General features: G+C 61.9%; 58 protein-coding genes (2 of these 58 running past the window's edge). 35 read left to right on the forward strand and 23 right to left on the reverse strand.

The features are described 5' to 3' along the window. The 6 genes from ispG to AAC850_RS04300 all read left to right on the forward strand — a co-directional run. Window positions 1-99, forward strand: the final stretch of a protein-coding gene (ispG, locus tag AAC850_RS04275) for a flavodoxin-dependent (E)-4-hydroxy-3-methylbut-2-enyl-diphosphate synthase (protein ID WP_340587512.1). Its footprint begins 1,047 nt before the window's first position; only the last 99 of its 1,146 coding nucleotides appear in the window; its start codon lies beyond the left edge, outside the window; it ends in the stop codon at window positions 97-99. Then, window positions 96-647, forward strand: coding sequence for a thioredoxin family protein (locus AAC850_RS04280; protein ID WP_340587384.1), 552 nt, complete (start codon window positions 96-98; stop codon window positions 645-647). The genes ispG and AAC850_RS04280 overlap by 4 nt, the downstream gene beginning before the upstream one ends. Window positions 648-683: 36 nt before the next feature. Continuing rightward, entirely contained in the window at window positions 684-1,595 is a 912-nt protein-coding gene (locus AAC850_RS04285; protein WP_340587514.1) for a histone deacetylase family protein, read from the forward strand. Between the two features lie 93 nt (window positions 1,596-1,688). Then, window positions 1,689-2,174 (forward strand): retropepsin-like aspartic protease family protein, encoded by a 486-nt coding sequence (locus AAC850_RS04290; RefSeq protein ID WP_340587385.1) that lies wholly within the window; start codon window positions 1,689-1,691, stop codon window positions 2,172-2,174. Window positions 2,175-2,185: 11 nt separating this feature from the next. After that, window positions 2,186-3,118 (forward strand): hypothetical protein, encoded by a 933-nt coding sequence (locus AAC850_RS04295; protein WP_340587386.1) that lies wholly within the window; start codon window positions 2,186-2,188, stop codon window positions 3,116-3,118. A gap of 43 nt (window positions 3,119-3,161) precedes the next feature. Continuing rightward, window positions 3,162-3,941, forward strand: a complete 780-nt coding sequence (locus AAC850_RS04300; protein ID WP_340587387.1) for a murein L,D-transpeptidase catalytic domain-containing protein — start codon at window positions 3,162-3,164, stop codon at window positions 3,939-3,941. A 3-nt stretch (window positions 3,942-3,944) separates the two neighbouring features. Here the strand turns inward: AAC850_RS04300 and AAC850_RS04305 are convergent, their stop codons facing one another. Further along, window positions 3,945-5,327: a L,D-transpeptidase family protein gene (locus AAC850_RS04305; protein ID WP_340587388.1), complete on the reverse strand. Its 1,383-nt coding sequence runs from the start codon at window positions 5,325-5,327 to the stop codon at window positions 3,945-3,947. Window positions 5,328-5,442: 115 nt separating this feature from the next. Between AAC850_RS04305 and AAC850_RS04310 the strand changes: the two genes are divergently transcribed. Then, window positions 5,443-6,360: a DMT family transporter gene (locus tag AAC850_RS04310; RefSeq protein ID WP_340587389.1), complete on the forward strand. Its 918-nt coding sequence runs from the start codon at window positions 5,443-5,445 to the stop codon at window positions 6,358-6,360. On the opposite strand, the gene AAC850_RS04315 is transcribed toward AAC850_RS04310, so the two are convergent. Beyond that, window positions 6,342-6,518 carry a hypothetical protein gene (locus AAC850_RS04315; RefSeq protein WP_340587390.1) on the reverse strand — a complete coding sequence of 59 codons (177 nt, stop codon included), beginning with the start codon at window positions 6,516-6,518 and terminating at the stop codon, window positions 6,342-6,344. The genes AAC850_RS04310 and AAC850_RS04315 overlap by 19 nt on opposite strands. 166 nt (window positions 6,519-6,684) lie before the next feature. Between AAC850_RS04315 and acnA the strand changes: the two genes are divergently transcribed. From acnA to AAC850_RS04330, 3 genes are read left to right on the forward strand one after another with little or no spacing between them, the layout of a single operon-like run. Then, complete coding sequence (gene acnA, locus AAC850_RS04320) at window positions 6,685-9,357, forward strand: aconitate hydratase AcnA (protein WP_340587515.1); 2,673 nt, start codon at window positions 6,685-6,687, stop codon at window positions 9,355-9,357. A 2-nt stretch (window positions 9,358-9,359) separates the two neighbouring features. After that, entirely contained in the window at window positions 9,360-9,812 is a 453-nt protein-coding gene (locus tag AAC850_RS04325) for a rhodanese-like domain-containing protein (protein ID WP_340587391.1), read from the forward strand. A 56-nt stretch (window positions 9,813-9,868) separates the two neighbouring features. After that, window positions 9,869-10,378, forward strand: a complete 510-nt coding sequence (locus AAC850_RS04330) for a rhodanese-like domain-containing protein (RefSeq protein ID WP_340587392.1) — start codon at window positions 9,869-9,871, stop codon at window positions 10,376-10,378. A gap of 56 nt (window positions 10,379-10,434) precedes the next feature. On the opposite strand, the gene AAC850_RS04335 is transcribed toward AAC850_RS04330, so the two are convergent. After that, the gene (locus AAC850_RS04335; RefSeq protein ID WP_340587393.1) at window positions 10,435-10,572 is read right to left on the reverse strand and encodes a PEP-CTERM sorting domain-containing protein; all 138 of its coding nucleotides are present in this window, start codon (window positions 10,570-10,572) and stop codon (window positions 10,435-10,437) included. Here AAC850_RS04335 and AAC850_RS04340 point away from each other — a divergent pair. Beyond that, on the forward strand, window positions 10,565-11,710 hold the full coding sequence (locus AAC850_RS04340; RefSeq protein ID WP_340587394.1) for a hypothetical protein: 1,146 nt from the start codon (window positions 10,565-10,567) through the stop codon (window positions 11,708-11,710). The two genes, AAC850_RS04335 and AAC850_RS04340, sit on opposite strands and share 8 nt — an antisense overlap. Before the next feature lie 480 nt (window positions 11,711-12,190). On the opposite strand, the gene ruvB is transcribed toward AAC850_RS04340, so the two are convergent. From ruvB to ruvA, 3 genes are read right to left on the reverse strand one after another with little or no spacing between them, the layout of a single operon-like run. Beyond that, window positions 12,191-13,219, reverse strand: a complete 1,029-nt coding sequence (gene ruvB, locus AAC850_RS04345; protein WP_340587395.1) for a Holliday junction branch migration DNA helicase RuvB — start codon at window positions 13,217-13,219, stop codon at window positions 12,191-12,193. Beyond that, on the reverse strand, window positions 13,216-13,761 hold the full coding sequence (locus AAC850_RS04350; RefSeq protein ID WP_340587396.1) for a DsrE family protein: 546 nt from the start codon (window positions 13,759-13,761) through the stop codon (window positions 13,216-13,218). Before AAC850_RS04350 ends, ruvB begins: the two co-directional genes overlap by 4 nt. A gap of 10 nt (window positions 13,762-13,771) precedes the next feature. Beyond that, window positions 13,772-14,383, reverse strand: a complete 612-nt coding sequence (gene ruvA, locus AAC850_RS04355) for a Holliday junction branch migration protein RuvA (protein WP_340587397.1) — start codon at window positions 14,381-14,383, stop codon at window positions 13,772-13,774. 269 nt (window positions 14,384-14,652) lie between these two features. Between ruvA and aroC the strand changes: the two genes are divergently transcribed. Next, window positions 14,653-15,720, forward strand: a complete 1,068-nt coding sequence (aroC, locus tag AAC850_RS04360) for a chorismate synthase (RefSeq protein ID WP_340587398.1) — start codon at window positions 14,653-14,655, stop codon at window positions 15,718-15,720. Window positions 15,721-15,742: 22 nt separating this feature from the next. Continuing rightward, complete coding sequence (locus AAC850_RS04365; RefSeq protein ID WP_340587399.1) at window positions 15,743-16,327, forward strand: protein-methionine-sulfoxide reductase heme-binding subunit MsrQ; 585 nt, start codon at window positions 15,743-15,745, stop codon at window positions 16,325-16,327. Here the strand turns inward: AAC850_RS04365 and AAC850_RS04370 are convergent. Further along, the gene (locus AAC850_RS04370) at window positions 16,312-16,821 is read right to left on the reverse strand and encodes a hypothetical protein (RefSeq protein ID WP_340587400.1); all 510 of its coding nucleotides are present in this window, start codon (window positions 16,819-16,821) and stop codon (window positions 16,312-16,314) included. The two genes, AAC850_RS04365 and AAC850_RS04370, sit on opposite strands and share 16 nt — an antisense overlap. 246 nt (window positions 16,822-17,067) lie before the next feature. Here AAC850_RS04370 and ahpC point away from each other — a divergent pair, with 246 nt between their 5' ends. From ahpC to AAC850_RS04390, 4 genes are all read left to right on the forward strand, one after another. Continuing rightward, entirely contained in the window at window positions 17,068-17,634 is a 567-nt protein-coding gene (gene ahpC / locus AAC850_RS04375; protein WP_340587401.1) for an alkyl hydroperoxide reductase subunit C, read from the forward strand. A gap of 156 nt (window positions 17,635-17,790) precedes the next feature. Then, on the forward strand, window positions 17,791-19,383 hold the full coding sequence (gene ahpF, locus AAC850_RS04380; protein ID WP_340587402.1) for an alkyl hydroperoxide reductase subunit F: 1,593 nt from the start codon (window positions 17,791-17,793) through the stop codon (window positions 19,381-19,383). A gap of 212 nt (window positions 19,384-19,595) precedes the next feature. Next, window positions 19,596-21,806 (forward strand): catalase/peroxidase HPI, encoded by a 2,211-nt coding sequence (gene katG / locus AAC850_RS04385; RefSeq protein ID WP_340587403.1) that lies wholly within the window; start codon window positions 19,596-19,598, stop codon window positions 21,804-21,806. 151 nt (window positions 21,807-21,957) lie between these two features. Continuing rightward, the gene (locus AAC850_RS04390; RefSeq protein ID WP_340587404.1) at window positions 21,958-22,584 is read left to right on the forward strand and encodes a Pr6Pr family membrane protein; all 627 of its coding nucleotides are present in this window, start codon (window positions 21,958-21,960) and stop codon (window positions 22,582-22,584) included. Here the strand turns inward: AAC850_RS04390 and AAC850_RS04395 are convergent. Beyond that, on the reverse strand, window positions 22,581-23,381 hold the full coding sequence (locus tag AAC850_RS04395; protein WP_340587405.1) for a LytTR family DNA-binding domain-containing protein: 801 nt from the start codon (window positions 23,379-23,381) through the stop codon (window positions 22,581-22,583). The genes AAC850_RS04390 and AAC850_RS04395 overlap by 4 nt on opposite strands. Before the next feature lie 157 nt (window positions 23,382-23,538). Here AAC850_RS04395 and AAC850_RS04400 point away from each other — a divergent pair, with 157 nt between their 5' ends. Then, the gene (locus AAC850_RS04400; protein WP_340587406.1) at window positions 23,539-24,087 is read left to right on the forward strand and encodes a DUF2306 domain-containing protein; all 549 of its coding nucleotides are present in this window, start codon (window positions 23,539-23,541) and stop codon (window positions 24,085-24,087) included. Between the two features lie 2 nt (window positions 24,088-24,089). Here the strand turns inward: AAC850_RS04400 and AAC850_RS04405 are convergent, their stop codons facing one another. From AAC850_RS04405 to AAC850_RS04415, 3 genes are read right to left on the reverse strand one after another with little or no spacing between them, the layout of a single operon-like run. Then, a complete protein-coding gene (locus tag AAC850_RS04405; protein ID WP_340587407.1) occupies window positions 24,090-24,653 on the reverse strand; it encodes a Smr/MutS family protein in 564 nt (187 codons plus the stop codon). Next, a complete protein-coding gene (gene mltA, locus AAC850_RS04410) occupies window positions 24,650-25,885 on the reverse strand; it encodes a murein transglycosylase A (protein WP_340587408.1) in 1,236 nt (411 codons plus the stop codon). The genes AAC850_RS04405 and mltA overlap by 4 nt, the downstream gene beginning before the upstream one ends. Then, window positions 25,845-26,507: a Tim44/TimA family putative adaptor protein gene (locus AAC850_RS04415; protein ID WP_340587409.1), complete on the reverse strand. Its 663-nt coding sequence runs from the start codon at window positions 26,505-26,507 to the stop codon at window positions 25,845-25,847. The genes mltA and AAC850_RS04415 overlap by 41 nt, the downstream gene beginning before the upstream one ends. Window positions 26,508-26,769: 262 nt before the next feature. On the opposite strand from AAC850_RS04415, the gene secB reads away from it, so the two are divergent. From secB to AAC850_RS04440, 5 genes are all read left to right on the forward strand, one after another. Then, complete coding sequence (gene secB, locus AAC850_RS04420; RefSeq protein ID WP_340587410.1) at window positions 26,770-27,318, forward strand: protein-export chaperone SecB; 549 nt, start codon at window positions 26,770-26,772, stop codon at window positions 27,316-27,318. A 28-nt stretch (window positions 27,319-27,346) separates the two neighbouring features. Continuing rightward, the gene (gene murJ, locus AAC850_RS04425; protein ID WP_340587411.1) at window positions 27,347-28,942 is read left to right on the forward strand and encodes a murein biosynthesis integral membrane protein MurJ; all 1,596 of its coding nucleotides are present in this window, start codon (window positions 27,347-27,349) and stop codon (window positions 28,940-28,942) included. Further along, window positions 28,939-29,958: a tryptophan--tRNA ligase gene (gene trpS, locus AAC850_RS04430; RefSeq protein WP_340587412.1), complete on the forward strand. Its 1,020-nt coding sequence runs from the start codon at window positions 28,939-28,941 to the stop codon at window positions 29,956-29,958. Before murJ ends, trpS begins: the two co-directional genes overlap by 4 nt. A 197-nt stretch (window positions 29,959-30,155) precedes the next feature. After that, complete coding sequence (locus AAC850_RS04435; protein WP_340587413.1) at window positions 30,156-30,863, forward strand: DUF4136 domain-containing protein; 708 nt, start codon at window positions 30,156-30,158, stop codon at window positions 30,861-30,863. Window positions 30,864-30,998: 135 nt separating this feature from the next. Beyond that, complete coding sequence (locus AAC850_RS04440) at window positions 30,999-31,403, forward strand: hypothetical protein (RefSeq protein ID WP_340587414.1); 405 nt, start codon at window positions 30,999-31,001, stop codon at window positions 31,401-31,403. Window positions 31,404-31,422: 19 nt separating this feature from the next. Here the strand turns inward: AAC850_RS04440 and AAC850_RS04445 are convergent, their stop codons facing one another. Beyond that, window positions 31,423-32,445 carry a winged helix-turn-helix domain-containing protein gene (locus AAC850_RS04445; protein ID WP_340587415.1) on the reverse strand — a complete coding sequence of 341 codons (1,023 nt, stop codon included), beginning with the start codon at window positions 32,443-32,445 and terminating at the stop codon, window positions 31,423-31,425. A 139-nt stretch (window positions 32,446-32,584) separates the two neighbouring features. On the opposite strand from AAC850_RS04445, the gene AAC850_RS04450 reads away from it, so the two are divergent. Further along, the gene (locus AAC850_RS04450; protein WP_340587416.1) at window positions 32,585-32,881 is read left to right on the forward strand and encodes a hypothetical protein; all 297 of its coding nucleotides are present in this window, start codon (window positions 32,585-32,587) and stop codon (window positions 32,879-32,881) included. A gap of 9 nt (window positions 32,882-32,890) precedes the next feature. Here the strand turns inward: AAC850_RS04450 and dut are convergent, their stop codons facing one another. From dut to AAC850_RS04480, 6 genes are read right to left on the reverse strand one after another with little or no spacing between them, the layout of a single operon-like run. Next, the gene (gene dut, locus AAC850_RS04455) at window positions 32,891-33,361 is read right to left on the reverse strand and encodes a dUTP diphosphatase (RefSeq protein ID WP_340587417.1); all 471 of its coding nucleotides are present in this window, start codon (window positions 33,359-33,361) and stop codon (window positions 32,891-32,893) included. Then, complete coding sequence (locus AAC850_RS04460) at window positions 33,354-35,066, reverse strand: bifunctional phosphopantothenoylcysteine decarboxylase/phosphopantothenate synthase (RefSeq protein WP_340587418.1); 1,713 nt, start codon at window positions 35,064-35,066, stop codon at window positions 33,354-33,356. Before AAC850_RS04460 ends, dut begins: the two co-directional genes overlap by 8 nt. A 60-nt stretch (window positions 35,067-35,126) precedes the next feature. After that, on the reverse strand, window positions 35,127-36,317 hold the full coding sequence (locus tag AAC850_RS04465) for a hypothetical protein (RefSeq protein ID WP_340587419.1): 1,191 nt from the start codon (window positions 36,315-36,317) through the stop codon (window positions 35,127-35,129). Beyond that, window positions 36,248-37,297 (reverse strand): hypothetical protein, encoded by a 1,050-nt coding sequence (locus tag AAC850_RS04470; protein WP_340587420.1) that lies wholly within the window; start codon window positions 37,295-37,297, stop codon window positions 36,248-36,250. Before AAC850_RS04470 ends, AAC850_RS04465 begins: the two co-directional genes overlap by 70 nt. Window positions 37,298-37,350: 53 nt before the next feature. Continuing rightward, the gene (ubiB, locus tag AAC850_RS04475; RefSeq protein ID WP_340587421.1) at window positions 37,351-38,907 is read right to left on the reverse strand and encodes a 2-polyprenylphenol 6-hydroxylase; all 1,557 of its coding nucleotides are present in this window, start codon (window positions 38,905-38,907) and stop codon (window positions 37,351-37,353) included. A 2-nt stretch (window positions 38,908-38,909) separates the two neighbouring features. Next, a complete protein-coding gene (locus AAC850_RS04480; RefSeq protein ID WP_340587422.1) occupies window positions 38,910-39,641 on the reverse strand; it encodes a class I SAM-dependent methyltransferase in 732 nt (243 codons plus the stop codon). Window positions 39,642-39,698: 57 nt separating this feature from the next. Here AAC850_RS04480 and mutM point away from each other — a divergent pair, with 57 nt between their 5' ends. From mutM to AAC850_RS04505, 5 genes are all read left to right on the forward strand, one after another. Next, window positions 39,699-40,514: a bifunctional DNA-formamidopyrimidine glycosylase/DNA-(apurinic or apyrimidinic site) lyase gene (gene mutM, locus AAC850_RS04485; protein ID WP_340587423.1), complete on the forward strand. Its 816-nt coding sequence runs from the start codon at window positions 39,699-39,701 to the stop codon at window positions 40,512-40,514. A gap of 127 nt (window positions 40,515-40,641) precedes the next feature. Next, on the forward strand, window positions 40,642-40,902 hold the full coding sequence (gene rpsT, locus AAC850_RS04490) for a 30S ribosomal protein S20 (RefSeq protein WP_340587424.1): 261 nt from the start codon (window positions 40,642-40,644) through the stop codon (window positions 40,900-40,902). Between the two features lie 513 nt (window positions 40,903-41,415). After that, on the forward strand, window positions 41,416-42,819 hold the full coding sequence (gene dnaA, locus AAC850_RS04495; protein ID WP_340587425.1) for a chromosomal replication initiator protein DnaA: 1,404 nt from the start codon (window positions 41,416-41,418) through the stop codon (window positions 42,817-42,819). Between the two features lie 435 nt (window positions 42,820-43,254). Further along, window positions 43,255-44,052, forward strand: a complete 798-nt coding sequence (locus AAC850_RS04500; protein ID WP_340587426.1) for a HesA/MoeB/ThiF family protein — start codon at window positions 43,255-43,257, stop codon at window positions 44,050-44,052. Window positions 44,053-44,182: 130 nt separating this feature from the next. Then, window positions 44,183-44,644 (forward strand): hypothetical protein, encoded by a 462-nt coding sequence (locus AAC850_RS04505; protein ID WP_340587427.1) that lies wholly within the window; start codon window positions 44,183-44,185, stop codon window positions 44,642-44,644. 35 nt (window positions 44,645-44,679) lie between these two features. Here the strand turns inward: AAC850_RS04505 and AAC850_RS04510 are convergent, their stop codons facing one another. After that, a complete protein-coding gene (locus AAC850_RS04510) occupies window positions 44,680-45,372 on the reverse strand; it encodes an NAD-dependent deacylase (protein ID WP_340587428.1) in 693 nt (230 codons plus the stop codon). Window positions 45,373-45,481: 109 nt separating this feature from the next. Here AAC850_RS04510 and dapB point away from each other — a divergent pair, with 109 nt between their 5' ends. The 5 genes from dapB (at window position 45,482) to AAC850_RS04535 (ending at window position 49,293) form a co-directional block, all read left to right on the forward strand. Continuing rightward, window positions 45,482-46,210 (forward strand): 4-hydroxy-tetrahydrodipicolinate reductase, encoded by a 729-nt coding sequence (gene dapB / locus AAC850_RS04515; RefSeq protein ID WP_340587429.1) that lies wholly within the window; start codon window positions 45,482-45,484, stop codon window positions 46,208-46,210. Window positions 46,211-46,237: 27 nt separating this feature from the next. Next, window positions 46,238-47,407, forward strand: coding sequence for a M48 family metallopeptidase (locus AAC850_RS04520; RefSeq protein ID WP_340587430.1), 1,170 nt, complete (start codon window positions 46,238-46,240; stop codon window positions 47,405-47,407). A 19-nt stretch (window positions 47,408-47,426) separates the two neighbouring features. Further along, window positions 47,427-48,146, forward strand: coding sequence for a ZIP family metal transporter (locus AAC850_RS04525; protein ID WP_340587431.1), 720 nt, complete (start codon window positions 47,427-47,429; stop codon window positions 48,144-48,146). 4 nt (window positions 48,147-48,150) lie between these two features. Continuing rightward, entirely contained in the window at window positions 48,151-48,801 is a 651-nt protein-coding gene (gene nth, locus AAC850_RS04530) for an endonuclease III (protein WP_340587432.1), read from the forward strand. Window positions 48,802-48,864: 63 nt separating this feature from the next. Continuing rightward, a complete protein-coding gene (locus AAC850_RS04535) occupies window positions 48,865-49,293 on the forward strand; it encodes a hypothetical protein (protein ID WP_340587433.1) in 429 nt (142 codons plus the stop codon). Between the two features lie 211 nt (window positions 49,294-49,504). Here AAC850_RS04535 and AAC850_RS04540 read toward each other — a convergent pair whose 3' ends face one another. The 4 genes from AAC850_RS04540 to AAC850_RS04555 form a co-directional block, all read right to left on the reverse strand. Beyond that, a complete protein-coding gene (locus AAC850_RS04540) occupies window positions 49,505-50,155 on the reverse strand; it encodes a hypothetical protein (protein WP_340587434.1) in 651 nt (216 codons plus the stop codon). Window positions 50,156-50,587: 432 nt separating this feature from the next. Beyond that, window positions 50,588-51,835, reverse strand: a complete 1,248-nt coding sequence (locus AAC850_RS04545; RefSeq protein ID WP_340587435.1) for a dicarboxylate/amino acid:cation symporter — start codon at window positions 51,833-51,835, stop codon at window positions 50,588-50,590. Window positions 51,836-51,853: 18 nt separating this feature from the next. Beyond that, window positions 51,854-52,996 (reverse strand): succinyl-diaminopimelate desuccinylase, encoded by a 1,143-nt coding sequence (dapE, locus tag AAC850_RS04550; RefSeq protein ID WP_340587436.1) that lies wholly within the window; start codon window positions 52,994-52,996, stop codon window positions 51,854-51,856. Further along, the gene (locus AAC850_RS04555; protein WP_340587437.1) at window positions 52,993-53,658 is read right to left on the reverse strand and encodes a glutathione S-transferase family protein; all 666 of its coding nucleotides are present in this window, start codon (window positions 53,656-53,658) and stop codon (window positions 52,993-52,995) included. Before AAC850_RS04555 ends, dapE begins: the two co-directional genes overlap by 4 nt. 211 nt (window positions 53,659-53,869) lie before the next feature. Here AAC850_RS04555 and AAC850_RS04560 point away from each other — a divergent pair, with 211 nt between their 5' ends. After that, window positions 53,870-55,350 carry the 5' portion of an EAL domain-containing protein gene (locus tag AAC850_RS04560; protein WP_340587438.1) on the forward strand. It continues 838 nt past the right edge of the window, so the window shows 1,481 of its 2,319 coding nt (coding positions 1-1,481); the start codon lies at window positions 53,870-53,872; the stop codon falls past the right edge of the window.

Below are 55,350 nucleotides of genomic sequence, written 5' to 3' on the forward strand. Positions count from 1 at the left end.
GATCACATCGTCGCACTGGTCGAAGCCAAGGCGGCCGAGATCGAGAATGGCATGAGTGATGCGGGTAACGCCGATAGCACGGCAGTCGCCGCCGAATGATCCGTTCCATGGTCTTTTCCGCCGTCCTGCTGGTGCTGGCGGGCTGCGTGGCAACCGGTACTGACATTGCGGATCGTCTCACTTCCGATCACCCTGAGGCCGAGGCTTATCGCGTCACTGACAATCCGATGGCGGAGGTGGATCAGGCATTGGCCATGGCCGCCACAAACGACACCCGCTTGCTGTTGGTGATGGGCGCGAACTGGTGTCATGACAGCCGCGCGCTTGCCGGATGGCTCGGCACCGAACGTTTCGCGGCGCTGGTGGAGGATCATTACGAGCTGGTCTTCGTCAATATCGGAATGCCGCAGACCGGCGATGGCCATAATCTCGAAATTGCGCGGCGTTTCGGCGTCGAAGACCTGCCCGGCTCGCCCAATCTGCTGGTCGTGACACCCGAAGGCATACTGGTGAATGGCGATACAGCGACCAGCTGGCGCGATGCTGCCAGCCGCAGCGAAGACGCGATCTACGAAGAGCTGATGGCCCTCGCCCACCGCCCTGCTCGCTCTGTCCAGCCGGTCGAAGGCGCGGAAATCGCCGAATAGGTCGCCGTGCTCCACGTCGTCCATCACGCCGATTACATGGCTCCTCGGCCGGAGCGTGGGTCGTTCAAATTCGACAAATATTACCTCGTTATGGAGGCCCTGCGCGCCAGCGGCTTTGCCCTCACCGAACATGCGCCCGAGCCGATGCCACGCGAATGGCTCGACGCCGTGCATTGCCCTGACTATGTCGAGCAGGTTTTCGCCGCCTGTGTTCCACGGGAAAAAGAGCGGCGAATCGGCTTTCCCGTCACGCCACAGATCGCCAGCCGCGTGCGTCATACTAATGGCGGCACCTGGCTCGCTGCCAAGCTGGCGATGGAGCATGGTTATGCGGCCAACAGTGCAGCGGGAAGCCATCACGCGCTGCATGATACAGGTGCAGGCTATTGCGTTTTCAACGATCTGGCGGTCGTCGCCAACCGGCTTGTCGCGCAAAGCGATGCGCAGCGTGTCTTGATCGTCGACCTTGATGTGCATCAGGGAGACGGCACGGCAAGCCTGCTGGCAGGGCGGGAGGATGTGTTCACCCTGTCGCTTCACGCTGAGAAGAACTTTCCAGCGCGCAAGGCCCGCTCAACCCGGGATATCGCCCTGCCCGATGGCATGGATGATGATGACTACCTGGCGATGCTCGACAAGCACCTGCCTCACATCATTGATCAATTCGCGCCCGACATCGTGCTCTACCAGGCCGGCGTCGACCCCCATGTGGACGACAGGCTGGGGCGACTTTCGCTCACCAGCGAAGGCCTGATTGCGCGCGATCGCTTCGTCCTGAACGAGGTCCGCAAACGCGACCTGCCGCTCGCCAGCGCGCTGGGCGGTGGGTACGGTACGGACCAGCGACAGGTTGCTGCGCGTCACGCCTGTTCGATGCTCGCAATGGCCTATCCGCAAGCCGATCCGGCGGAGCTGAAAAAGGTTCAGGGCGTCTTTACCGGCGTTTAAGGCCATTCAACTAGGTTCGGGCGCATTATGGATATGCGCATCCCCCTCGCCAGCGTGCTGGTTGCAGGCGGCCTCCTTGGGCTAGCCATGCCTATGATATCATCAGATGATGGCGCGGCTCCTACACAAGGCGTCAACTCGGGCGAGAGCGCATCGAACGCCAGCGGTCCTCTCGCAATGACAACCACCGCTGCCGATCCTGTCACCTGGGCCGAGGATGTCCGTCTGGACCGGGAGCTCGACGGTCATTTCTACGCCAATGTCGTGGTCGATGGCGTGCCTAGCCGGATGCTGGTCGATACCGGCGCCAGCGTGATCGCGCTGACCGGAGACGACGCCGTTGCCATGGGGATCCACTGGGACCCCAATGCCGTGTCTGTCGTGGCGCAGGGCGCGAGCGGGCCGGTCCACGGCGTGCAGACGCGTCTTCGTCATGTGGCGGTCGGAAATTTCGAGGCACGCGATGTCGATGCGCTGATCATTCCCGAAGGGCTCGGTATCTCGCTACTTGGCCAGTCTTTCCTCTCCACTATCGACTCCGTCGCAATCGCTGGCGACGAGATGGTGCTGGAGAACTGAACGCGATGAACATGAGCAGCCTCCTCCCGCACCGCTGGCGTAGCAAGCGTGAGGCCACGCGCCATGCCGAGGCCATTACCGCTATCCTCGATACGCCGCCAATCGTGCCGAAGCATGACGGCGTCGTGCTGTTTTCAATGATCGGCACCGCTGTGCTGTTGCCCTACCTCGTCGCGGTCAAAAGCCTGTGGGGAGAACTGCAGCGTGGCCGCGTCGCCATCCTCGACGATGGTACGCTGACTGCACAAGACCGCGCGATCCTTGCCCATCATTGCGGCGACCCCGAGATCATGCGCATTTCCGATGTCGTGCTGGGCGAATTTCCAGCTGGCGGGACGTGGGAGCGCCTGCTCACCATCCTCGACCGGCGCGGGAGCGAATACTGGATCCAGCTCGACAGCGACACGGTGACAATTTCACCGGTGGATGAAGTGGCAGAGGCAATCGCCCGCAATCGCAGCTTCGTGTTCCTCGGTGAAGTCGAGGCATCGGACGGTCCGCTACCGCTAGCGGAGTTTCACCAACGCTTTTGCGCCCGGGGCGCGGTGCACGATCATGTCCAGTCGAGGATCGAGACAAGTCTCGACCAGGTCGATGAGGCGCGCGGGTGGAAGTACGTTCGTGGCTGTTCAGGCTTTGCAGGTTTTGCTGCCACCGGTTCGGGGCGGGCGCTCGCCTCCGCCTTCCTCACCGAAATTAAAGGCATGATCGGCGAGAAGGACGTAACGATCTGGGGCACCGAACAGGTGACGTCCAATTTCCTGCTCGCCAACGAAAATTCTCCGGTTGTGCTGCCCTACGACCGCTACCTCAATTACTGGGCCGAGGATTGGGGCAAGGACGCCAGCTTCGTGCATTTCGTGGGTACGCATCGGCATGACAACGGCGCCTACGTCCGCGCCAGCCTCCAGGCGATCGAGCGACTTGGCGGTCAAACGCGATAGGCGGTATGGACAAGGTTCATACTCGAGGTGCAATATTGCCTGCATGAACCGCCGCCAACTTCTTGCTTCTTCTCTGGCTGCCGGGGCCGCCCTTGCCGCGCCGACCCGCGTATTCGCGCAGGCAGCGCCCGATCCGCGCACGCGGCGCTTGCTGAACATCGCCCGCCGCGAGGTCGAACGGGCTGGCAGCGCGCTGTGGCACCGCGATGTTGTCGGCATCGCCGATTTCGGTCTGCATTCGAGCGTGCCGCGGTTCCACTTTGTCGATCTGCTTTCCGGTCGCGTGAACAGTGCATTGGTAACGCATGGCAGCGGCTCCGATCCGGAGCATGATGGCTGGCTCAACGGCTTTTCCAACCTGCACGACAGCTGGGCCACCAGTCGCGGCGCCTATCTCACCTGGGAATGGTACGAGGGGCGCTATGGCACCTCTGTAAGGCTGAGTGGTCTGGATGACGACAACTCCAACGCATTCCCGCGCGCAATCGTTCTGCACGCGGCAGAATATGCCACGCCCGGTCATGTCGCCCGCTGGGGAAGGCTGGGACGATCAAACGGTTGCCCGGCATTCGGAACGGAAACCTTCCCCGAGGTGATGTACCGTTTGCGCGGTGGACGGCTGATATTTGCCGATGCACTGGGCATTGGCGAAAGCGGCGAAGACGTGGCGCGTCCAGCGCAGGACTATGTCGATTTCGAACGCGTGGCCGCGCACAACCGCAGGCGTTACGACATCGCCTCTACCGAGCGACCGAGCGACAGCGAACTTGAGCGGATTTATATGGAAGCCAACCCGGGGCTGGCAACCAGCCCGCAGGAATAGCTCTTAGCCCACCGTCGTGCGGGCGTCCTCCACAATCTCAATGACTTCCTCGTCCGTTTCACGGGCGCGATTGCCGACGCGCGGCGCGTCGAGCGCGGCTAGGACCGGGGCATCCCGGCCATAGATGTCGTTGAAGTTGCGCAGGTTCCCGTCGATATCGACGCCCATCGTGAAATAGGTGATGTAGACTGGCATCGTGCGTTCCACCGGAACGCGCGTGTAGTCACCGCTGGTCGAAATTTCGACCGCTTCATCGCGCGAAGCGCCACGTCCGAGGATGGCCACCGTCATCGCCAGTTCGAGCGCACGTTCGACGCGGATGCAGCCGTGACTACGCGCGCGGTTGTCGCTGTTGAAGAGATTGCGCGCAGGCGTGTCGTGCAGGAAGATCGCGTGCGGATTAGGCATGTCGAGCTTCATCCGGCCCAGCGAGTTGGAAGGGCCGGGCTGCTGCACCACGGTAATCCAGCCGTTCGCGCCGCGCTCTGCCGTATATCCTTGCGAGCGCGCCCAACGCGGATTGTTCAACACGCGGTTGCCCAGCCCTTCGCCGCGCACAATGCTCTGCGGCACCGTCCAGGTCGGGTTGAAAACCACGCCTTCGACAGTTTCCGCCAGTTGAGGCGTGGCCGTGCGGCCCGGCGCACCGACGATGGTGCGATAGGTGCTGATGATCTGGTTGTTAACCGTCAGGCGCAGTTGATATTCGGGAACATTGGTAATCAGATATTGCCCGCCAAGGTCGCGAGCCAGCCAGCGCCAGCGATCCATGTTGGCGCGGATCATGCGGCGGCGCTCTACCTGCGCTTCGGGCGTTTCGGCCAGCGCATCACGAAGCGCGGCATAATCGGGGTGCGACGGCGCGAGCGAGGCAAGGACACCGGCAACATTGCCAGTGGTCAGTGCTTCGTCCATCAATTCGCCGGTCGGCAGCATGTCGGAATCGGGATCGACCACGAACCACTGCCGGCGCGCTTCCATCGGTGTACGACCGTCGCGCAAATCCTCTACCAGCCAAGTGAAAGCTCCGCTGGCACGGGTGTTGAGTTCGCTCCCGGCACCGCGCGCAATTTCCTCGCGCAGCAGGTCAGGGCGGTAGTCGGCAGGATCGAGCCCTTCGGTACCGATTGCTTCGATAACCGCCAGCAACGCATTGGCATTATCGACAGACCATTCCTGCACCAAAGGCAGGCGCGGATCTTCCTGTACGACTTCCTGGGAGGAGAATTCAGGAGTTTGCGTGACCTCGGCCGCATCGCCTTCCTGCAGCACGTCCTGCGCAAAAAGTGTCTGGGCCTGGCCTTGTGCAGCAAGTGTGGTGCTCACCGCAATTGCGCCGAAAATACCGACGAAACGCATCAGAATCTTTTCCCCGTTAACTGTCATTACCGACAGACATTGCCGATTTGTTCCGCCTGTATCAAGCACAAGCGCTTTCACAAGGCTGAACCGCGCATACAGCAGGTGACGAAGCGCAGGTTCGCCCCTACAGCGGCGCGCAATGGATCACCCACAGCGCCTTCTCCTGCCTTTTCTCGCGGCGATTGCGGGGGTTGCCTTCCTTTCGCTGATGGACGCCTTCATGAAGCAGGCGGCGCTGGCTAGCGGAGTTTATACTGCCTCGCTCTTGCGGTCGCTGATCGCTGCGGCGCTGGTGGCACCGTTCTGGCTGGCGAGCGGTTTCGTATGGCCGCGCTGGCAGGTGATGAAGCTGCATCTGGAGCGCGGCATCGTCTCGGCCATGATGGCGCTCAGCTTCTTCTTCGCCCTGACCAAGCTGCCGATTGCCGAAGCCATCGCGATCAGTTTCATCGCCCCGTTGCTGGCGCTTTATTTCGCGCGGATATTCCTGGGTGAGACCATTGCACGCGGCGCGATCATCGCTTCGTTGGTTGGCTTTGCCGGTACGCTGGTGATCGTTGGCGGGCGATTGGGCCGTAGCGATTTCGATGAAGGCGTGGCGCTGGGCATCGCCTCGCTGCTGTTTTCGGCTTTGCTCTACGCCTACAATTTCGTCGTCATCCGCCGCCAGTCGCAAGTTGCGGGGCCGTTGGAGGTAGCGACGTTTCATTCAGGGATCGGCGGGCTGGTGCAAGCGCTGGCAGCACCGTTCTTCTTCGCCATGCCTGGCAGCGATGGACTGGGTACAATCGCCATTGCCGCCGTGCTGACCATCGGCGGCTCGATGACGATCACCTGGGCCTATGCCCGGGCAGAGGCGCAGGTGCTGGTCCCGGTTGAATATTCAGGCTTCCTGTGGGCGGCCCTGTTCGGTTGGCTGTTCTTCCGCGAAGCGGTGACGGTTACGACAATTGCCGGCGTGGTGCTGATCGTCATCGGCTGCTGGATTGCTGTCCCCAGGCGCAAGGCCAAATTGCGAACGGGCAGCGAGCCTGCCGATCAGGCCGGATCGTCCTGACTCGTTAGCGTTTGCTCCTCGGGCTTTTCGGAAAACCAGTCCGAACTTTGCCAGACCAGCCCCGCAGCGGCGCCGAGAAACGCGGCAATGACCAGCGAAGTGAGCATGATAAGCACCCCGAGCGGGGATTTCTTTCGCTGCGGATTTCCTAATGCCATTGCACTTCCTTTGATTGCGAGCGCGCGCAAGAAAATTACTCGTATTATCAATATTGCCTAGCCCACTTGACGAGGCTGCATCAAACGCGCAGGTCGCCAGCAAACACGGCCCTTCCCTCGCAGAAACATGGCCGATTCCGCAACCCTTGGACAGGATATGCAACAGATGACCCAGGTCGGCGCAGATACGCTCGGAGCCCGCAAGACACTCGACGTCAATGGCAAGAGCTACGCCTATTACTCGCTCAGCGCAGCGGCAGACAAATTTGGCGACGTATCGCGCTTGCCCCATTCGATGAAAGTGCTGCTCGAGAACATGCTGCGCTTCGAGGACGGTGGCTTCACCGTGGGTGAAGAGCACGTTCAGGCCATCGTCGACTGGCAGAAGAACCCGGCCACCGGCAACGAAATCCAGTACCGCCCGGCGCGCGTGCTGCTGCAGGATTTCACCGGCGTGCCTTGCGTTGTCGATCTTGCCGCCATGCGCGATGCCATCGGCAAGCTGGGCGGCGATACTGCGAAGATCAATCCGCAGGTTCCGGTGAACCTCGTGATCGATCACTCGGTCATGGTCGACGAATTTGGCCACCCCAAGGCATTCGAAAACAACATGGCGCTCGAATATGAGCGTAATGCGGAACGCTACGACTTCCTGAAGTGGGGCGCGAAAAGCCTCAAGAACTTCTCCGCCGTGCCTCCCGGCACTGGCATCTGCCACCAGGTGAACCTCGAATATATCGGCAAGGGCGTGTGGTCGTCCGAAGACCAGAATGGCGAACTCGTCGCCTATCCCGACACCTGCGTAGGCACAGACAGCCACACAACCATGATCAACGGTCTCGGCGTGCTGGGTTGGGGCGTCGGCGGGATCGAGGCAGAGGCGGCCATGCTCGGCCAGCCGATCTCCATGCTGATCCCCGAAGTCGTCGGCTTCCGCCTCGACGGCAAGATGGCCGAAGGCGTGACTGCTACCGACCTCGTGCTGACCTGCGTGCAGATGCTGCGCGAACACGGCGTGGTTGGCCGCTTCGTGGAATTCTATGGCCCCGGCGTTGCCAATCTCAGCCTCGCCGACCGCGCGACCATTGCCAACATGGCGCCCGAATACGGCGCGACCTGCGGCTTCTTCGGTATCGACGACAAGACCCTCGACTACATGCGCCTCACCGGTCGTCCCGATGAAACCATCGCGCTGGTCGAAGCCTATGCCAAGGAACAGTGCATGTGGTTCACGCCGGAAGCCGAGCCGATATTCTCGAGCACGCTCCAGCTCGACATGGCCTCGGTCGTGCCAAGCCTTGCCGGTCCCAAGCGTCCGCAGGACCGCGTTGCGCTTCCCGAGGTGGACGAGCTGTTCAACAGCGACCTCGCGAAGGTCTACAACAAGAGCGCGCCCAAACGCGTTGCTGTCGAAGGCAAGGATCACGATGTCGGCGATGGCGACGTTGTTATCGCCGCAATCACCAGCTGCACCAACACCTCAAACCCCGATGTGCTGATCGCCGCCGGCCTCGTCGCCAAGAAGGCGCGCGAAAAGGGCCTTGCGCCCAAGCCGTGGGTGAAGACCAGCCTTGCACCGGGTTCGCAGGTCGTCACAGACTATCTCGTAAAGAGTGGCTTGCAGGACGATCTCGATGCGATCGGATTCGACCTGGTCGGCTATGGCTGCACCACCTGCATCGGCAATTCGGGCCCGCTCGCCCCGCCGATCAGTAACGCGATCAATGATCACGACATCGTTGCTGCCAGCGTGCTTTCGGGCAACCGCAACTTCGAAGGCCGTGTCAGCCCCGATGTGCGCGCCAACTTCCTCGCGTCGCCGCCGCTCGTGGTGGCCTACGCGCTGAAGGGCACGGTGACGCAGGACATCACCACGACCCCGATTGGCCAGGACCAGGACGGCAACGACGTGATGCTGGCAGACATCTGGCCGTCGAACCTCGAAATCGCAGAAAACCGTGCCGCCAACATCGACCGCTCGATGTTCGTCACGCGCTATGCCGATGTCTACAAGGGCGACGAGCACTGGCAGGCGATCAAGGTCGATGCGTCGGACACTTACAGCTGGAACCCGTCGAGCACCTATGTCGCCAACCCGCCTTATTTCGACGGGATGAGCATGGAGCCCGACGCGATCAACGATATCGAAGGCGCCAAGCCTCTCGCGGTACTCGGCGACAGCGTGACAACCGACCACATCAGCCCCGCCGGTTCGATCAAGGAAGACAGCCCCGCAGGCTCTTACCTCGTCAACCACCAGGTGCCGAAGAAGGACTTCAACTCCTACGGCTCGCGCCGTGGCAACCATGAAGTGATGATGCGTGGTACATTCGCCAATATCCGCATCAAAAACGAAATGGTTCCCGGCGTGGAAGGCGGCGTCACCACCTACAATGGTGAGCAGATGCCGATTTATGATGCGGCGATGAAGCACAAGGAAGACGGCACGCCGCTCGTCGTCATCGGCGGCAAGGAATACGGCACCGGCTCCAGCCGCGACTGGGCTGCGAAGGGCACGATCTTGCTCGGCGTGCGTGCGGTTATCGTGGAAAGCTATGAACGTATCCACCGCTCCAACCTGATCGGTATGGGCGTGCTGCCGCTGCAGTTCAAAAATGGCGATACTCGTAATTCGCTGGGTCTGGACGGTGATTGCACCTTCGACATCAAGGGCCTCAGCGGCCTGACGCCGGGCCAGGACGTCGATGTCCATGTGACCCGTGCCGACGGTTCGACCGCCACCTTCACCGCGCTGTGCCGCATCGATACCGCCAACGAGCTTGAGTATTACAAGAACGGCGGCATCCTGCATTACGTGCTGCGCAAACTGGCGGCGTAGCAATGCGTGCACTGCTCATCGCCTCGGCTGTGATGGCGCTGGCCGCCTGCTCTGACGAGAGCGGCCTGCCGTTGCCCGAGGCGATGACAGTTGAAACGGCCGATGCAACGTCAGACCCGGCGGCTGCGGTAGAGACTCTCGATTCTGGCGAGCTTTCGGACATGATCGCGCGCGGGGAAGTCGTGCTGATCGACGTCCGCACGCCGGAGGAATTTGCCGCCGGTCGCTTGCCCGTCGCGCTCAATGCTCCGGTGGACACCTTCGATGCGGCAAGCATTCCGATCGAAGGCGGGCGCGAGACGATCCTCTATTGCCGTTCGGGCAACCGCTCGGGACGCGCCGCCCAAATGCTCGCAGAGCATACCGGCACCACGGTGCGTCATCTCGAAGGCGGAATTACCGCTTGGCAGGATACAGGCGGCGATGTGATCGGGGCGGAAACCCCAGTGCAGTAACGCGTTCACCGCAGGTCATCTTCCGGCAGGCATCTTGTCGCCAACAGGAGGATGCCATGCGAAATACGCTGTTTGTCGCTTCGGTCGCGCTGGCCGCGAGCTGCCTTGCCATCCCCGCCCATGCCCAGGAAAACGAAGATGCGGCGGGCGTGGATTATGCCGGCTTTGTCGATCTTGCAAAACAGATCGAGACTTATCGCCAGACGCGCTTGCTGGACTGGATACAATTCGACACGCGTTCACGCGAGCCGGACGCAATCATCTTGGACACACGTTCAGCCGCAGCCTTTGCCCAAGGCCATGTCAGGGGCGCGGTGAACCTGCCCTTCTCCGATTTTACGGAGGAGAAGCTGGAAGAGATTATCGGTGACCGTCAGCGCCCCATCTTCATCTACTGCAACAATAATTTTGCCGATGACCGGCAGCCTGTGCAGCTCAAGCGGGTGGAACTGGCGCTCAATATCCCGACCTTCATCAACCTCTACGGCTATGGCTATCGCGAGATCTGGGAGCTGGGAGAAGTGCTGATGCTGGAACAGGTCGACTGGGTCAGGGCTGAAGGCTGACGCGAAAAAGGGCGGCCGCTAGCGACCGCCCCTTCGAATTTCCCTTTAGGACTGCGTCAGGCTGCTCGCGAGCGTGCGCCTTCCTTGTCGCCGCGCCGGCGGCGAAGGAACACCGCACCCGCGCCTGCGCCGAACAGCAGCAACATACCCGGAGCCGGAACCGGCGTACCCGAAGACGTGCTCGTCGTGGTCATCCCGCTGGTTGTCGCACCGCTGGTGCTGGTCGAGGTCGAGCTGGAGGTCGAGGAACTGGTCGAAGTCGAGCTGGACGAACTGGTCGAGGTCGACACATCGCCCGAGCTCGACGTGGTCGAAGTCACGCCGCCTGTGGTGGTGGTTACACCTCCGGTAGTCGTGCTCACTCCGCCCGTGCTGGTCGAGGTCGTGGTGGTGCCGCTCGTGCTCGTCGTGCCACTCGTCGATCCGCCACTGGTAGTAGTCGTGCTGCCACCAGTCGTGGTCGAACCGCCGGTCGAGGTGGTCGTTCCGCTCGTCGTGGTCGAGGTGGTGTTGCCACCGCTCGTCGTGCTCGTCACGCCGCCCGTGGTGGTGGTCGAGGTGATACCTCCGCTGGTCGTGGAAGTAGTCGAGCCGCCCGTGCTGGTGATCCCGCCTGTAGAAGTCGTGGTACCCGAAGTTCCGCTTGTTCCGGATGTACCCGAAGTGCCCGACGTTCCGCCGCTGGTCGAAGTGCTGGTGCTTCCACCGCCAGAAGAACTGGTGCTCGATGAAGTCGAGGACGAGCTGGAGCCCGATGTCGAGGACGTGACATTGCCGGAGGACGAGGAAGTGCTTGTGACCCCGCCGGTCGTGCTGGTTACGCCGCCGGTTGTGCTGGAAACACCGCCCGTCGAAGACGAGGTCGTGCTGGTCACACCGCCGGTCGAGGACGAGGTGGTGCTGGTGATTCCACCCGTCGTACTGGTGAATTCGCCGCTCGAAGATGTGCTCGTTACATTGCCCGAAGAGCTGCTGACATCTCCCGAAGTCGACGTCGAGCCACCCGAAGTAGAAGTAGAGCCACCCGACGTTGAGGTCGAACCGCCCGAGCTGGATGTCGACGTGGAAGAACCGGTCGAGGAATTATCGATGTCGATAATGATATCGCCGCTCGTGCCTTCGCCGCCAGTCGTGGTGGTCGTGCTCATGTCGACTACCGCGCTGGCGCTGCCGCCTCCGCTGCCGCCGCCGAAGAAGCCGCCGAAGAAGCCGCCGCCAAACCCGCCGATACCGCCCGATCCGCCGATGACGATGGGCTGTCCGCCGCCGCTGCTGCGCACGGGTGCGCTGGGCAGCGGGGGAAGCGGCAGGGCCACGCCTGCCAGTTCGTAATCCTCTTCAATCTCACAGCACTCGCGCTCGATCGTGCGGCGCAGGCGGCGCTGCGGACGCAAGGGGATCTCGCGACGTGCGGTCGGTGTTTCCGTCTTCACGTCGATCAGTTCGGGGTCTGCCTGTTCATCGGACTTGTAGCGAACGGCAGAAGTCTGCGGTTCGGCAACGTGAACGGCACCCCCGCCGATGATGGCACCGCCAGCGGCGGCGGCGGTGAGTTTCGCAATGGCCATGCGTACCGACATGCGTGATCTCTTTCAGTTACGGTGAGATCGACCTGCAATACCCGCAATGGCATCGACGGCCTTTCCCACGTCCTGACAAGAAGCAGCGCAAACCCTTTCGGGGCAATTGCATTAACCATGATTTCGCCTGCCGGAGCGCAAAAAAATGGCACGAATCTGCGGCCTGGCACCGGTGTGTCCCACAATGGAACCGAATGGCCGGTGTTTGCTGACGTAAATCGTCGCTAGCGCGCTATTTTTCGCTGTCGAACAATCCGCCCTGGGGCGTCGAGGGAGGCGACATGCCGAGGTGATCCCATCCGCCATCATTGAGGCAGCGACCGCGCGCGGTGCGGGCGATCAGGCCGAGCTGGATGAGGTAAGGTTCGATCACATCCTCCACCGTATCGCGCGGTTCGGCGAGGCCTGCAGCGAGCGTTTCGACGCCCACCGGGCCGCCCTTGTAGGTGGTCGCGATCATGGTGAGATAGCGCCGATCCATCGCATCGAGCCCAAGCGAATCGATCTCCAGCCGCGTCAGCGCTTCGTCCGCAATCGCATCGGTAACCTCGCCGGCACCCTTCACCTGCGCGAAATCGCGCACCCGGCGCAGCAGCCGTCCGGCCACGCGCGGGGTGCCCCGCGAACGCCGCGCAATCTCGCCCGCCCCCGAAGGCGCGACAGGCATGCCGAGCAGCCGCGCACCGCGGGTGACGACTTCGGTCAGCTCGTCCTGCGTGTAGAACACCAGCCGCACGGGGATGCCGAAACGGTCACGCAGCGGCGTGGTGAGCAGCCCCTGCCGCGTGGTCGCACCGACCAGCGTGAAGGGCGGCAAGTCGATCCGCACGCTGCGCGCCGACGGCCCCTCGCCGATGATGATATCGAGCGCGCGGTCCTCCATCGCCGGATAAAGCACTTCCTCGACCACCGGATTGAGCCGGTGAATCTCGTCGATGAACAGCACGTCATTCGGCTCGAGATTGGTGAGCAGCGCGGCAAGATCGCCCGCCTTGGCGATCACCGGACCGGAGGTGGCGCGAAAGCCCACGCCCAGCTCCTTGGCAACGATCTGCGCGAGCGTCGTCTTGCCGAGGCCGGGAGGACCGAAAAACAGCACATGGTCCATCGCCTCTTTGCGCCCACGCGCCGCCTCGATGAACACGCGAAGGTTATCACGCGCCGCTTCCTGCCCGATAAATTCGGTGAGCGACTTCGGGCGCAGCGCCGCATCCGGATCTTCCGGCTGGCGGTCGGGAGTATGGATGGGCTGTTCGGTCAAAACGGGTTCACCGTATAGCCCTGCTGCTGCAGCAGCGCGTGCGCAGTCATCGCGGAGATCGCCATCTGCACTCCGGGCACGAGATCGGCCTTGTCAATGCCGTGTGCGGCGGCGCTCTGGCCGCAGAGGTAGATCGTGATGCCCTGTTCCATCATTTCGGAAAGCGCGGCGGCGGTCAGGTTTTCGCGCCCGTCAAAACGCGCGGCGAAGGCTTCGCGGCCAAGCAGGTCGAGGCTGGCTGCACCGTGGACTACGACGGCGACCTCCACGTTTTCGCGTGGCACGCCGTGGAGCGCCATCATGTTGACGAAGCGGGCCGCAGATTCGATTCCGCGGTTCGTTCCATCCTCGCCTGCGGCTTTTGCGACATCGTAGGAATGACGGAAATGCACGTCAGCGGGAAGGGGTTGGTCGAAATCGACTTCGACAACTGCGCCGAAGTCGGTGAACACCGGGCCTTCGCGAAAGGCGGAAAAATCCTGCGCCGCCAAGGGTGTGGCGACAAGTAATCCGATGAGTGCCGACAAGAGCAATTTCAACATCGTCATTCTCCTAACCAGCCGCCTTCTTGAGCGCCACGCGAATGAGATCACCCTCGCCCGCGCCTTCGCCCAATTCCTCTTGCGCCCGCGCCACGGCCTGCGCGGCCACTGCAGGCTTGAAGCCGAGGTTCTGCAGGGCGCTGACCGCGTCGGCGCTCGCCCCGCCGGCGTGAGAAATCGCTGCCCCGCCCGCCGCTCCGCCAAATGACACGCCCGGCATGGCGCCCGCCTTGTCCTCCAATTCGTTGACAATGCGCCCGGCCAGCTTTGGTCCGACACCCTGCGCGCGCGCCACGGAGGCGGCATCGCCGCCCGCACAGGCATCGCGCAACTCGCCCGCCGACAATGCCGAGAGGATCGCCAGCGCGACCTTGCTGCCCACGCCCTGCACCTGCGTCAAAAGGCGGAACCAGTCGCGCTCCGAAGCATCGGCAAAACCGAGCAGGCGCATGTCGTTCTCGCTCACCTGCAGGTCTGTGTAGAGCGTGCAGTCATCGCCCGTCCCGCCCAGAGCGGTCAGCGTCTTGGTCGAGCAATGGACCAGATAGCCCACGCCCTGCACATCGAGCACCGCCCAATCCTCGCCGGTTTCGTCCAACCGCCCTGTCAGCTTTGCAATCATGTTTTGTTCCTGCCCGTTGGCAAAGGCAATTGCCAGCCTATTCGTCGTGTTTTGCGCATATATGCGGCTAATGTGGAGCACATGGAGCACTGTCCTGAAGCAGGAAAAGAGAGCTCGCCGATTTTCGCGCTTTTACCGGGCGTTGGGGAGGGATTGACGGGCATTCCCCTCGTTTGAAGTCGCCGGGCGACGTAGGAAAGTTGCGAACCGCGGGGCAGACGCGCGACAGATACTCGACACGGGCGCAAGTTTCGCCGTAGAGCGTCGGCATGAGCTGGAACACATTCGGACGCGTTTTTCGCTTCACCACCTGGGGAGAAAGCCACGGCCCTGCACTGGGCGTGGTCGTGGACGGATGCCCGCCCGGAATTTCGCTCTCTGAGGATCACATCCAGCCCTTCCTCGATGCGCGCAAGCCGGGGCAGAACCGCTTCACCACCCAACGTCGCGAGGCGGACGAGGTGCGCATCCTTTCGGGCGTGTTCGAAGGCAGGACAACCGGCACGCCGATCAGCCTGATCATCGAGAACACAGACCAGCGCAGCAAGGATTATTCGGAAGTCGCCAAGGCCTATCGCCCCGGCCATGCGGATTACACTTACGACGCGAAATACGGCTTCCGCGACTATCGCGGCGGCGGGCGTTCTTCGGCGCGCGAGACTGCTGCTCGGGTGGCAGCGGGCGCGGTTGCGCGGCTGGTAATCCCCGAGGTGCAGATCACCGGATTTACCGAGGCGATCGGCGAGCACGCGATCGACTATGCCCGCTTCGATGCGAGCCAGATCCGCGAAAACGCCTTCTTCTGCCCCGATGCCGAAGCGGCTGCGGCGTGGGAGGACGTGATCGACCAGACCCGCAAGGCCGGTTCATCGCTCGGCGCGAGCGTGGCGTGTTCCGCAACCGGAGTGCCTGCCGGATGGGGCGCGCCGGTCTACGCCAAGCTGGACAGCGAACTGGCCGCCGCCATGGTCAGCATCAACGCCGTGAAAGGCGTCGAAATCGGAGACGGGTTTGCTGCCGCGCGGCTATCGGGCGAGGAAAATGCCGATCCCATGTCGCCGGGCGCGGACGGTCCGGAATTTGCTGCCAATCATGCGGGCGGAATTGCGGGGGGCATCTCTACCGGACAGCCGGTCACCTGCCGCGTGGCGTTCAAGCCGACCAGTTCGATCCTCACGCCCGTCGATACGATCACCAGCGAAGGCGAGGCGACCGAGATCCGCACCAAGGGCCGCCATGATCCGTGCGTCGGCATTCGCGGCGTGCCGGTGGTCGAAGCGATGATGGCGCTGGTACTGGCCGACCAGAAACTGCTCCACCGCGCGCAATGCGGCTAATCCGGCGCGGAGCGATTTTCGGGTGAAGTCAAAGCTCGGCAAGCGTCCACTGCTGTGGCTGATCCTCGCCTTGCCGGGCGTTTGGATCCTTTATCGCTGGGCCGCCACTCCGGACCAATACGGCTTTGGCCATGCCATTGGCGATAGCGGTGACTGGGCGGCATGGCTGCTGATGCTGACGCTTGCCGTCACGCCGTTTCGCCTGCTGTTTCGCAAGGCTGCGCTGGCAATCTGGCTGCTGCGGCACAGGCGCGACCTGGGCGTGGCCAGCTTCGCTTATGCTGCCGGACACACGGTGATCTATCTTGCCGACCAGACCTCACTTGCCGAGGTTTGGTCGGAAACGGGGTCTGCGGAATTGTTGACAGGTTGGCTGGCGCTGGCGCTGTTCCTGCCGCTGGTTGTGACGTCGAATGATATCTCGGTCCGTGCACTCAAACAGGCATGGAAGCGGCTACATCGGCTTGTCTATCCGGCGGCCATCCTGACCTTCGTGCACTGGGCACTCACCGCCTTCGATCCGACGACGGCCTACATCCATATCGGAGTGCTGGCCGCCGTCGAATTGCTAAGGGTCTGGTTACAACAACGTCAGAGAGTGACGTAGTTGCGCAAGCGCGCGACTTCTTCCTCGTCGACATACTTGCCGATTTCGCGGTCGAATTCGGCCATATCCGCGTAGGGGCGATATTCCTCGAATTCGTGAACCATGCGGTCGGTCATGCCGGGGATCAGTTCGATTTCTTCGCTGCTGGCGGTGTTGAGGTTGACCGGGACGAAGACGTTCACAAGCACCTTTGCAGCCTGTGTCTCGCCGAGATTTTCGACGAGGACCGTGCGAAGGCCGGTGACGCTGGCGAAGGGCTGGCCGGCGACGATCGCGGCGGCGAGTTCGGGCGATACACCGGCAACAGCCGCAAGCTGTTCTTCGGTGGCGGAATTGGCATCAAGGACGCTGCTCGCAGCGGCATCGTCAACCATATCGTCGGCAGCCGTGGTCTCTTCGACCGTAGGCTCAACCGTGTCGTCGGCGGTTTCCGCACAGGCGGCGAGAGTGAGGGCGGTGCCGGCCATGGCGGCGGAGAGGATAATCTTGCGCATAAAGTGAGCTTTCCTTGCTGGGTGGGTGTGCGGATAGCTCCATTGCTTAATTGCTAACGCTTCGCAATAGTAAATTATTGAGCCGTGGTGAGCTTGCACGTAAGGAGCGAAAGGCGCCCCATCACGAAAGTTCCAATTCTGTGATTGATAATTTCGATGAGCGCCATCGCACCAATTCGCTTTTGTGCAGCGCAGCAATGCCTATCTGGCACCTACCAGTTTCAACCCGAACAACGGAGTACACCCATGGGTATTATCGGTAGCCAGATCAAACCATTCACCGCCACCGCCTTCCAGGCCGGCAAGGATTTCTTCGACGTCACCGACGAAGACGTGAAGGGCAAGTGGTCGATCTTCTTCTTCTATCCGGCCGACTTCACTTTCGTCTGCCCGACCGAACTCGAAGACCTCGGCGAACATTATGACATGCTGCAGAAGCTCGGCGTCGAAGTGTACGGCGTCTCGACCGACACGCACTTCAGCCACAAGGCATGGCACGACACCAGCGAGAAGATCGGCAAGCTGAACTTCCCGTTCCTGGGCGACCAGAACCACGTGCTGGCACGCAATTTCGATGTGCTTCGTGAAGGTGTTGGCCTCGCCGATCGTGCGACTTTCGTGGTCGATCCCGATGGCGTGATCCAGCTGGTTGAACAGACCTGCGAAGGCGTTGGCCGCAATGCGAACGAACTGGTGCGCAAGATCCGCGCCGCGCAGTATGTCCGCAACAACCCGGGCCAGGTCTGCCCCGCCGCGTGGGAAGAAGGCAGCGATACGCTGGCTCCTTCGCTCGACCTCGTCGGCAAGATCTGAGCCGATCCGGCAAGATTGGGCTGCGCGCACTCCTCCCCCTTTTAGAGGCGCGCAGTTCTTTACCCGGGCTTTCAGCTCGGGTCGCACGAAGGCCCGGAGCAATCCCCCCTCCCCCCGCTCCGGGCCTTTTACGCTCCCCTTCACAGGATTTGACCCATGCTCGACCAGAACCTGAAAGATCAGCTTTCCACTTACCTCGGCAATCTGCGTGAGCCGATCGAGCTCGTCGCATCGCTTGGTGATGGCAAGAAGTCGGACGAGACGCGCGAATTGCTCGAAGTGATCGCCGCGCAGTCGGACAAGGTCACCGCCAGCTTCGATGGCGACGATGCGCGCCGCCCCAGCTTCATCGTGCGCCGCGCTTCGGACGCGACGCGCTGGGTGCGTTTTGCCGGACTGCCGATGGGGCATGAATTCACGTCACTGGTGCTCGCATTGCTGTGGGCTGGTGGTCACCCGCCAAAGGTCTCGGACGAGGTGCTCGAACAGGTTCGCGCGCTTGAAGGCGATTTCGCTTTCGAGATGTATTTCTCGCTGAGCTGCCACAATTGCCCCGACGTCGTGCAGGCGCTCACTCTGATGGCGCTGGAAAACCCGCGCATCACTGCCACGCTGATCGAAGGCGGCACTTTCCAGGATGAAGTCGATGCACGCGGCGTGATGGCCGTGCCCGCAACCTTCCTCAACGGCGAGAGCTTCTACAACGGCAAGATGACGCTCGAGGAAGTGCTGGCGAAAGTCGACACGGGAGCAGGCGCCAAGGCCGCTGAAAAGCTGGCGGCGAAAGATCCGTTCGAAGTGCTGGTCGTGGGCGGTGGCCCCGGTGGCGTCGCTTCGGCGATCTATACCGCGCGCAAGGGCATCCGCACCGGCATCGCGGCCGAACGTTTCGGCGGCCAGTTGAACGATACGTTGGGGATCGAGAACCTCCCCGGCACCGAATACACCGAAGGTCCGCGCCTTACCGCCGATCTGGGCCGGCAGGTCGCCGCGCAGGATTCGATCGACCTGATGAACCTCGCCACCTCCAGCAAGCTGATCCCCGCCGATCAGCCCGGCGGCTTGCACCAGATCGAGCTGGACAACGGCGCGGTGCTCAAGGCGCGCGCGCTGATCCTTTCGACAGGTGCGCGCTGGCGTGCGCTCGGCGTTCCGGGCGAGCAGGACTACCGCAACAAGGGCGTGGCCTATTGCCCCCATTGCGACGGGCCACTGTTCAAGGGCAAGCGCGTGGCCGTGGTCGGTGGCGGCAATTCCGGCGTCGAGGCGGCGATCGACCTTGCGGGCATCGTCGGCCATGTCACCGTGATCGAATTCGACACGGCATTGCGCGCCGACAAGGTGCTGGTCGACAAGCTCGAAAGCCTCGCCAATGTCGATATACTCGTAAACGCCCAGACCACGCAGATCACCGGCGATGGCGAGCGCGTTTCGGGCCTGACCTACAAGGATCGCGCCGACGAAAGCGAACACGATATCGCGCTCGAAGGCGTGTTCGTGCAGATCGGGCTTGTGCCCAACACCGAATGGCTCGCCGACAGCGCGCTCGAATTGAGCAAGCATGGCGAGATCGTGATCGATACGCACGGCAAGACCAATCTGCCCGGCGTTTTCGCGGCAGGCGATTGCACGACAGTGCCCTACAAGCAGATCGTGGTGGCCATGGGAGCCGGATCGAAAGCCGCGCTCTCGGCATTCGATTACCTGATTCGTACCGAAGCCAGCGACGAGATCGCACACGCTGCCTGAGCCCGCCCCAGGCTGACATTCAAAGCCCGCATCCGGCCATTCCGGGTGCGGGCTTTTCGCATCTGGTCGCAATGGTGAAACTGCCCGCCGAGTAAACGGCAATTCCGATCAATGATTGCCAACTAATCGATTTGACGAATTACCGGGAAAGACGCATCCTCTCGCCATCGACGACTCGTTCGTCACGTAGACAATGCAGAGAGGAATTTCCAATGGACGCCGAGACAGGTTCAATTTCAGGCGGTTGCCCCTTCAACAGCGAGAGCGGAACCCGTTCGCTCCTGGGCCGGACCAATCGCGACTGGTGGCCCGATAGCCTCAATCTGGAAATCCTCAAGGAAGGCGGCAAGTCGCCAGATCCGCTGGGCGAGGATTTCGACTATGTCGAAGCGTTCAACACCATTGATTACAACGCGCTCAAGGCAGACCTGACCGCGCTTATGACCGACAGCCAGCCGTGGTGGCCGGCCGATTACGGCCATTACGGTCCGTTCTTCATCCGCATGGCGTGGCACGCTGCGGGCACCTATCGCACCGGCGACGGGCGCGGCGGCTCCTCGAGCGGTCAGCAGCGCTTTGCTCCGCTCAACAGCTGGCCCGACAATGGCAACCTCGACAAGGCGCGCCGCCTCCTGTGGCCGATCAAGCAGAAATACGGCAAGAACATCAGCTGGGCCGACCTGTTCATCCTCACCGGCAATGTCGCCATCGAAAGCATGGGCGGCCCAGTGTTCGGCTTTGGCGGCGGACGTGCCGACGTGTTCGAACCCGAAACCGTCTATTGGGGCAGCGAGGAACAATGGGTCGATGAAGGCGTCGAAACCCGCATCATTCCCGATGAAGGCAAGGCTCTCGAAAACCCGCTCGCTGCGATCCAGATGGGCCTGATCTACGTCAATCCCGAAGGTCCGGGCGGCAATCCGCATGATGCCGAGGGCATGGCCCGCGACATGAAGGAAACCTTCGCCCGCATGGCCATGAATGACGAGGAAACCGTCGCTCTCACCGCGGGCGGTCACGCTTTCGGCAAGGCGCATGGCGCCAAGCCATCCGATACCTTCGGCAAGGCCCCCGAAGGCGAGAACCTTCACACCATGGGCTTTGGCTGGCTGACCGATCCCGAAGAAATCGGCAAGGGTCACATCACTACCTCGGGCATCGAGGGCGCGTGGACCAACAACCCGACACAGTGGGGCGGCGACTACTTCCGCCTGCTGTTCAAATATGACTACGAACTGGTGCAAAGCCCAGCGGGCGCAAACCAGTGGCAGCCGATCAACCCGGACCCTGAAGACATGGCGCCCGACGCGCGCGATCCTTCCAAGAAGGTGCCAACGATGATGACCACCGCCGACATGGCGCTGAAGCGTGACCCGGACTATCGCAAGATTTCCGAACGCTTCCGCGACGACCAGGCGGCGCTCGACGATGCCTTTGCCCGTGCATGGTTCAAGCTGACGCACCGCGATATGGGGCCCAAGGTCCGCTATCAGGGGCCGGAAGTTCCAGCCGAAGACCTGATCTGGCAAGATCCTGTTCCGGCCGGCAGCACCCCGTCGGACAGCGATGTGTCATCGTTCAAATCGGCAGTGCTGGATAGCGGCCTGACGGTAAGCGAGCTGGTGAAAGCGGCTTGGGCTTCGGCCTCGACCTATCGCAATTCGGACCATCGCGGAGGTGCCAATGGTGCGCGCGTGCGGCTTGCCCCGCAGAAGGATTGGGAAGTCAATGATCCGGCCGAGCTGGGCAAGGTCCTGTCCAAGCTGGACGAGCTACGCGGCAATCTTTCGATGGCCGATGCCATCGTACTGGCCGGCGCGGCTGCAATCGAGAAAGCGGCCAGCGATGGCGGCCATTCGGTCAAGGTCGATGTCACCACCGGTCGCGGCGATGCGAGCCAGGAACAGACGGATGTCGAGAGCTTCGAACCGCTCGAACCCTTCGCCGACGGCTTCCGCAATTACTTGCGGACCAAGGCTTCGGTAAAGACAGAGGACATGCTCATCGACCGGGCGCATCTTCTGGGCCTGTCGATTCCCGAAATGACCGCTCTGGTCGGCGGGATGCGGGCGCTTGGCGCGGTCAGCGAACATGCCGATCACGGCTCGAAGATCGGCGTTCTCACCGATCGTCCGGGCACGCTTTCCAACGACTTCTTCGTCAATTTGCTCGAAATGGGCGTTGTCTGGGAAGTGGTCGATGAAAGCGGTGATGAAGAGTTCATCGGCAGGGACCGCAGCAGCGGCGAAGAAAAGTGGCGTGCAACCCGCACCGACCTTGTCTTCGGCTCCAATTCGCAGCTCCGCGCGATTTCCGAAGTCTTCGCCGAAAATGGTGGGGAAAATCGATTCCTCGATACTTTTATTCGAGCATGGACGAAGGTAATGGACGCAGATCGATTCGATGTACGTTATGCAAAATAACGACTGAGTCAAACGCCTTTGACGGCCAACCCCGGAGAGCTTGCCCCCCAAGCAATTCGGGTCGCTGGAAGACCCCCGAGCAGTTCACTGCCGGGGGTCTTTTTTGACCTGAACGCGCGTCGACAGGGCGACTGACATGAGAGGGAGAAGCATGATCGCAAACCACAATTACGCAGGGCCGGCGCGCCTTCTTGCCGGGCTCATCGTGCTGATCGCAGTAGGCAGCGTGTTGCTCCAGCTTGCGCTGAACCTGCGCAGCGGCGGGTCGGTCATCGAGGGCATCTGGATCCTTGCGCGATACTTTACGATCCTGACAAATTTGCTGGTCGCAGTAGTCTTCGCCACCATTGCAATCGGCCGGGCGGTGTCGCCGCGCATGTTGCTGGCCAGCGTGGCGGCGATTGCCGGAGTTGGCCTGGTCTACCATGCGCTGCTGGCGCATCTCTACGTGCAGGTCGGCCTCGAGATCGTCGCTGACCAAGGTGTCCATACCGCGGTACCGGCCTTGTCCGTGGCGTGGTTCATCGCTTTTGCGCCCACTCAGGCCTTGCGCTGGCGCGACACGCTTTTCGTGATGATCTGGCCCACGCTCTACTGCGTCTATGCGCTGGTGCGCGGGGCGGCTTCAGGCATCTATCCCTACCCCTTCGTCGACGCCACCGTGCTGGAGCCGGGACAAATGGCAATCAACATCGCCGGGCTTACGCTGTTCTTCCTGCTGCTCGGCCTTGCCTTGTTCGCAGCGGTGCGTCTGCGCTTCCGCGCCGCCCGCAGCTAGAACCAGCCCGCGTCCTTCAGTGGCGTGACATTGGCGCGGCTGACCGGTGCTTCCAGTCCGTTTTCGAGAACCAGCCGCACATTGCGACCTTCGCGCTTTACATCGGCCACCGCACCGCGCGCGACCCACCAGCTGCGATGGACCTGTGCGCCCTCCAGATCGCCCACTTCCGCCACTGCATCGCGCATCCGCATCAGCACGAGATCGCTGCCCAGCGCCGTATGCGCGCGGACATAGTGGTCTTCCATTTCGAGCGCGAGCAAATCGCTGCCTAGCTCCGGCGGCAGGCGGTCCAGAAAGCTGGCGCTGGCGGAACCGGAGGGTGCGGTGCCTGTTGCATTTCTGGCCACGGGAGCAGCTTGCAGCTGAACTGCCCGCGATCGGGGCAAGATTGCAAACAGCAAGGTGATGATGCCTCCCACCATCAGGACGTAGAAATAATGCGTCACCGCCCAAGTGAGGTTTGGCAAGACGATTGGACCCGGAATGCGCGGCAGCAGGTAGACAGCGACCGCCATGGGAACAGAAGCAATCATGCATCCGGCGACCTGCAAGCCCCATTCGGGCAGGTCCAGTTGCGGGGCAAGGCGCCGCGCCAACCCGTCAATCGGCGAATACACTGCATATCCGATGTAAGCGAAACCGAGCCACACCACGAGCCGAACGCCTATGGGATCGGCGAAGCTGCCGAAGGGACCGATCAGCGCCAGCACCACGCCAATGCCCGTCATGATCGCCAGGTCGATCAGCAATTGGCGCAGCTTTTCATTGCGCCGTGGTTGGGCAGGATTGCTCATTGAGGGACGAGCTTAGCGCCCGTTGGCGCTTCGTAAAGTGGCAATCACCCGTAAATCCGGCGCTTTCGCGAAGGAGTAGACCCGGCCACGCAAGGCACGTTGCGGGCGGACGGGAGTGCGTCAGACATGGGCTCATCCACCGACAAGGGAGTAACTCATGACCGCCTCAACCGCCAACCCGCTGCAATTCTTCAATCCTTATCACCGCCCAGCGGGTGCGCTCGATCTCGGGCCATTCATTCGCGGTCTGGTGATCGTGGCAGGTACTGCGATGACCGCCATCTGTATGCTGGCGATAACCCGCGCCGCGCTGGGATTATCTGGCGAACTGCCCCACCTGAGACACTTCGTAATCATGTTTCATGTTGCGACTGTACTACCTTGTGTGCCGCTCGGCCTGTACCTCCTGCTGGCGCCAAAGGGGACCGCGATGCACAAACAACTCGGCAAGTTGTGGGTCGCGCTGATGGTCATCACGGCGCTTTCAACTCTTTTCATCCGCGATGGAATGCAACTCACCTGGATCCATATCTTCGTGCCGATAACCTTGCGCGCTGCCTATCTGATCATCGCCAAGGCGCGGCGCGGCGATATCAAGGGTCATCGCAATGAAATCGTCAGTCTTTATCTGGGCGCACTGATGATCCCGGGGATCTGGGCCTTCATCATCGAAGGTCGCCTGATGCACGCGATGTTGCTGGGCTAAGTTCAGCGCTTACGCTTGAGAATAAGATAAAGCGCACCGTCGCCCCCGTGGCGGCGGTGCGCGGTCTTGATCGCGGCGATATCCGACGCATGCTGACCAGCCGCCAGCCAGTCGAGGATCTTGGCGCGGATGGCCCCCCGCTTCGTGCCACGGTCGGCAGCATCGACCGGACGCGACTTGCCTGTCACGACCAGCACCAGCCGCGCGCCCATCGCCTTGGCTTGCGTCAGCCCGGCATCGAGCCGCCGGTAAGCCTGATCAAGCGTGTGGCCATGCAGGTCGAGCGAGAAATCGGGTTCGGTCGAAGCGCGCGACAAGCGGCGCTCCCAGTGCGAATCGAGGCCACCTGTTCTGGATTGCACTGGCGGGGCCGGCGCAGGCGTTCGTACCGGCTTGCGCGCACTTGCAGCAACCGCCTTGCGCGCCGGAGTGACAGGCTCGGCAGCCTTGCCGCCAACGGCGGGAGCAGGAGCCTGCAGTTTTTTCGGGTGGAGCGGTTCCACGGTCTTGGCGAGCTTATCCCATAGCGCGGCCTCTTCGGGCGACAAGCCGCGCGGCGCGCTCATCGTAGCAGGCGAGCGGCAGCAGAGTTGGGCAGCAGGATGACAGCCTGTCCGCGCGCGCTCATCCCGCCGGCAATATCGCGCGCTTCTGCGCCCGCGCCCCAAAATGTGTCGAAGCGGTTGGGGCCACGAATGGCTCCTCCGGTATCCTGCGCAATCCACATTCCGTTGGCTACCGTGCGATCGAGATCGAGCAGGACGGGCGCTCCGTAAGGAACGTATTTGGGATCTACCGCAACCGAGTCTCGCCCGCGCACCGGCACACCGATGGAGCCGATCGGACCTTCGCCGGTCAGTTCACGGAAGAACACCCAACTTTCGTTCATGCGCATAAGTTCTGCACCATCGCCCGGGTTCTCGCGCAGATACTGCATGATGCCCTGCATACTTCCGGGATATTGGCCCGGCCCGTCACCCAGCAATCCACGCTCGCGCATGACTGCGCCGATGCCGGTATAGCCGTGGCCGTTTTGCCCCGCATAGCCGATGCGGATGATCTCTCCCTCGGGCGTGCGGACGCGGCCCGATCCCTGGATTTGCAGGAAGAAGAATTCGATGGCGTCGCCGGCATAGCCCAGCACCGGCGCCGATCCGTCAAGAGCGCCCTGCTCTATCTCGGCGCGGGTGAAGTGCGGCACGCAGCGCCCGTCGGGCAGGCGGCGGCTGAGCGGGGCGCGGCCTTCGCGCTCGCTTTCGGGAATGTCGTCGCGCCAGCATCGTTCCAGATCATTGGGCACGCCATAGATCGGTACATCGCTGGCCGAACGGCGCGTGCGACTGCCCATGATCTCCGGCTCGAAATAGCCGGTCGCAAAAGCCGCCCCGTCGCCAATGCGGACGGGAGTGAAATGGGTAGCGAAGAAGCGGGGAGCGCGCTCCCGCGGCCAGCTTGCCGCCGCGTCGCAAGGCGCGATCCAGTCACTCGTCCGGGTGAGGCCCGATGCGTCCTCCCGGCTGGTAGCCACGTGGCACGATATGCGGAAAGCATCGAATGCGGCAATCGCGTCGTCCTGATCCACGCCAAACAGCGTTTCGGCCGGAAGCAGGCTTGCGCCCAGCATCATTGCAGTCGTGGGAACAGGTCCGGCCGGTTGCGGCGGCGCACTATCGGGTATCAACCCAGCGCACGAGGCCAGCAGTGCCAGCGGAAGAACAGCGGAAAGACGGCGCAATCTGATCACGCCGCTCTCGCTATCAAGCTGCGTCAGTCTCGTCGAGCAGCCAGTTGGGATCATCGCTGCGGATATCGCGGCTGAAGGTCCAGATGTCGCGGCTTTCGATGGCATCGTCGAGCGAACCGGCCACCATATTGCCTTCCGCGTCATAGGTGACGCTGGCGATGTCGGCGACAAAGCGCACCGCAATGCGGGCGATCTTGCCGTCGAGCGTGGCTGAATGAATCTTCGAATCCTCGATACGGATCAGGCGATTGTCGAGTTTGAAGCCCGCGCCTTCGCGTTCATCGATTGCGGCGGCGAAGCTGCGATAGACATCGTCATCGCACAGCTGCTTGAGCTCTTCCTTGTCGCCGCGCCAGAAGGCATCGAGAACAACTTCATATGCGCCTTTCGCGCCTTCGAGGAAGGGCAGGAGCTCGAACTGTCGGTCAGCGGTCGAAATTTCGCGCAGGCCCTGTTCGATTGCAGGGGTAAAGCCTGCCAGCACACGGTCATTGCGCGGGAGCTCTGTCACCTGCGGTTGCTGCGCCTGTTGCTGCGCATCAGTATCCTGCTGCGCCCGCTCCAGCCGGTTTGCAATCGCCTCTTCCTCATGCTCTGCCTTGCGGCCGAGCACCGAATAGAGCCGCATCCCGAGGAACGCGGCGACCATGGCGAGGATGACGATTTGCCAAATCATGCGATAAACTTTCCGATTCAATCCCGCTTTTCGATCTGGCGCGGGTTTTCATGCCAATTGTGTACGAGATAGGTACCAATAGCAAATGAACAACCGCGACTTAAGGGTCCCTGAAGCACGCAGAAAACATTTTACCGTATTCGCTGCGCGCCGTTGCGGCCCAAGCGCAAGGGTGATAGGCGCGCGCAGCGAATTCGCGTTGGCGATGCATCTTTGCGGGGCCTTCGCAAAACCACAGTTTTAGACACGAAAGACAGTTTCCATGGCCGACGAAGGCGACGTTCTGACCGATCTCGACAATCCCAATCCCGGCAACGGCGCGGACAACCAGCCGGTGGCGGGCATTGTCTCGCAATATGTGAAGGACCTGTCGGTCGAAAATCCCAAGGCGCCCGAAAGCTTCCAGTGGCGCGACCAGCAGGAAATGGACGTGCAGTTCAACATCGCCGCGCGCAAGGTCAATGACGACCTGAGCGAAGTGGAGTTGAAGATCACCGCGACCAGCAAGACCTCGCAGGGCACCGCCTATATCGTCGACCTCGCCTATTGCGGCCTCGTCGGCATGCGCAACATGCCCGAAGAACAGCAGCACGCCTTCACCTATGCCGAAGCGCCGCGCATCCTGTTCCCCTTCGCCCGCCGCGTGATCTCGGATGCCGTGCGCGATGCCGGATTTGCTCCGCTGATGCTCGATCCGATCGATTTCAACGGCCTCTACATCCAGCAGCTGCAGCACAAGCGCGCGCAGGAAGCGGCCGCTGGCGGCGCGGCACCTGCTCCGGGCGACGCACCGAGCGGCGGTGAGGGCTGACGCCGGCCATCATGCGGGCTGTTGAGCTATGAGCCTGCTCAAGAATGTCGGAACGATCGGCGGGTTGACCATGGTCAGCCGCGTCGCCGGCATGGTGCGCGAGATGATCTTCAGCCGCGTGCTTGGCGCGAGTGAAGTCACCGATGCCTGGTTCCAGGCGCTGATCATCCCCAACGTGTTCCGCCGCCTGTTCGCCGAAGGTGCGTTCTCGGCGGCCTTCGTGCCGATGTTCTCCAAACGCCTGCACAAGGATGGCGAAGCGGGGGCGGACGGGCTGGAGGAAGCGCGAAGCTTCTCCAATGATGTAATTTCGGTCTTCGTGCCGGCTCTCATCGCGCTGACCGCAATCCTCGAAATCGCCATGCCCGGCGTGATCTGGCTGCTGTCGGACAAGCCGGTGAACCCGACCGAGTTCGATTACTCGGTCGATTTCGCGCGGATCATGTTCCCCTACATCCTGCTGGTCAGCGTGGTCACGTTGCTGACGGGGATGCTCAATTCGGTGAGCCGCTTCGGGCCCGGGGCAAGCTTCCCGATCATCCTGAACTTCGTGCTGATCGGCACGCTGCTTGCTATCGAATACCTCGGGATCGGCGGCGGCGACGTCGTCACCATGGGCTATATCGTAGCCTGGGCGATCCCGGTGGCAGGCGTCATCCAACTGGCATGGCTGGTGTACTGGGCGCATGTCGAGGGCTTCCGCCCGCGCTGGATCTCGCGCCCGCGCCTGACGCCCGAGGTCAAGCGGCTCGGTATCATTGCCCTGCCCGCAGCAATCGGCGGCGGTGCCTACCAGATCAACACGCTGCTGCAGGTCTATTTCCTCAACCAGCTGGAGGGTAGCGCGGTCAGCTGGATGAATTATGCCGACCGGCTGAACCAGTTGCCACTCGGCATCATCGGCATTGCGCTGAGCACCGCGATCCTTCCCACGCTGTCGAAATTCATCGGCGCGAAGGACAATGCGGGCGCGGCGCGCATACAGTCCAACGCGATTGAACTGGGCATGTTGCTGACCCTGCCCGCCGCGGTCGCCCTGTCGGTTTGCGCAGTGCCTTTCATCACGATCATCTTCGGTGGCGGGCGATTTGATGCCAATGATGCTGCCATGACCGGTGGCGTGCTTGCCGTGCTGGTCGCGGGCCTGCCCGCCTATGTGCTGGTCAAGGTACTTGTGCCCAGCTTCTACGCCCGTTCGGACACGCGCACGCCGGTCTATGCAGCCTTTGCCGCGCTGGCGGTTTTCATCGCCTTCAACATCGCCTTCCTGCACCGTTTCGGGGTCGAGGGCGTAGCAGCCGCGAGTGCCGTCGGCGCCTGGCTCAACGCCGCGATCTTGTACATCGTCCTTCAGGCGCGGGGCTATTACCGGGTCGACGCGCCGCTGCTCGGACGGCTTGCCCGCCAGATAATCGCCGCGACAGCGATGGGTGCGGCATTGTTCTACGCCCGCGATTTGCTAACCAGCATCTACGAACTCCACCTGATCATCCAGCTGTTGGCGCTTGGCGCGCTGGTCGCGCTGGCGGTCATTGTCTATTTCGCCGCCGCCTTCCTGCTTGGCGCCGTCAGCCGCGAACGGCTGGCGATATTCATGAAGAAAAGAGAGCCCGAGACCCCATGATCGTCGTTTCCGGAATCCAGCCCACCGGCAAGCCCCACCTTGGCAATTATCTCGGTGCCATCCGCAACTACGTGAAACTGCAGGACGAGGCGCATTCGCAGGGGGGAAAATGCCTCATCTTCCTCGCCGATTTGCACGCTTTGTCGATGCCGCATGTGCCGCAGGAATTGCACGCCGCCACGCTGGAGATGGTCGCCACGCTCGTCGCATGCGGGCTTGATCCGGCCAGGACCGTGCTGTTCAACCAGGCTCAGGTGCCCGCTCATGCCGAACTGCAATGGCTGTTGCAGGGCACGGCGCGCATGGGATGGCTCAACCGCATGACGCAGTGGAAGGACAAGGCCGGAAAGAACCGTGAGGGCCAATCGGCCGCGCTGTTCACCTACCCTGTGCTGCAAGCCGCAGACGTGTTGCTCTACCAGGCAACGCACGTACCGGTTGGAGATGACCAGAAGCAGCACCTCGAACTTGCGCGCGACATTGCGCAGAAGTTCAACAATGATTTCGGCTCGGAAGATGCGCCGGTCTTCACCCTGCCCGAACCCTACATTCCCGAAGCCGCCGCACGGATCATGAGCCTGCGCGACGGCTCGCGGAAGATGAGCAAGTCGGAGCCTTCCGACATGAGCCGGATCAACCTTTCCGATACGCCGGACGAAATGGCGCAGAAGGTCAAGAAGGCCAAGACCGATCCTGAACCCCTGCCCAGCGAAATGGCCGGGCTGGAAGGCCGGGCCGAGGCGCTCAACCTCGTCACGATCTATTCGGCGCTCGACGGCAGTACGCCCGAAGCCGTGCTGGCCGAATTCGGCGGACAGGGTTTCGGCCATTTCAAGCCGGTACTGGCGGAAAAACTGGTCGAGGTGCTCGGCCCGATCCGCGACCGCTTCGTGGAACTGAAAGAAGATCGCGAATCGCTTGATGCGATTCTTGCGCGTGGTGCGATGCAGGCCCGCGAGATCGGTCGCCCCACATTGGATGCGGCCTATCAGGCGCTCGGATTGGTGCGTGGCTGACGAAGGCCGCACCTGTGCCAATTGCTGAAAAATGCAGTGATTTCGAAGTCAGCGCTCTGAAAAACCTCGATTTTTCGTCACTTTCGGTTCAACGGAAGTTCAGCCCGCCCTTGCTATTGCACATCTCATCGTAGAGATTTGTGCGCGCTTGGGTTGAGGGACTGCGTGCCTCCAATATTATTTGAGAGAGACGAACCATGAATGTAACTACCGCGCTCAAGAAGGCGCCGAAGCTGGCGACGCTTACCGCGCTCGCGCTCGGCCTTGCCGCTTGCGCCACCCCGTTCCGCGCCGATGTGTCGCGCTTCGAAAGCCAGCTTCCGGCTCCACAGGGCCAGAGCTTCTATGTCGTGGCCGACGATCCCGCATTGGCAGGTGGGCTGGAGTTTTCGCTCTATGCCGACCATGTTGAAACCGAAATGGCCGAGCTTGGCTATGTCCAGGCCGCTTCGCCCGAAGATGCGACCATGCTGGTTCGTTTCGATTACGGCGTCGACAATGGCCGTGAACGCGTCCGATCGACCGGCTTTGGCTATCGCGATCCCTTCTACAGCCCGTGGCACGGATATTCGCGCCGCGTGGTCTACCGTGATCGCCGTGGCCGCACCCGTGTAGGCTATGTGCCGTCAAGCCGCTGGGGTTACGGCTGGCATGACCCATTCTTCGGACGCGGTGCTGACGTGACCAGCTACACCGTCTACACCAGCGGGATCGACCTGAAGATCGACGATGTCGCCAGCGGGCAGCGCCTGTTCGAGGGCAGCGCGCAGGCCGCCTCGACTTCGAACCGCCTGCAATATCTGGTGCCGAATCTGGTTGAAGCCATGTTCACCGATTTCCCGGGCAATTCCGGCGAAACGGTACGCATTTCGGTCGCACCGGAAGACATGGTGGCCCAGCGCTAACGGCGCTTGCACCACCCATCGAACAATTGACGGGCCTCCTTCACGGGAGGCCCGTTTTTTGTGCACCTCACGCACATTTGACTGTCATTAGCTTTTACGCCCTATTGTCCTCGCCCGGACAGGGAGGGAAGAATTATGCGACTGGCAACAGGACTGGCGTGTCTGGCACTCGGCGCTTGCAGCATGCCCGATGGCGACGCGCTGCTTGACGAGCTTGATCTTACACAAAGCGAGCGCGAGGTAGCCAATGCGGTGGTCGAGGGACTGCGCGGCGAAATGGCCGTCCCGATGCTGCGCAAGCGCGATTACTATTATGCTGCCTGCTACGCGAAGGCGGTCGATATGCCTGCCAGCTATCGCAATGCGCACCTGGCCTATATCTCCAACTACACCGAGGCGGACGAGGATTATTACGGCTTCTTTGCCGGTTACGGGCTGGATGAAGAGCAAGCCTATTCGGTCTTCGAGCGGTACGAGACAGCGAACGGGAAGTGCACGCCTGCCGGCATTCGCGAGCAGCTGGAACAGGCCGACGGCTGACTAGCGCTAAAGCTTGGCGTTACGTCCCGGACTTGTGCATCGCGGCCAGTGCGGCGAGCGCCATGGCGGTGACGAAGACCGACGCTTCGACCGACGCGGTCGTGAACCTTGCCAATGGGCCGAACCCGCTTTCCCCCAAGGCCTGCCCGACCAGATGAATATCCAGCCCGGCATTCCCGAGTGACGCCTGCAAATTCGCCAGACTACCGCCAAGCATTGGGCCGCCTGAAATCTCGATCACACCTCCGGCAGCCGCGCCTATGAGCGCCGAGGCAAGCAGCGGCCAGGCATAGCTGCCGGCGCCTCGCAATACCAACCACACGGCCGCGCCCGCTGCGAGACCCAATATTGCGCCCTCAAAAGCGCCCGTCGCGCCCTGGATGCTGCTGCCGGTAAGAAGCGCAACACCATCACGCCCGAGCACGCTACCCACGGCCCCCACGACGCTTCCGCCCAACAGACCGCCGACCGGCAGCCAACCGTCAGGGCCATGTCGCCAAGCGAGGATGCCCGCCAGCGTCACGCCAATACCGGCCCCGGCCATTGTGCCCAGCGCCCCGACCAATCCTGCAAGCGCGATCGCCCCGCCAATGCTGCCTTGCCCCGCAATCAGCGCATAGAACATTCCGCCCAGAGCGCCTGCAACACAACCGGCAAACGTGCATGTTCCGGCAAGATGAGCTGGCACCACCTTGCCGTGATCCCGGGCTGGCGTGGCGCGAGCTTCCATCGGTGCGATGAAGCGATATCCATGCTTGGGCACGGTGGCGATGAAGCGCGGATGCGCGGCGTCATCCGCCAGCGCCTTGCGAAGGGTGCGGATACATTGCGTCAGTGCCTCGTCGGTCACCGGAATGCCGCGCCAGACCTCTTCCAGAAAGCGGTCCTTGGTTATCAAGTTACCGCTCTCGCGCGCCAGCAACACCAGTGCGTCGAAGTAGCGGCTGCCCAGTTCCACTGGCTTGCCCGCATTGAACAGTTGGCGGTTCGCCAGATCGAGCGTGAAGGCGTCGAAGCACAAGATATCGGGCTGTTTTTCCATAAGCACTTGCAGGGCCGGTTCTATGCCAGCCGCGATGTTTCGTGAAGGATTTCATCCATTGCTCATGAATTGCTCATGGCGCTCACCGGCAAATTTGCCACGCATTCCTGCAGTTCAGCAATGGAAAGAGGAATCCCGCATGACTGATTCTGTACAAAGGCGTGGAGGCCGGTGGAACGGGTGGAGGATCGCCGGATGGGGCTCGGCTGCCGCGCTCCTGCTGCTCCCAGTGCTTGCCGGGCAAGTCACCGACGAGGTCAATTGGACCTTGGGTGATTTCTCGGTATTCGCCATCATGCTCGCAACACTTGGCTTGGCTCTGGAGGCGATCGCACACATCCGCACGAGCCGGATGTCCCGCACGATCTTGATGATCGGCGCGGCAATCGTGTTCCTGCTGGTCTGGGCCGAACTGGCGGTCGGATTAGTCGACTGAAGGTGCCGGTTACAGTTTGCCGTGCCCGCCCGTAGAGCCGAAACCGCCTGCTCCGCGGGCTGTATCATCGAGTTCGGCAACTTCGCTCCATCCAGCAAGCGTCACGGGTGCTAGCACGAGCTGTGCAATACGGTCGCCGCGTGCGATGGGAAAATCCTCGCTGCCGTGATTGATCAGGATGACCTTCAACTCGCCGCGATAATCGGAATCGATGGTTCCCGGAGTGTTGGGAAGCGTGATGCCATGCTTCAATGCGAGACCCGAACGCGGGCGGACCTGGATTTCGTAACCGGCGGGTATCGCAACCGCAAAGCCAGTCGCCACAGCATGACGTCCGCCCGGCGGGATGGTCACAGCTTCGGCTGCCAGCACGTCCATGCCCGCTGCGCCTTCTGTGGCGTAGCTTGGCAGGGCAAGGTCTTCGCCATGCTCCAGCCGCTTGATCTGCACAGGAACCTGCGCGCTCGGCGCATCAGGCATCTTCGGTCAGTCTTTCGGAAATCTGGGTGACGAGCTTCATCGCGACATCCTGTTTGGTCATCGCATCCCAATGCTCAACCTTGCCTTCGCGCACAAGGTGGACCTTGTTGTCATCCCCGCCCATCACATCTCCGCTCACATCATTGGCAACGATCCAGTCGACACCCTTGCTCTTGCGCTTCTTGCGCGCGTTCTCGACCACGTCGTTTGTCTCGGCAGCAAAGCCGATCAACAGGTCGGGGCGATTGGCGCTCGCGGCAACGCTTGCAAGGATATCGGGGTTTTCGGAAAGGATCAGTGCTGGCGGGGCGGAGCCGCGCTTCTTGATCTTGTCTTCCTTGAAATCGCGCGGACGCCAGTCGGCCACGGCAGCGACCATCACCGCGACATCGGCGGGCATGGCCTTGCGCACCGCATCAGCCATTTCCTCGGCACTACCAACGTCGATCCGGTCGACACCCAGCGGGGTGCGCAAATTAACGGGACCCGACACCAGCGTGACCTTCGCTCCGGCTGCGGCAGCGGCAGCGGCGATGGCATAGCCCTGCTTGCCCGAACTGCGATTGGCAAGATAGCGCACCGGATCAATCGGTTCATGCGTCGGTCCTGCAGTGACGAGCACGTGCTTGCCGTAAAGCGGGCGATGCTCGATATCCTGGTCGAAACCCGGTTGTCCCGCGAGCGGGTCGAACGAGTCCAGATCGCTGCCTGCAGGCGCTCCGCCAGCTTCGCCGGGCGAATCCACCGGATTGACAGGAGCGGCCGCCGCTTCGCCTTCGAAAGGTTGCGGGGCGGCCTGCCTTACATTGACTTCGTGATTGATCGCCTCGCGATCGGTCGGCGGTGCGGCGCTCGCCTTGCCCTTCTTGGCGAAGAGATGCTCCGCGCCGGACAGGTCGGGTTCGGGAAGCTCGGGGCCCTCGATGATGCCTTCGGGCAATTCCATGCCTTCGAACTCGTCGTCGTCCTCATCCACCTTGGCTGCGGCAGAGCGCGGGATGATCGACGACAGCAAACCGCCGAGGCCGCCTCCGCCGCTGCCCTCGTCCTCTTCCTCGCCCCATTCCTCCTCGGCATTGCGACGTGCGAGATAGGCAGCGATGTCGCTGCTGGCAGCGCCGGCATCCAGGCCGATCGCATCGGCAATCTCAATCCACACGGCTTCAGGTTCGGGCAGGCGGCCCGGACCGAATTCGCCGCAGGCCATGTCGCCCATGTCGGGTTCCATCACCTTGACGCCCGATGCCCGCAGCGTCTCGACATTGCGGGTGGTGGCTTCATGCTGCCACATTTTCACATTCATTGCCGGAACCGCCATGACCGGCTGGTTGGTGGCGAGCAGCAGCGTGGTCGCAAGATCGTCGGCAATGCCGGCAGCCATCTTGGCGAGCATGTTGGCGGTTGCCGGGCACACGACAACGAGGTCGGCCTCACGCGACAACTGGATATGACCGATCTCGGCCTCGTCCTTCAGGTCCCACAGCGTGGTATGGACCTGGTTTCCGGACAATGCGGCCAGCGACATCGGCGTGACGAACTGCGCCCCGCCCTCGGTCAGGACGCAGGTTACCTCCGCCCCACCTTTCTTGATCAGGCGGACGAGCTCGCAGGACTTATACGCGGCAATACCGCCGCCTACGACAAGCAGGATTCTCGGACTGGTCGCTTTATCCTCCGCTTCTGGTTCAATGCGCTGCTCGAACAAGGTGCTGCACCTGTTATTAGTCCAAGCGTGCGCCTTCGCAAATGATGGTTAAGATAGGCTTTAGGGATTGTGCTGTTGTGCGCCTCTTATCGCAGATGTGAGGTCGGCGAAAGCACGGGGAACAAAGGCAAATCCGGCAAAATAGGCAGGCAGGGCCAATTGCACCCAGTAAAAATTTTCCGGACGGGCAAAAAGGGCGACGCCAAGGAAGAAGCCCGCGAACCACAGGCTGGCGAACAGGCCCAGCCGCCCTCCCGGTGCCAGCCAGCCGAGCAGTGGCAGGATTGCGAGCGGGGCCGCAAGCCATGTCGGGAGCAGCAACAGCGCGGTCAGCTTGGACAAGGCCACCAGCGGCAGGGCAAGGCCCGCCAGCGCGTCCCATCCGGGCGATGCGGGGTCACCGGGCAGGAGCTGGGCGGTGACGCCAAGGTAGTGGAAATAAAGACCGATGCCGAACAGCGCGAGCAGGGCCGCAACGCCCGCCGCTTCCCTATAGCTGCGCTGCATAAGCGCGAGCACCAACCACAGCAGCACAAAGGGCGCGGCCAGTTCGCGCACGGCCAGCGCCAGCCCCGCAGCGATCAGGGCGGGCCACCAGCGGCGTGGATCATATAGCGCGAGCGCGAGTGTAAGCAGCAATCCGGCGAGCACTCCATGGATCAGTCCGCCTTGCGGCGTCATGGCAGCCGCGCCGCCGAACAGCAGCAGGATTCCCGCACCAACGCGCTCGAGCGGGAGACACTGGCCGCGCAATCGCTGCATCATGAACAGAACAGCAAGCAGCAACAGGATGACAACCAAAACCCTCGCACCATCGATACCGATGGCCTTGTGGATCATCGCCAGCGTTGGCAGGCGCACGGTCACAAAGGGGCGGACCGGGTAATTGCTCGCGCGTTGCTCGCTAACGGCTGCAGCGTAATAACCCTCGCCCGCCGTTACCCGTTCGGAAATGCGGCGATAGAGAGCGAGATCGCCATCGCCGCCCTGCCCTTCTGACGCGACTTCCGTTTGCGTTGGCTTGTCCAGAACTGCGGCCTGTTCCACCGGAGCCGTGGCGAAGATGCTCCAGACCATCAGCGCGGCCATGGTCGCCAGCAGCGCCAGGGCCGCTGCGCGCGGCAGATAGCGCAGCGGGCGCTCCAAACTCTCCCACCAGACCACCGGATCGCGCAGCACCATCAATTGCCGCGCGCCGAATGCCACAGGCTCGTCAGGGCGCGCGGCACGAAGGCATAACCTACGAACCACACCGGCATCACCACCAGCGCCCAGTAGAAATTGTTGTCGCGCCCGGCGATCATGAACAGGACACCATAGCCAAGGCACAGCAGGAAACCCGTCAGGCCAAACCAGCTACGCCAGCCCGCCCAGCCCACCAGCGGCAGCATCGCAAGCGGTGCGGCGAGCCAGCCGGGCAGGAATTGCAGCGGGCTGCACAGCACGATGTTCGCCGTCCACCCGCCGATGCCACGCAACGTGAGCCAACCGGGCGAGAGCGGATCATCGGGCGAGGTGTATTGCGCAACTTGCGACAGGTGCAGCGCCAGCAGTCCGCCAAACACGATCGCCGCGCCCAGCCAAGCCACCATTTCACGGCGACTGCCGCGCGCAAAGGCTAGCAGCGCCATCAGCAGCACGAACGGCAAGGCATGTTCGCGCATGGCGAGCGCAAGCACTCCGGCGACAAACGCCCAGAACCAGCGGTGTTGTCGATAAAGGCCCAGCGAAAGCGCGAGGAACATACCCGCCCAGACCTCGTGGAGCGCAAGATATTGCGGCTTGAACCCGCTCGCCATGCCGATCAGCAGCAACAACAGAATGAAGCGCAGTCGCCCCGGCCCGCCCTGCACGTCGCGCAGCCGGTAATGCCAGGCGACCAGCGTGCCGATGACGATCACCGCGGCAAGCGCGATCAGCCCCCATTGCCCGATGGCGGCGGTCAGGAAGGCAAGCGTAGGCAAGCGCACCGCGAGGCCGGGTCGCACGGGGAAATCGCGCGCGCGCTGTTCTTCGACTGCTACCGCGTAATAGTTCTCGCCCGCTGCAACACGCTCGGCAATCCGGTCATAAAGTTGCAGGTCGGTATCGCGCGCGGCGCCTTCCGCTTCGCCTCCGCTCGCGACCGGCGCATCGGTTGCGATAGCCTGCGGCGGCGCATCATATATGGCGGAGCGTTCGGTCAGCGCGGCGCCCACCAGCATAGCAAAAACCAGCGCCAGCGCGAGCATCGCGGCGCCGGGCGCCCAATGTGCAAACCTGTCCCATCTGCGGGACCGCGATCTTATCCGAGCCACCCCGACCATACTCCCCCGTAAACCAAGGCCGCGCCCCCCAACGCCGCCAATACATAGCCAAGCCAGCTATTACCTGTCCGCTCGCGAGTGTCCCACATCAGCTCCACTTCGGGAAGCGGCGGCTGTTCCGGCGCGCCGCCCTTCGGCGGGAACTGTTCTTCCAGCCGGCGGACCAGTTGCGGAACGCGCAGCAGGGTCTCGGTATCTTCGCGAATACGATCGGCAATGGCCGCCTCTGGCCCCAGCTCGTCGCGCATCCAGCTACGCACATAGGGCGCGGATACGTCCCACATGTTGATCGCCGGATTAAGCTGCGTGGCGATCCCTTCGACCATAACCATGGTTTTTTGCAGCAGCAGCAGGTGCGGCTGTGTCTGCATGTCGAAATCGCGGGTGATGGCGAACAGCCCGTCGAGCATCTGTCCGACCGACAATTCGCTCACCGGCTTGCCGCGCATCGGTTCTCCCACGGCACGCAGCGCTGTCGCGAATTCGTCAACCGAGTGGTGGCTTGGCACATATTGCGCTTCGAAATGGATTTCGGCGACGCGCCGGTAATTGCCGGTGATGAGGCCGTAGAGAATTTCCGCCAGCCATTGCCGTGCACGCCGGTCGATCCGGCCCATGATGCCGAAGTCTATTGCCACGATTGTGCCGTCGGCCAGCACGAACAGGTTTCCCTGGTGCATGTCAGCATGGAAGAAGCCGCCGCTGATCGCCTGATTGAGGAAGGCGAGCACGAGCCGCCGTGCGAGATCGGGCATGTCGTGCCCTGCAGCAACCAGCGCCTCGCGGTCGGAAATCTTGACGCCCTCGACCCATTCGATGGTCATCACGCGGCCATTGGTACGATCCCAGTCGATTGCCGGAATGTAATAGCCCTCGATGCCGCGCAAGGTATCGGCAAGTTCGGATGCCGAGGCTGCCTCGCGCCGCAGGTCCAGCTCGCGATTGGTCCAGCGCTTGAAGTTGGCAATCGTCAGCCGCGGACGCAGCCGCGTAGCCTCGCCGCCAAGCGCCTCCAGATGCGCGGCGGCCCATTCGTAGGTCGCGATATCGCGGGCGAATTTCTCGCGAATCTCGGGGCGCAGGACCTTGACGGCAACCTGGCGGCCATCGGTCGTTACCGCGCGGTGAACCTGTGCGATACTGGCCGAGCCGACAGGTTCGGGATCGACCGAGGCGAACAATTCATCCAGCGGCCGCTCGAAGCTGGTTTCGATTTGCTGCCTGATCTGTTCGAACGGGACAGGCGGCAGGCTATCTTGAAGGCTGAGCAGATTGTGCGCCGCATCCTCGCCCACCAGGTCGGGTCGGGTCGCGAGTGTCTGGCCCAGCTTGATCGCTGCCGGACCGATCTCCTGGAATGCGCCTGCATAATCGGGCTGGGCGGGCTGGAACGTACCGAAGCGGGCCAGCCGCACCAGCCGCTTGACCTGCGGCGGCGTGTTGGGATCGCGCTCGATTCCGCGTAGCGCGCCGTGGCGTGCCAGCGTCCTGCCCCATTTTAGGAGCCGCCAGATATGCGTTGCAGGCCGCGTCACGCCTAGGTCTTCCACCCTGAATGGATCGCCACTGCGCCGCCAAAGATCTCCTCGACCCGCGTGTGCGCAAAGCCCGCCTCGCGGATCATGGTCTCGAATTCCGACGGCTTGGGAAAGCGGCGGATGGATTCGGCGAGGTAGCGGTAGCTGTCCTCGTCATTCGCGATGGCCTTGCCGATGCGCGGCATCAGATGGTGCGAATAGAGATCATAGATTTCCTTGAAACCCGCCCACTGCGTGGTGCTGAATTCCATGCAGAAGAAGCGACCGCCAAATTTGAGCACCCGGTGCGCTTCTTTCAGCGCGCGGTCGATATGCGTGACATTCCTGATCCCGAATACGATGGTGTAGGCATCGAACTGTCGGTCCGGATAACTCAGCTCCTCGGCGTTCTGGCATGACCAGGTGAGACCATCGAGGCCGCGATCCATCGCTCGTTCGATGCCGACATCGAGCATGTCCTGATTGATATCGGCCACCACGATCTCGGCACCCTTGGCAGCCATGCGAAAGGCGATGTCACCCGTTCCGCCTGCCATATCGAGGATTGCCTCGCCGGGTTGCGGTTTGACGCGGCGCACGAACTGGTCCTTCCACAACCGGTGCATGCCGCCCGACATGGCGTCATTCATGATGTCATACTTGCTCGCCACGTTTGAAAAGACGCTACCCACGCGGGCTGTCTTCTCATCGGGCGCAACGTCTTCGTAGCCGAAAGAAACCTTATCGTTCATGGACCGGGGCTTTAGGAGGAATTGTCGCCAGCGCAAAGGGTGTTAGAGGACCGTATCATGCCTGAACTCCCCGAAGTGGAAACCACCGTGCGCGGCCTGGCGCGTTTTCTGGAAGGCGAGCGGATCGAGCGGCTTGTCCTCAACCGCCCCGACATGCGCTTTCCTTTTCCCGAGGGGATCGTCCAGTCGCTCACCGGCGCGGCCGTTACGTCGCTCGGCCGGCGGGCGAAATATGGTCTGATCCATACCGATCGCGACACTACGATGATCTTTCATCTTGGTATGAGCGGGCGCTGGCGGATCGATCCCGACGTGCCTGACAAGCATGACCACCTTGTCATGGAGACCGCCGGACACAGCTTCGCGCTCAACGATCCGCGCCGCTTCGGCTATGTCGATCTGGTCGACACGCCCGCGCTCGAGACTTGGCCCGCGTTCGCCGTGATGGGGCCCGAACCGCTTGGGGATGAATTGACCGTCGAGCACCTGCGAATCGCATTGAAAGGGCGCAAACAGGCCATCAAGCTGCTGCTTCTCGACCAGCGCGTGGTCGCGGGCCTTGGCAATATATATGTCTGCGAAGCGCTGTTCCGCGCAGGCATCAATCCGCGCAAGGCCGGCGGCCGGGTGTTCCGGCCCGCGCTCGAGAAGCTGGTACCTGCAATCCGGGAGGTGCTGGCGCAATCGATCGCCGATGGCGGATCCTCATTGCGCGACTATGCCCGTCCCGACGGCGAACTGGGTTACTTCGCCACGCGCTTTCAGGTCTATGGCCGCGAGGACGAGCCTTGCGTGCGTTGCGAGGGCGGGACGATCAGGCGGGTTGTTCAGAGCGGGCGCAGCACCTGGTTCTGCCCGCAATGCCAGACCTAGCGAATCCTTGACCTGCGTGCGTCTCCATCCTATGTGGCCCGCTTTCCGGCGCTTATGCGCTGCTCTTACCGATTCTATTAAAGACAAGGACCGGCCGCTCGCGGGCGGCTGACAGACAGGAACGAACATGGCCAATACGCCGCAAGCCAAGAAGCGCATCCGCCGCAATAACAACCGTGCCGAGATCAACGGCGCGCGCAAGAGCCGCATCCGCGGTTTCGTGAAAAAGGTCGAAACGGCCTGCACCGAAGGCGACAAAAAAGCCGCTGCCGAAGCGCTCAAGGTTGCCCAGCCGGAAATCGCCAAGGGCGTTGCCAAGGGCGTGCTCCACAAGAACACTGCTGCTCGCAAGATGAGCCGCCTGTCGAAGCGAATCGCTGCACTCTGATTCGCTGACTCGCGCGATTGATTCGCGCGACTGTCGGTAGATTTTACAGAACGAAATCAGAACGGGGCTCGCGATTTTCGCGGGCCCCTTTTTTGCATGTGCGAAAGGATCGGCGGTCGAATCCAGAAAACATAGGGATTCCCGCGATTCGCAGAACTGTCACAAAACTATCGTTTAAAATCAAAGTCCTGAATAGAAGCCTGCGGCCTACAGGCGAGTCAAGAACCTAAATTTTAATAATTTTACCGCCGTGCCCTTGCCCCTGCGGCGCAGTCGTTCATAAACACTTCTCGACCGCGGTTCACCAAGCCGGGGGCGCCATTAAAAGAGTTATCTACGGGAAAGATTCGGTGCTTGGCCTGATGGCACCGAGCAGAGAAGCTGTGTCTTTTTCGCAGATGGGGGTTTTGGGGGCTGATCAGGCCGGGCAGAGGACGGGGTTCGCACATGATTCGTATGGGTCCGCACAGCGCGCGCAACAGCGCGGCCATGAAAGACGGGACAAAAACAAAAATGGAAGATCAACAAGCCGCCGACCTGGCCGCCGATTGGGCTGATATCTGTCAGGGACTGCGCAAGGATCTGGGTCATCAACTCTTCACGCAATGGGTCAAGCCGATCCAGCTGGGCAAGCTGGACGCCGAAAACGGCACGCTCGACCTTTTCCTGCCGACCGAATTTTCCGCCAACTGGGTGAAGGACCGCTATCACGACCGGCTTTCGCTGGCGTGGAAGATCGCTTCGTCGGAAGTCCGCCACATCTCGATCAAGGTTCATCCCGGTCGCCGCAAGATCGCCGATTTCGACCTGCGCGGTCAGGACGGCTTCGGCCACCGCGCCGCCAATGATGCCACGCTGGCGATGGAATCGATCGGCGAGGATGGCTTTACTTCTTCGGTCGGTCTCGATCCGAGTCTGACTTTTGCCGCATTCGTGACCGGCAGCACCAACGTGCTCGCCAAGAACGCCGCAGAACGCATGGCCAAGGCAGAAAAGCCGCAGTTCAGCCCGCTCTACCTCAAGGCTGCAACCGGCCAGGGCAAGACCCATTTGATGCACGCCATCGGCCATTCCTACCTGCAGGCATTCCCACGTGCGCGCATCTTCTATTGCTCCGCCGAACGCTTCATGGTCGAGTTCGTCCAGGCGCTCAAATCGAACGAGATGATCGAATTCAAGGCACGTCTTCGCGCCTTCGACCTGCTGCTGGTGGACGACATCCAGTTCATCATCGGCAAGGCCGCAGCGCAGGAAGAATTGCTTTACACGATCGACGCACTGCTGGCCGAGGGCAAGCGACTGGTCTTCGCTGCCGACCGCGCCCCGCAGGCGCTCGACGGAGTCGAGCCGCGCCTGCTCAGCCGCCTGTCGATGGGTCTGGTGGCAGACATCCAGCCCGCCGATATCGAACTGCGCCGCTCGATCCTCGATTCCAAGCTGACCCGCTTCGCCCCGCTCGAAGTACCGAGCGATGTGATCGACTTTCTCGCCCGCACCGTCAGCCGCAATGTGCGCGAGCTGGTCGGCGGCCTCAACAAGCTGATCGCCTATGCCCAGCTGACCGGCCAGGAAGTATCACTCCAGTTGGCCGAAGAGCAGTTGACCGATATCCTTTCGGCCAATCGCCGTCGCATCACGATCGACGAGATCCAACGCACCGTGTGCCAGTTCTATCGCATCGACCGCAGCGAAATGAGCAGCAAGCGCCGCGCCCGCGCCGTGGTCCGTCCGCGGCAGGTGGCGATGTATCTGGCCAAGGTGCTCACCCCACGCAGCTATCCCGAAATTGGGCGCAAGTTCGGCGGGCGCGATCACTCGACCGTCATCCACGCCGTGCGGCTGATCGAGGATTTGCGCCAGCGCGATGCCGATATGGACGGCGATGTGCGCAGTCTGCTGCGGCAATTGGAAAGCTGACAACCGGCTACCGGCGGCGCGGCCCTGTCGCGTCGTCGGACCAGGTCGCGTCGTCGGCCCAGGTCGCGTCGTCGGACCAACAGGCCAGTCACAGCCTGATCACAGGCAATCCACCAGACAGTCCGCACTTGGTGCCGCGCGGTTTTCCCGTCGCGGTCTACAGGCTTGTCCGCAGGTTTTCCGTAGACCGGTCCACAGCGCCGAAAATGCCAGAATCTGCACCCTGTCACCCTGCTTGCTGGGACAATTCCCTCATTACATTCAGCAATATCACCAGAATTTCTCGCATGATAGCACTTCGGGGCGAGGAGCTCGAATTACCGGGATATTGACAGGCAGAAACATGACCGGAGCATGGATGCATTTCTCCACAGGCTATGGGACAGCCCCTGCACCGCTTTACCACCGCGCAAATTGCACTAGGTGTGATGCGCGATGAGCGATGACCTCCCAGATACACCGCACCCGCTATCTGCCGACCGGCTCGACCGCTTCGCGCGGCATATCGTGCTGCCCGAAATCGGCGGCGCGGGGCAGGCGGCGCTCGCCCGTGCACATGTCGTGTTGCTGGGTCTGGGGGGAATCGGTGCGCCGGTCCTGCAATATCTGGCGGGAGCGGGCGTGGGACAATTGACGCTGGTCGATGATGACAAGGTCTCAGCCAGCAATCTGCAACGCCAAACGATCTACACCACGCGTGATATCGGCCATGGCAAGGCTGTCTCCGCGCGCCGCTGGCTGGCCAATTTCGACGACAAGCTGGGCGTCACCATCCACGACACGCGCATTACCACGGATAACGTCGCGGCGGTGGTGGCAGAGGCCGACCTGGTGATCGACGGGACCGACAATTTCGCCACACGCCTCGCCGTGTCTGATGCCTGCGTGAAAGCGCGCGCGCCCCTGCTGTCGGCAGCTGTCGGTCGTTTCCAGGGGCAGGTCGGCGCCTTCGCCGGACACTTGCCCGACCAGCCGTGTTACCGCTGCTTCGTGGGCGACGCCTTCGATGCCGAAGATTGCGACACCTGCGCCGAAGACGGCATTCTGGGGGCCATGGTCGGATGGGTCGGCACCCTTGCCGCGATGCAGGCAGTGCGCGTGGTGATCGCTCCGCAAATGGGTGATCCCGGCTGGGGCAGGCTGCACCTCATGGACGGCCTCAAACCGGGAATGCGCACGCTGGCAATAGCGAAAGACCCGGCATGTAGCGGGTGTGCCGGAAGTCATAGTTAATTGACATTCATGCAAATATGGCGGAATTTCCGCTCCGCCCGGGGGCGTCCCGGTTTTCGCTAGAATGGGTCGCCCGCTCCCAGGTTGAAGCATGTCATTGACGGCATGTGGTTCACAATGGGGGAAGACTATGAAAAATATGATTATTGGTAGTATCGCATTCGCGCTGGCGGCAACCGCTGCCGCCGCTCCGGCATCTGCGCAGGTCCGCGAATACGAGGATTACGAATATTCCGAGTCGGTGGTCGAGCTGTCCACTGTCCGCGTTGAGCCGGGCCATCTGGACACATATCTCACCGGTCTCGAGCAAACCTGGGTCGCCGCCAATCAGGTCGCAAAGGACCTCGGCCATATCAATGACTACGGCATATATGTGAATATGGCGCCCAGCAGCGGCGACTTCCACCTGATGCTGGTCATCACCTTCCCCGGCCAGAACATGCAGCCTTCGCGGGCGCGCTATGACGAATTCATGGCGGCTTGGGGCGAGGCCAATATGGAAAGTTCGAACGAGACGGTGACGAACGTCTACAACGAAATTCGCGAGCTGCAGGGTACCTACCTGCTGCGCGAAATCGAATTTACCGACTGATACAGTTCGTCAGTGCTGGCGGCGCTACCGGGGGGTCAGCCCGCCAGCACCTCATCCACCCATTCAGGCACCAGCGCGCTCGCCGCGCCGAGGCGGGTCTCGTCGAAAAAGCCGGAGCCGGCGCTGCGTTCGAAATTCAACTCGAGCGTCCTTGCACCGTGTTCGCGCGCCTGCTGGACGAAGCCTGCCGCAGGATAGACCGCGCCGCTCGTACCGATACTGACGAACAGTTCGGCGCCCGCGAGTGCGCCGAAGATCCGGTCCATCTGGTAGGGCATTTCGCCAAACCAGACGATGTCCGGGCGCATTGCAGCATTGCCGCACGCAGGGCACGGCGGACCATCGCGCAAGCTTGCTTCCCAGCGATGACGCGCATCGCAGGCGCGGCACCATGCCGACAGCGCCTCTCCATGCATGTGCAAGACACGCTGTGCGCCGCCGCTTTCGTGCAAATTGTCGATGTTCTGGGTGACGATCAGCAGTTCGCCGTTCCATTCCCGGTCCAGCCTGCCGAGCGCCTCGTGCGCGGGATTGGGTGAGGCCGCCAGGACCTGTGCGCGGCGCTCGTCGTAGAAGCGCTGGACGAGGTCAGGATCGCGGGCAAAGCCTTCGGGCGTCGCGACTTCTTCGACCGGGTGGTCTTCCCACAATCCGTCTTCGGCGCGGAAAGTCTTGAGGCCGCTTTCGGCGCTGATCCCCGCGCCGGTAAGGATAACGATATTGTCCATACGCCGCCTTTTATCGACTGACCGCGCCATGTCTAAGGGCTGCGCTTGCTTTTTGATCGCCGCAAACCGAAAAGCAGTCTTCGGATAGTCCAGATTGAACGGAGTGCTTGTGGCAAAAATCGGGGTAATCGGCAGCGCGGGACGCATGGGCACTGCCCTGCGTGAAGCGATCACCGCGGCGGGCCACGATTGCTCGGGCGGAGTGGACAAGGGCGACCAAGTCGCCGATCTCGCCGATGCCAGCGATGCCCTCGTCGATTTTTCGGCTCCTGCTGCACTGAAAGACAATCTCCACGCAGCGGTGGGCGCAGGCATTCCCATACTGATCGGTACGACCGGGCTGGACGACACGCATCACGCCGCCATCGAGAGCGCAGCGGGTGCCGTGCCGGTCCTGCAGACGGGCAACACCTCGCTCGGCGTCACCCTGCTGGCGCATCTGGTGGCGGAGGCCGCTGCGAGGCTGGGGCCGGACTGGGATATCGAAGTGCTCGAGATGCACCACCGCATGAAGGTCGATGCACCATCGGGCACCGCCCTGCTGCTTGGCGAGGCTGCAGCGAAGGCGCGCGGAATCGAGCTGGGCGCGAACAGCGAGAGCGGGCGTGACGGGCATACAGGTGCACGCGGCGAAGGCGCTATCGGCTTTGCCGCGCTGCGCGGCGGCACCGTGGCAGGCGATCACAGCGTGATCTTCGCGGGCGAGGAAGAGCGTATCACGCTGTCCCACTCGGCGGAAAACCGTTCAATCTTCGCGCGCGGTGCTGTGAATGGAGCAGCTTGGCTGATAGGCCAGCCACCGGGACGCTATGCGATGACGGATGTGCTTGGTCTCTGACGGGCGCTTCCGAACGAGGGGATATTGATGACATTGGACGCTGCCGCAGCAACGCAGGCGTGGATGGACACGCTCAGCGCAGAAGAACTGGCGCTCGCACGCGATTACACCACCGGCAATAACTGGCTGATGCTCACAGGGCTGGCGGTAGCCGCACTCGTCACTTGGCTGATCGTCCGTAGCGGCGTGCTGGACAAGGTCTCCGCGCGGCTCGGCAAACGAGGCTGGGCATTGCGCACCTATCTGGTCGCCGCAACTTTCATCTTGGTCGATGCGATCCTGACGCTTCCCTACGCGATCTACTCGGAATGGTGGCGCGAGGGGCAGTATGGCCGAAGCGACCAGCCGCTGGGCGATTTCCTGCTGCAAAGCGGGATCGGGATCGCGCTTTCGGCTGTGGTCGGGGGGCTGTTCCTGCTCGGCATCTACTGGCTGATCCGCCGCGCTGGCCGGTTGTGGTGGCTTTGGGGCGGAGCGCTCACTGCGGGCGCCCTCGCCTTCTTCCTGTTGCTCTCGCCCATGCTTATCGAGCCTCTGTTCAACGATTACGACCCCATCCCAGAAGGCGAGGTGCGCGATGCCGTGCTGGCGCTGGCGGCCGATGCCGGTGTGCCGGAAGACCGGGTCTACATGTTCGACGGATCGCGCCAGTCGAACAACTTCACCGCCAATGTCTCAGGCGTCGGATCGGGCGCACGCATCGCGATTTCCGATGTCGCCATGGGCGAGGCATCGCTCGACGAGGTGAAAGCCGTAACCGGGCATGAGATCGGCCATTACGTCCTCGGCCATATCTGGCGCGCCGTATTCGCTTTCAGCGCCCTCGCTATCGCGGTCCTGTTCCTTGCCGACCGATTCTTTCCGGCAGCGGCACGGATATTCGGCAGCGATGCCGAGATTGCCGACATCCGCGGTGTGCCGGTTCTGGCGTTCATGTTCTCGCTGCTGATGGTGCTGGCAAGCCCGCTGACCAACACGCTGACCCGCGTCGGAGAGCGCGAGGCGGACGCCTATTCGATGGCAACCGTCGGGCTTCCCGATGCCATGGCGGGCGCGCTTATCAAGACCGCCGAATACCGCTATCCCATGGCGGGTCCGGTCGAAGAGGCGCTATTCTACACGCATCCGACCGTTGAAAGCCGCGTGCGCGCTGCGATGGAATGGAAAGCAGCCAACCAGGGAGCTTCGGGCGAATAGATGAGCTTGAAGCCGGCCAATGCTTGATCTGGCGTTCCTTGCAGCGCTGCTGGGCGCACTGGGCGGCGCTGCAGCATATGCAGGTGCCTGGCTCGGCTGCCTGAACGAGCGCAACGGCAATGTCCTGTCCGAAAAGGCCAAGCGCGCCGTCATCGCCTTCGGCGGCGGCGCGCTGATCGGAGCGGTCGGGCTGGTCCTTGTCCCGCACGGGCTTGAAATCCAGCCGCTATGGCTGGGCGCATCGAGCTTTGTTGCAGGAGGACTTGTCTTCCTCATGCTCGACAAATGGTTGCACAGCACGGGCACTCCGGTCAGCCAGCTTGTTGCGCTCAACCTCGATTTCGTGCCCGAGGCGATCGTGGTCGGGGCGGTGATCGGCGGCAATCTGCCGATGGCGATTTTCCTGACGGTCATACTCGTCGCGCAGAACCTGCCCGAGGGGTTCGGTGCCTATGTCGAAGTCCGCAAGGCCCATCAGAGCTTCGTGCGCCGCAATATCCTGCGGATCATGGCGCTGGCCATCGTGATCGGCCCACTCGCCGCACTGCTGGGCTATTCGTTCTTCGCGATGCAGAGCACCGCGCTGGGGACGATAATGACATTTTGCGCAGGCGGGATCATCTACCTCGTTTTCGATGATGTTGCGCCCGAAGCGCACAAGCAGGGCGATTGGGCGCCGGCATTCGGTGCCGTCCTGGGCTTTTCGGTGGCACTGATCGGCTATGGCCTCACAGGATGAAAATGTGACCAAAGACCAGATTTTCGAATTCTTCCGGCGGCTGGCCGAAAACAATCCCGAACCCGAAACCGAACTTGAATATGGCAATTGCTACCAGCTTGTCGTTGCGGTGGCGTTGTCGGCGCAGGCGACCGATGTCGGGGTGAACAAGGCGACCCGCGCGCTGTTTGCCGAGGTCGAGACGCCCGAGCAGATGCTGGATCTGGGGCTGGACGGGCTTGTCGAACACATCAAGACGATCGGCCTGTTCAATTCCAAGGCGAAGAACGTCATCGCGCTGAGCCAATTGCTGGTCGACGAATATGGCAGCGAAGTGCCGGGCACCCGCGAGGACCTCGTGCGATTGCCGGGCGTGGGCCGCAAGACCGCCAATGTCGTGCTCAACTGCTGGTTCAAACAGGAAACCTTTGCGGTCGACACCCACATCCTGCGCGTTGGTAATCGCACCGGACTTGCCAAGGGCAAGACGCCCGAAGCTGTCGAGGCCAAGCTGGAAAAGCGTGTGCCGCAGCCGTTCCGCCTCCACGCGCACCACTGGCTGATCCTGCACGGCCGCTATACCTGCAAGGCGCGCACGCCCGAATGCTGGCGCTGCGAAGTGGTGGATCTGTGTAGCTACCGCAAGAAGGTGCTGGAGAAGCCCAAGGGCCGCTGACCTTGCCAATTGGCCCAAATGGGCGCATTTTGTGCTGCGGCAGGAGTTTTGGGGGGAATTTCCATGCGTAATTTGATGATCAAGAGTTTCGCTGGGGCGCTCGTGTTCGCCTGCGTTGCCACATTAGGCAGCACATCCGCCGCAGCGCAGGCCGCTGCGGAAGAGGCGATGATCCTTTCGGGCAGCAGGGGAACCGGAGCGGCAGCGCGCGACATGGGTGAGTCTGTCAGGGGAAGCATCGGCGGAGCGGCCGATGCAGTTGCCGCGACCAATGCGGCAGCGAATGCGCGGCGCGGCAGTTCGCGCGCTCGCACCACGACCAGCCAGCCGCGTGGCCGGTCCAGTGGCTACTGGATCACCAACGCCGTCGATGCGTTGGAATATCACAATGTCCCGACGTATCGCATGAACAATGGCGCGATCCTGAAAGTCAGCGGAACGCTGATGGCCACGCGAGATGCCGCCTGCCTAAGGAATTGCATGGCGTATTAGTGTCGACGTGGCGCCCGAATGCTGGCGCTGCGGGATGGTTGATCTGTGCAGCTTCAGCATAAGGGTGGTGGCGAAGCCTAGGGGCGGTGCTGGTTTGGCTGCTAACGACCCAATTGCCGCCGATTTTATTACTGCTTACCGGTTTCCTGGCCGCTTTCGACGATCTTCCTTCCGTCATCCGACGGATGATCCTGCCGATCACCCATCATGATTATCCCGAGCCAAAGAACCAGACGATCTGTCCCAGCCCGAACACATCGACCAGGTCCGATAAAGCTGGAACCACCGAGGCGATGCCAACCAGGCCCAATATGACTCCAAGGTAGTTGAGAAAGCGCGACAGCGTTTTGCCGGCCATGGCGGACACGCTGACAAGCAGGATCCATACCCCGCCGACAAGCTCTATTCCGCCGCCCAGCGCGTTCTGCATGATCCCCACCGCCAGCCATACCGTGCCGGCGCGCTCGGGGTCGACAGCGTGCAGGCCGATGACGGTCTGTGACCCGGAAACGGAGATCAATCCGCTGGCAATGACGATCCCTGCCCAGATGATCCCCAGCGGCGTGGCCAACGCCATCAATCGCGGTTGGACGGTCTTCAGGCGATCATGCAGGGCCAGGACTAATACGAGGAGGACCAGCGCAGCGACAATGTAGATCAAGGTCATCGCACTCAGGATCAGCGTCTCATTCGCGATCAGATACTCGACGCTCCTGACCGGATCGAGATGGCTCGGCGGGTCGAGGAAGATGATGAAGATAGAAAAGCCCGGATGTAGCAGGCAGCTTCGAGAAGGGCAGCGATGCCTCCAATCCTTTGGGTGTTCATCATCAATTTTCCCTCGAGGGACTTGTCCCAGCAAAACTCAGGAGGGCAACTGATCGAACGCGCGCAGCCCCAACAGACCCCGAGAAGTCCATCGCATGCGCACAACCATTAGGCAAATGTCCGCTTCCCACCCCAGAAGCGGCCTTTAGGCGGTCTCAGAGGCGGCCCCCAGAGCGGACTGGCAGATTTGCCTCACCATGCAACAAAAGCAGCTGGTCTGCTGACGACCCGCTTGTAGTCACTGCTCGTTTCAGTACCCGCTAGAAGACTGATGGTAATCATTTGGAGGCAGGTAGGGTGAAGCTTGATCCAGTTACGATGCGCAAAGCATTGGTGGTTTGCGGTGCAATTGCATTCACAGCCTTTATGGTGGCCATTACTACTGGATTGGCGAAGGGCTGAAGCGCTCACTCCCGGTCTGCTGCCTAAAGGCTTAGAACGTCCGCTTCCCACCCAATAGTCGACGTTACACATCATCCGCCGAGATCATTTCCTCGCGGTCTATATCACCCGTGAGACTGGCCACCGTGGTTGCTACGGCCGCATCGCCGCTGACATTGGTGGTGGTGCGCATCATGTCCATGATCCGGTCCACGCCTGCCACGAAGGCGATCGTTTCCAGCGGCACACCGACTGCGCCGAACACCAGCGCCATCATGATCAGCCCCGCGCCGGGAATGCCTGCTGCGCCGATTGCGCCCAGTGTCGCGAGGATCGAGATGAGGAAATACTGGCCCCAGCTCAAATCGACACCGAAGATGGAGGCACCGAACAGCGTGGCGAGCCCCAGGTACATCGCCGTGCCGTTCATGTTGATCGTCGCGCCGAGCGAGATCACGAATGCGGCGACCGAGTTCGATATGCCAAGGTTGCGCTCGGCACAGCGCAGCGTGACCGGCAGCGTCGCGTTGGAACTGGCGGTGGAATAGCTGACCGCAATCGCATCCACGATCCCGCGGAAGAAATCGCCCACCGGCAGTTTCGCAATGAACTTGATCATCGAGGAATACATGACGAGGATGATCAGCAGGCAGCCGGTATAGTTGAGCACCACCAGCCAGCTGAGCGCCTTCAGCGCATCGACGCCGAGCGTGCCCGACACCCATGCCATCAATGCGAAGACGCCGAACGGGGTCAACTCCATCACCAGCATCGTGACCTTCTGCATGATGATCGCGCCGCTATCGAAAATCTTCTGGACCGGCTCGCCATCCTTGCCCGCCATCAATATGCCGATGCCCAGCAACAACGAGAACACGATCAGCGGCAGGACCGCGACATCGGCCATCACCTGCACCGGGCTTTCGGGCACGATCGAAAGGATCATGTCTACCGCAGTCGTTTCATTGGGTTCGGGCGTTGGCACATTGGGCGTGCCGAGCTCTTCCTTGCTGGGGAAAAGGCCGAGATTCACCGCACCCGTGCCCAGCGCAAGTCCGAGCCACACGGCGATCTGCCCTGTCACCACGAACAAAGCGATGGCGCGCCCGCCGACAGCACCCAGCTTGCGCAAGTCGCCAATCGCGGCGACGCCCGCCACCAGGCTGAAGAAGATAAGCGGGACGACCAGCATCTTGATCGCCTTGATGAAGAAGTCACCGATCCATTTGATGCTTTCCGCTTCCGGCCCCCAGAAGAGGCCAAGCGCGATACCCAGGATCAGCGCGCCGACAACGCGCTGCCATAGCGGGATTGCGAACCAGAATTTGAGCATGGGCGACCTCTCCTACTATCAGTCCAGCGCGAGTGCGGCGCGCGCCACGCGGTTATAGATGCGGCTTAGCGCATAGAGATCGGCAATGGCCACTGCCTCGTCGGTCTTGTGCATGGTTGCGTTGACCAGACCGAATTCGATAACCGGGCACAAATCCTTCAGGAACCGAGCATCGGACGTGCCGCCGGTGGTGCTGGCTTCGGTCTCGACACCCGTCTCATCCGCAATCGCCCGCGCAATCATCTGCGAGAAAGCGCCCGGCGGCGTCAGGAACGGCTCGCCGCTTATCACGGGCCGCGCCTTGCCGCCGTGCCTTCCGGCAATGGCGGAGATTGTCTCGGACAGCGAAGCGCCCGTATGCTGGTCGTTGAAGCGGATGGAGATGCGCGCGGTTGCCGCACCCGGGATGACGTTATGCGCCTTGTTCGACACATTGAATTCGGTGATTTCCAGATTGCTGGGCTGGAACCACTCGGTCCCCTGATCGAGTTCCAGCGCATCGAGTTCCGCCAGGATGGCGACCATCTTGGGCATGGGATTATCGGCCAGGTGCGGATAGGCGACGTGGCCCTGCGTCCCTTCGACCTCCAGCCAGATATTGACCGAGCCGCGCCGCCCGATCTTCATCATGTCGCCCAGTCGGTTGACGCTGGTCGGTTCGCCGACGAGGCACAAATCGGGGATTTCGCCCACTTCGCGCATATGGTCGATCAGCGCGCGGGTGCCGTGCAGCGCGGGGCCTTCCTCGTCGCCGGTTATGATGAAACTGAGCGTTCCCGCATCGGCAGGAATATCCGCGACCGCCGCGACCATGCAGCCGATCGCGCCTTTCATGTCGACCGCGCCGCGACCGTAGAGTAGCTCGCCGCGTTCCTCTGGCGTAAAGGCTTCGCTGGTCCAGCCCTTGCCCGGCGGCACCACGTCGAGATGGCCGGCAAAGGCAAAGTGCCGGGACGCGGCGGCTCCCTTGCGGATGGCGAACAGGTTTTCGACCGGCTCTTCTTCGCTGCCTGACTCACCGTCGCCACGGGTAAAACGATGGACAGCAAAGCCCAGCGGGGTGAGCATTTCTTCCATCATGTCGAACACCGCGCCGCGCGCCGGTGTCACACTTTCGCAGGCAATCAAATGTTTGGTGTTTGCCAGCGGATCGGCGCTCATGCCTTTTCGCCTATCTCGAACTGTGAGATTGTCCATTGCTCTGCCAGCGCAGCCTCGATCCATTGCTGCATCCAGTCATGCTCCCAGACCGCCTGCATATAGGCCTCGGCAAAGCCCGGAACACCGATGCCGTAGGTCAGGAAGCGGCTGACGACCGGAGCGTAGAATATGTCGGCAGCGCTGAAAGTGCCGAACAGGAACGGGCCACCCGTACCGAAACGCGCGCGCGCCTCGGCCCAGAGACCAAGGATGCGCACGATGTCCGCCTTGGTGGCATCGTCAAGGTCGACCGCGACCCGCGCACGGATGTTCATCGGGCAATTGCGCCGCAGGGCGAGGTAGGAAGAATGCATCTCCGCAACCATGGCGCGGGCCATGCCGCGCGCATCGTCAGCCTTGGGCCAGTACCGTTCGCGACCGACCTTGTCGGACAGGTATTCAAGGATAGCGAGGCTGTCCCACACGACCACTTCGCCATCCCACAGCACCGGAACCTTGCCGGCCGAGGGACGAAAATCGCCATCGGTATTCTTAGTCGCCTGCCAGTCATCGCCATCGATGTGGACAGTCAATTCGTCGAAATGCAGGCCGCTTTGCTTGGCCGCAAGCCAGCCGCGCAGCGACCAGCTAGAGTAGTTCTTGTTGCCGATTATCAGCTTCATTGTGATGCCATATCCCCGTTTGCGCGGAGAATTAGCCGTTAAGGCTGATCGTGTCGAGGCTGAACAATCGAGGCATCCAGCGCTGCCTGACCAGCCGCCGCGCACACCGGCACTAAGCAGCAAATGTAAACTTGGTTACGGGTTTCTTTACCATCCTCTGCCACAGCAGGCATCTCGCCGAAAAGCGCGGGAAGCTGGATGAAGGTGACGAGTGGTCGGAACTAAACCGACAGCACAGGGAAGGGCCAAGCGGCTCGAACGACTTAGGCATGTCCTTTGGGCAGGCCTGATTTCGCTCGTGCTGGCGGTTCTCAGCGTCCTCGATCCGGTCGATCAATTCCTGTGGGTTACGCAGAGCCGCGCCATCTCGACAGAGGCATCGGGCGAAATCGTCTACCTGGCATCTCGGCAGGATCTTTCCGATCCGAACTTTCCCGAGCGCAGGCAGCAACTGACCCAAGCCCTTCGCCGCCTTGAAGAGGGCGGAGCAGAACGTGTGTTCATCGACAGCGTCTTCGAAGATCCGACGGACGAGGCCATCGATGGCGACCTCAACGAGGCTATCCTCGAATTCTCGGGAGACGCCTACCTGGTCGCCGATTACCGCTTCGATGCGACGCGCGAACTGCAGCTTGCGCAATCGAACGCGACAATTGCGCGAGGTGTCGACCAAGTCGGTTCCGATCTCTACAAGAACTATCTCGGCTATATCTGGGCGGCCGACTACACAATCCAGGCAGGCGAAAGCCAACTGCCTTCGCTGGCTGCAGAGATGGCCAACGCAACGGGCGGGCCAGACGCGATTTTTCCAATCAATTACAATATTGCCTTGTCATCGATCCCGTCGGTCTCGCTGGAAGAGTTTCTTTCCAACGACTCCGCAAAGTCACGCCTGGCGGGGAAAACCGTTGTTATCGGCGGCCGTGTCTCCAACTCCGGCACTACTTACAACATACCTGGCACTCGCGACGTCCCCTCGACCATTGTCCATATCTACGCAGCGGAAACGTTGATCGCGGGCAAGACTGGCGTGATCGCCAATTACTGGACTGCACTTGCAGCGATCCTGCTATTGGCCCTGGCTAGCATCATTCGCCAGGATGGCATCAGGCGTTCCTTGTATGCAACAATTGTCGTTCTGATCCCCATTGGTCTGGCAGCGGCTGCAATCTCGGGCTGGCGCGCAGATTTCGCCGATTTGCTGGCACTTTGCGGAGCGTTTGGCGCATTTCGTCTGCGCTCGAAGTGGAAAGACTCTTTCGCGCTTCTCGACCCGGAAACCAACCTGCCGACCTTTGCCGCATTGGAAGCGGACCGTTCCATCGTCGAGACCGTGCCTGCCATAATCGTCGCCAAGATCCACCGGTTCGAGCAGGTTCGTCGCACGCTGCCCAAGGATCTCCATTCGGAATATGTTCTGCGGATCATCAAACGGCTGAAAGCTGCCACGCAGGATGCCACGATCTATCGCGGCGAAGGGCACATGATCGCCTGGACCATGCCCGAAAAGGAACCTGCACTGGTGCAGGAACACCTGGAAGGGCTGCGGGCGCTGTTTTCATCTCCGCTTATCGTGGGCGACCGCCAGGTCGATGTCGGCATCACCTTCGGCGTCGACATTACACCCAGCCCCAATGTCGTGCGCCGCCTCGCCTCTGCCGTGGCCGTGGCAGAACAGACCAATGAAACATA

The organism is Erythrobacter alti (genome assembly GCF_037996805.1).
Lineage (GTDB): Bacteria > Pseudomonadota > Alphaproteobacteria > Sphingomonadales > Sphingomonadaceae > Alteraurantiacibacter > Alteraurantiacibacter alti.

Excerpts from the sequence above, each read along its gene's own strand:
- murJ (WP_340587411.1), top strand. The coding sequence starts at position 27,347 with ATGAGCCTGCTCAAGAATGTCGGAACGATCGGCGGGTTGACCATGGTC.
- AAC850_RS04280 (WP_340587384.1), top strand. The coding sequence starts at position 96 with ATGATCCGTTCCATGGTCTTTTCCGCCGTCCTGCTGGTGCTGGCGGGC.
- AAC850_RS04505 (WP_340587427.1), top strand. The coding sequence starts at position 44,183 with ATGAAAAATATGATTATTGGTAGTATCGCATTCGCGCTGGCGGCAACC.
- trpS (WP_340587412.1), top strand. The coding sequence starts at position 28,939 with ATGATCGTCGTTTCCGGAATCCAGCCCACCGGCAAGCCCCACCTTGGC.
- AAC850_RS04435 (WP_340587413.1), top strand. The coding sequence starts at position 30,156 with ATGAATGTAACTACCGCGCTCAAGAAGGCGCCGAAGCTGGCGACGCTT.
- AAC850_RS04500 (WP_340587426.1), top strand. The coding sequence starts at position 43,255 with ATGAGCGATGACCTCCCAGATACACCGCACCCGCTATCTGCCGACCGG.
- dnaA (WP_340587425.1), top strand. The coding sequence starts at position 41,416 with ATGGAAGATCAACAAGCCGCCGACCTGGCCGCCGATTGGGCTGATATC.
- AAC850_RS04370 (WP_340587400.1), bottom strand. The coding sequence starts at position 16,821 with ATGCGCAAGATTATCCTCTCCGCCGCCATGGCCGGCACCGCCCTCACT.
- ruvA (WP_340587397.1), bottom strand. The coding sequence starts at position 14,383 with ATGATTGCAAAGCTGACAGGGCGGTTGGACGAAACCGGCGAGGATTGG.
- mltA (WP_340587408.1), bottom strand. The coding sequence starts at position 25,885 with ATGATCCCAACTGGCTGCTCGACGAGACTGACGCAGCTTGATAGCGAG.
- AAC850_RS04405 (WP_340587407.1), bottom strand. The coding sequence starts at position 24,653 with ATGAGCGCGCCGCGCGGCTTGTCGCCCGAAGAGGCCGCGCTATGGGAT.
- AAC850_RS04400 (WP_340587406.1), top strand. The coding sequence starts at position 23,539 with ATGACCGCCTCAACCGCCAACCCGCTGCAATTCTTCAATCCTTATCAC.
- AAC850_RS04555 (WP_340587437.1), bottom strand. The coding sequence starts at position 53,658 with ATGAAGCTGATAATCGGCAACAAGAACTACTCTAGCTGGTCGCTGCGC.
- AAC850_RS04470 (WP_340587420.1), bottom strand. The coding sequence starts at position 37,297 with ATGCTCGCGCTGGCGCTGGTTTTTGCTATGCTGGTGGGCGCCGCGCTG.
- AAC850_RS04350 (WP_340587396.1), bottom strand. The coding sequence starts at position 13,761 with ATGTTGAAATTGCTCTTGTCGGCACTCATCGGATTACTTGTCGCCACA.
- AAC850_RS04445 (WP_340587415.1), bottom strand. The coding sequence starts at position 32,445 with ATGGAAAAACAGCCCGATATCTTGTGCTTCGACGCCTTCACGCTCGAT.
- AAC850_RS04335 (WP_340587393.1), bottom strand. The coding sequence starts at position 10,572 with ATGACCACGACGAGCACGTCTTCGGGTACGCCGGTTCCGGCTCCGGGT.
- AAC850_RS04450 (WP_340587416.1), top strand. The coding sequence starts at position 32,585 with ATGACTGATTCTGTACAAAGGCGTGGAGGCCGGTGGAACGGGTGGAGG.
- mutM (WP_340587423.1), top strand. The coding sequence starts at position 39,699 with ATGCCTGAACTCCCCGAAGTGGAAACCACCGTGCGCGGCCTGGCGCGT.
- AAC850_RS04440 (WP_340587414.1), top strand. The coding sequence starts at position 30,999 with ATGCGACTGGCAACAGGACTGGCGTGTCTGGCACTCGGCGCTTGCAGC.
- dut (WP_340587417.1), bottom strand. The coding sequence starts at position 33,361 with ATGCCTGATGCGCCGAGCGCGCAGGTTCCTGTGCAGATCAAGCGGCTG.
- AAC850_RS04285 (WP_340587514.1), top strand. The coding sequence starts at position 684 with ATGGCTCCTCGGCCGGAGCGTGGGTCGTTCAAATTCGACAAATATTAC.
- AAC850_RS04390 (WP_340587404.1), top strand. The coding sequence starts at position 21,958 with ATGATCGCAAACCACAATTACGCAGGGCCGGCGCGCCTTCTTGCCGGG.
- secB (WP_340587410.1), top strand. The coding sequence starts at position 26,770 with ATGGCCGACGAAGGCGACGTTCTGACCGATCTCGACAATCCCAATCCC.
- acnA (WP_340587515.1), top strand. The coding sequence starts at position 6,685 with ATGACCCAGGTCGGCGCAGATACGCTCGGAGCCCGCAAGACACTCGAC.
- ahpC (WP_340587401.1), top strand. The coding sequence starts at position 17,068 with ATGGGTATTATCGGTAGCCAGATCAAACCATTCACCGCCACCGCCTTC.
- AAC850_RS04295 (WP_340587386.1), top strand. The coding sequence starts at position 2,186 with ATGAGCAGCCTCCTCCCGCACCGCTGGCGTAGCAAGCGTGAGGCCACG.
- AAC850_RS04395 (WP_340587405.1), bottom strand. The coding sequence starts at position 23,381 with ATGAGCAATCCTGCCCAACCACGGCGCAATGAAAAGCTGCGCCAATTG.
- AAC850_RS04525 (WP_340587431.1), top strand. The coding sequence starts at position 47,427 with ATGCTTGATCTGGCGTTCCTTGCAGCGCTGCTGGGCGCACTGGGCGGC.
- AAC850_RS04415 (WP_340587409.1), bottom strand. The coding sequence starts at position 26,507 with ATGATTTGGCAAATCGTCATCCTCGCCATGGTCGCCGCGTTCCTCGGG.
- aroC (WP_340587398.1), top strand. The coding sequence starts at position 14,653 with ATGAGCTGGAACACATTCGGACGCGTTTTTCGCTTCACCACCTGGGGA.
- rpsT (WP_340587424.1), top strand. The coding sequence starts at position 40,642 with ATGGCCAATACGCCGCAAGCCAAGAAGCGCATCCGCCGCAATAACAAC.
- AAC850_RS04290 (WP_340587385.1), top strand. The coding sequence starts at position 1,689 with ATGATATCATCAGATGATGGCGCGGCTCCTACACAAGGCGTCAACTCG.
- AAC850_RS04535 (WP_340587433.1), top strand. The coding sequence starts at position 48,865 with ATGCGTAATTTGATGATCAAGAGTTTCGCTGGGGCGCTCGTGTTCGCC.
- AAC850_RS04315 (WP_340587390.1), bottom strand. The coding sequence starts at position 6,518 with ATGGCATTAGGAAATCCGCAGCGAAAGAAATCCCCGCTCGGGGTGCTT.
- dapE (WP_340587436.1), bottom strand. The coding sequence starts at position 52,996 with ATGAGCGCCGATCCGCTGGCAAACACCAAACATTTGATTGCCTGCGAA.
- AAC850_RS04520 (WP_340587430.1), top strand. The coding sequence starts at position 46,238 with ATGACATTGGACGCTGCCGCAGCAACGCAGGCGTGGATGGACACGCTC.
- AAC850_RS04305 (WP_340587388.1), bottom strand. The coding sequence starts at position 5,327 with ATGACAGTTAACGGGGAAAAGATTCTGATGCGTTTCGTCGGTATTTTC.
- AAC850_RS04330 (WP_340587392.1), top strand. The coding sequence starts at position 9,869 with ATGCGAAATACGCTGTTTGTCGCTTCGGTCGCGCTGGCCGCGAGCTGC.
- AAC850_RS04300 (WP_340587387.1), top strand. The coding sequence starts at position 3,162 with ATGAACCGCCGCCAACTTCTTGCTTCTTCTCTGGCTGCCGGGGCCGCC.
- ahpF (WP_340587402.1), top strand. The coding sequence starts at position 17,791 with ATGCTCGACCAGAACCTGAAAGATCAGCTTTCCACTTACCTCGGCAAT.
- AAC850_RS04510 (WP_340587428.1), bottom strand. The coding sequence starts at position 45,372 with ATGGACAATATCGTTATCCTTACCGGCGCGGGGATCAGCGCCGAAAGC.
- AAC850_RS04310 (WP_340587389.1), top strand. The coding sequence starts at position 5,443 with ATGGATCACCCACAGCGCCTTCTCCTGCCTTTTCTCGCGGCGATTGCG.
- AAC850_RS04545 (WP_340587435.1), bottom strand. The coding sequence starts at position 51,835 with ATGCTCAAATTCTGGTTCGCAATCCCGCTATGGCAGCGCGTTGTCGGC.
- AAC850_RS04480 (WP_340587422.1), bottom strand. The coding sequence starts at position 39,641 with ATGAACGATAAGGTTTCTTTCGGCTACGAAGACGTTGCGCCCGATGAG.
- katG (WP_340587403.1), top strand. The coding sequence starts at position 19,596 with ATGGACGCCGAGACAGGTTCAATTTCAGGCGGTTGCCCCTTCAACAGC.
- AAC850_RS04325 (WP_340587391.1), top strand. The coding sequence starts at position 9,360 with ATGCGTGCACTGCTCATCGCCTCGGCTGTGATGGCGCTGGCCGCCTGC.